This is a genomic window from Microtetraspora sp. AC03309, from assembly GCF_020826795.1.
In the GTDB taxonomy this organism is placed as follows: Bacteria; Actinomycetota; Actinomycetes; order Streptosporangiales; family Streptosporangiaceae; genus Microtetraspora; species Microtetraspora glauca.
The window spans coordinates 1-43648 of record NZ_JADDIL010000081.1; the positions used below are offsets into that span (position 1 = coordinate 1).

The 43648-nt window shown below is 70.6% G+C and carries 31 protein-coding genes and 1 pseudogene; 16 read left to right on the forward strand and 16 right to left on the reverse strand.

The features are described from left to right. Positions 1–848 (reverse strand): protein kinase (locus IMZ11_RS34925; RefSeq protein WP_228646709.1); only part of this gene is annotated, 848 nt, incomplete at its 3' end. Between the two features lie 111 nt (positions 849–959). On the opposite strand from IMZ11_RS34925, the gene IMZ11_RS34930 reads away from it, so the two are divergent. Continuing rightward, positions 960–1205 carry a hypothetical protein gene (locus IMZ11_RS34930; RefSeq protein WP_061257380.1) on the forward strand — a complete coding sequence of 82 codons (246 nt, stop codon included), beginning with the start codon at positions 960–962 and terminating at the stop codon, positions 1203–1205. A 72-nt stretch (positions 1206–1277) separates the two neighbouring features. On the opposite strand, the gene IMZ11_RS34935 is transcribed toward IMZ11_RS34930, so the two are convergent. Genes IMZ11_RS34935 through IMZ11_RS34945 form a run of 3 tightly spaced genes read right to left on the reverse strand, consistent with a single transcriptional unit; the run spans position 1278 to position 4981 of the window. After that, positions 1278–2177, reverse strand: coding sequence for a carbohydrate ABC transporter permease (locus tag IMZ11_RS34935; protein ID WP_228646710.1), 900 nt, complete (start codon positions 2175–2177; stop codon positions 1278–1280). Positions 2178–2226: 49 nt separating this feature from the next. Further along, positions 2227–3291, reverse strand: coding sequence for a sugar ABC transporter permease (locus IMZ11_RS34940; protein ID WP_228646711.1), 1065 nt, complete (start codon positions 3289–3291; stop codon positions 2227–2229). Next, a complete protein-coding gene (locus tag IMZ11_RS34945; RefSeq protein ID WP_228646712.1) occupies positions 3284–4981 on the reverse strand; it encodes an extracellular solute-binding protein in 1698 nt (565 codons plus the stop codon). Before IMZ11_RS34945 ends, IMZ11_RS34940 begins: the two co-directional genes overlap by 8 nt. Before the next feature lie 291 nt (positions 4982–5272). Here IMZ11_RS34945 and IMZ11_RS34950 point away from each other — a divergent pair, with 291 nt between their 5' ends. The 4 genes from IMZ11_RS34950 to IMZ11_RS34965 all read left to right on the forward strand — a co-directional run bounded on the left by IMZ11_RS34950 (position 5273) and on the right by IMZ11_RS34965 (position 12144). Then, on the forward strand, positions 5273–6484 hold the full coding sequence (locus tag IMZ11_RS34950; protein ID WP_228646713.1) for an ROK family transcriptional regulator: 1212 nt from the start codon (positions 5273–5275) through the stop codon (positions 6482–6484). 490 nt (positions 6485–6974) lie between these two features. Continuing rightward, on the forward strand, positions 6975–9812 hold the full coding sequence (locus tag IMZ11_RS34955; RefSeq protein ID WP_228646714.1) for a glycoside hydrolase family 3 protein: 2838 nt from the start codon (positions 6975–6977) through the stop codon (positions 9810–9812). Further along, entirely contained in the window at positions 9803–10837 is a 1035-nt protein-coding gene (locus IMZ11_RS34960; protein WP_228646734.1) for a LacI family DNA-binding transcriptional regulator, read from the forward strand. Before IMZ11_RS34955 ends, IMZ11_RS34960 begins: the two co-directional genes overlap by 10 nt. Further along, positions 10834–12144, forward strand: a complete 1311-nt coding sequence (locus IMZ11_RS34965) for a GH1 family beta-glucosidase (protein WP_228646715.1) — start codon at positions 10834–10836, stop codon at positions 12142–12144. Before IMZ11_RS34960 ends, IMZ11_RS34965 begins: the two co-directional genes overlap by 4 nt. A gap of 70 nt (positions 12145–12214) precedes the next feature. On the opposite strand, the gene IMZ11_RS34970 is transcribed toward IMZ11_RS34965, so the two are convergent. From IMZ11_RS34970 to IMZ11_RS34980, 3 genes are all read right to left on the reverse strand, one after another. Beyond that, positions 12215–13405, reverse strand: a complete 1191-nt coding sequence (locus IMZ11_RS34970) for a low temperature requirement protein A (RefSeq protein ID WP_228646716.1) — start codon at positions 13403–13405, stop codon at positions 12215–12217. A gap of 40 nt (positions 13406–13445) precedes the next feature. Further along, entirely contained in the window at positions 13446–14498 is a 1053-nt protein-coding gene (locus IMZ11_RS34975) for a DoxX family protein (RefSeq protein WP_228646717.1), read from the reverse strand. 327 nt (positions 14499–14825) lie between these two features. Next, a complete protein-coding gene (locus IMZ11_RS34980) occupies positions 14826–16403 on the reverse strand; it encodes an MFS transporter (protein ID WP_228646718.1) in 1578 nt (525 codons plus the stop codon). 278 nt (positions 16404–16681) lie between these two features. Between IMZ11_RS34980 and IMZ11_RS34985 the strand changes: the two genes are divergently transcribed. The 3 genes from IMZ11_RS34985 to IMZ11_RS34995 all read left to right on the forward strand — a co-directional run bounded on the left by IMZ11_RS34985 (position 16682) and on the right by IMZ11_RS34995 (position 22839). Then, positions 16682–18586, forward strand: coding sequence for a hypothetical protein (locus IMZ11_RS34985; RefSeq protein ID WP_228646719.1), 1905 nt, complete (start codon positions 16682–16684; stop codon positions 18584–18586). Between the two features lie 58 nt (positions 18587–18644). Then, entirely contained in the window at positions 18645–20984 is a 2340-nt protein-coding gene (locus IMZ11_RS34990; protein WP_228646720.1) for an AAA family ATPase, read from the forward strand. Between the two features lie 145 nt (positions 20985–21129). Continuing rightward, positions 21130–22839, forward strand: a complete 1710-nt coding sequence (locus tag IMZ11_RS34995; protein WP_228646721.1) for an ABC transporter family substrate-binding protein — start codon at positions 21130–21132, stop codon at positions 22837–22839. Positions 22840–23244: 405 nt separating this feature from the next. On the opposite strand, the gene IMZ11_RS35000 is transcribed toward IMZ11_RS34995, so the two are convergent. Then, positions 23245–24744 (reverse strand): hypothetical protein, encoded by a 1500-nt coding sequence (locus IMZ11_RS35000; RefSeq protein ID WP_228646735.1) that lies wholly within the window; start codon positions 24742–24744, stop codon positions 23245–23247. A gap of 207 nt (positions 24745–24951) precedes the next feature. Then, the gene (locus tag IMZ11_RS35005) at positions 24952–25197 is read right to left on the reverse strand and encodes a hypothetical protein (RefSeq protein WP_061257390.1); all 246 of its coding nucleotides are present in this window, start codon (positions 25195–25197) and stop codon (positions 24952–24954) included. 129 nt (positions 25198–25326) lie between these two features. Here IMZ11_RS35005 and IMZ11_RS35010 point away from each other — a divergent pair, with 129 nt between their 5' ends. The 4 genes and pseudogenes from IMZ11_RS35010 to IMZ11_RS35025 all read left to right on the forward strand — a co-directional run bounded on the left by IMZ11_RS35010 (position 25327) and on the right by IMZ11_RS35025 (position 31295). Next, on the forward strand, positions 25327–25893 hold the full coding sequence (locus IMZ11_RS35010; RefSeq protein WP_228646722.1) for an HhH-GPD-type base excision DNA repair protein: 567 nt from the start codon (positions 25327–25329) through the stop codon (positions 25891–25893). 341 nt (positions 25894–26234) lie between these two features. After that, positions 26235–28326 (forward strand): annotated as a pseudogene (locus IMZ11_RS35015) (SpoIIE family protein phosphatase). Between the two features lie 219 nt (positions 28327–28545). Further along, positions 28546–30201, forward strand: a complete 1656-nt coding sequence (locus IMZ11_RS35020) for an RNA polymerase sigma factor (protein WP_228646723.1) — start codon at positions 28546–28548, stop codon at positions 30199–30201. Positions 30202–30320: 119 nt separating this feature from the next. Beyond that, the gene (locus tag IMZ11_RS35025) at positions 30321–31295 is read left to right on the forward strand and encodes a hypothetical protein (RefSeq protein WP_228646724.1); all 975 of its coding nucleotides are present in this window, start codon (positions 30321–30323) and stop codon (positions 31293–31295) included. Here the strand turns inward: IMZ11_RS35025 and IMZ11_RS35030 are convergent. Then, positions 31285–32043 carry a YaaA family protein gene (locus IMZ11_RS35030; RefSeq protein WP_228646725.1) on the reverse strand — a complete coding sequence of 253 codons (759 nt, stop codon included), beginning with the start codon at positions 32041–32043 and terminating at the stop codon, positions 31285–31287. The two genes, IMZ11_RS35025 and IMZ11_RS35030, sit on opposite strands and share 11 nt — an antisense overlap. 117 nt (positions 32044–32160) lie before the next feature. Between IMZ11_RS35030 and IMZ11_RS46470 the strand changes: the two genes are divergently transcribed. After that, complete coding sequence (locus tag IMZ11_RS46470) at positions 32161–32871, forward strand: N-acetyltransferase (protein WP_228646726.1); 711 nt, start codon at positions 32161–32163, stop codon at positions 32869–32871. 103 nt (positions 32872–32974) lie between these two features. Here the strand turns inward: IMZ11_RS46470 and IMZ11_RS35040 are convergent, their stop codons facing one another. Then, positions 32975–33202, reverse strand: coding sequence for a hypothetical protein (locus IMZ11_RS35040; protein ID WP_061257395.1), 228 nt, complete (start codon positions 33200–33202; stop codon positions 32975–32977). A gap of 232 nt (positions 33203–33434) precedes the next feature. Between IMZ11_RS35040 and IMZ11_RS35045 the strand changes: the two genes are divergently transcribed. Further along, positions 33435–35528, forward strand: a complete 2094-nt coding sequence (locus IMZ11_RS35045) for a type IIA DNA topoisomerase subunit B (RefSeq protein ID WP_228646727.1) — start codon at positions 33435–33437, stop codon at positions 35526–35528. A gap of 231 nt (positions 35529–35759) precedes the next feature. Here IMZ11_RS35045 and IMZ11_RS35050 read toward each other — a convergent pair whose 3' ends face one another. The 3 genes from IMZ11_RS35050 to IMZ11_RS35060 all read right to left on the reverse strand — a co-directional run bounded on the left by IMZ11_RS35050 (position 35760) and on the right by IMZ11_RS35060 (position 37770). Beyond that, on the reverse strand, positions 35760–36086 hold the full coding sequence (locus IMZ11_RS35050; RefSeq protein WP_228646728.1) for a hypothetical protein: 327 nt from the start codon (positions 36084–36086) through the stop codon (positions 35760–35762). Positions 36087–36147: 61 nt separating this feature from the next. Beyond that, the gene (locus IMZ11_RS35055; protein WP_228646729.1) at positions 36148–37146 is read right to left on the reverse strand and encodes an SPFH domain-containing protein; all 999 of its coding nucleotides are present in this window, start codon (positions 37144–37146) and stop codon (positions 36148–36150) included. A 123-nt stretch (positions 37147–37269) separates the two neighbouring features. Continuing rightward, complete coding sequence (locus IMZ11_RS35060) at positions 37270–37770, reverse strand: carbonic anhydrase (protein ID WP_061257398.1); 501 nt, start codon at positions 37768–37770, stop codon at positions 37270–37272. Positions 37771–37852: 82 nt separating this feature from the next. On the opposite strand from IMZ11_RS35060, the gene IMZ11_RS35065 reads away from it, so the two are divergent. Beyond that, on the forward strand, positions 37853–38023 hold the full coding sequence (locus IMZ11_RS35065) for a hypothetical protein (RefSeq protein ID WP_228646730.1): 171 nt from the start codon (positions 37853–37855) through the stop codon (positions 38021–38023). 28 nt (positions 38024–38051) lie between these two features. Here IMZ11_RS35065 and IMZ11_RS35070 read toward each other — a convergent pair whose 3' ends face one another. After that, positions 38052–40583, reverse strand: a complete 2532-nt coding sequence (locus tag IMZ11_RS35070; protein ID WP_228646731.1) for a DNA topoisomerase (ATP-hydrolyzing) subunit A — start codon at positions 40581–40583, stop codon at positions 38052–38054. Positions 40584–40779: 196 nt separating this feature from the next. After that, positions 40780–41367 carry a GNAT family N-acetyltransferase gene (locus tag IMZ11_RS35075; protein ID WP_228646732.1) on the reverse strand — a complete coding sequence of 196 codons (588 nt, stop codon included), beginning with the start codon at positions 41365–41367 and terminating at the stop codon, positions 40780–40782. A gap of 17 nt (positions 41368–41384) precedes the next feature. Between IMZ11_RS35075 and IMZ11_RS35080 the strand changes: the two genes are divergently transcribed. Continuing rightward, positions 41385–43565: a RecQ family ATP-dependent DNA helicase gene (locus IMZ11_RS35080; RefSeq protein ID WP_374463157.1), complete on the forward strand. Its 2181-nt coding sequence runs from the start codon at positions 41385–41387 to the stop codon at positions 43563–43565. The last annotated feature ends 83 nt before the right edge of the window (positions 43566–43648 follow it).

The following is a 43648-nucleotide window of genomic DNA, read 5'->3' on the forward strand; positions in this document are numbered from 1 at the left end:
GCGGCAGGGGGTGGGAGATCGGGAACGGCCGTCTCGTGCCGCCCGGTGAGGAGCGAGTGCCCCACCAGCCGCAGCAGCGCGTCACCGGCGGTCGGCCGGGCCACGGGATCCCTGGCCAGGCAGGCGGCGATGAGGGGGCCGAGCGGCTCGTCCAGGTCCGGCAGGTCCGGCTCGCCGGTCAGCACCCGGTTCATCGTCGCGGCCGTACCGTCCGCGTCGAAGGGTGAGTGCCCGGAGGCGGCGAAGACCATCGCCGACGCCCAGGCGAACATGTCGGCGGGCGGTCCGGCGCCTTCCCCCGCGAGCCGTTCCGGAGCCAGATAGGACGGGGACGTGACCGGCTGGGTTACGCCGTCCGGGGCCGCGTGGAGCACCGCGGCGACGCCCGTGCCCGCGACGCGCGGCCCGTCCGGGCCGAGGACGACCGCGCCCGGCTCGAACTCGCCGTGTACGGCTCCCGCCTGGTGGATCGCCACCAGCACGGTGACGGTCCCCACGGCGAGCCGGTGCAGCGCGGGTCCGGTCAGCGGCCCGTGCTCGCGGACCGTCCGGGCGAGCGTGGGCCCGTCCACGAGTTCGGTCACGACGTACGGCAGGCGGTTGGCGGTGCCCGCGTCGAGGACGCGCACCGCACCTGAGACGGGCAGTCCCTCGAGGGCCTCGACGCGGCGGAGAAACTCGTCCGGGCTGTCGGGTTCCAGGCTGTAGAGCGTGACGGCGACCTGCTGTCCGGAGCTCGACTCGGCCGCGTAGACCACGCTCCGGGCGTCGGCGGACAGCCGTCCCCGGAGCCGGTAGTCGCCGAGCCGCTCGGGATCCTCGGGTCGTAACGGGCCTATGGCGGGCACCTCAACCCCTCACATCTTTTCAGCGAAACATGCGGGAGATTGACCATTATGTGTGGTGATCGTCAGAGTCGCGAGGGTAGACGACAGCCAGCAGAGGATTCGGGGGGAATCATGGCGGCTTGCGAAGTCTGCGGCAACGACTACGACATGAGCTTCGAGGTTCACGCGCAGGGAGCGGTGCACGTCTTCGACAGCTTCGAGTGCGCGATCACCAAGATGGCGCCGGTGTGCGAGCACTGCGGGTGCCGCATCGTGGGCCACGGAGTCGACGTCGGCGGGCACTTCTGCTGCTGTGCCCACTGCGCGCGCGAGATGGGCGCCACCCAGATCGTGGACAAGGTCGGCGCCGGCCGGTGACGGCCCGCCCCGTTCCTCCCGTACGGCGCACACGTCCGGCGGGCCGCGCACGGCCATGCGGGAGGGACGGGCTCAGCCCTTGACCGCCCCGATGATCACGCCCTTGGTGAAGTGCTTCTGCACGAAGGGATAGATGAACAGCACGGGGACGAGGGCGACGACGACGATCGACATCTGGATGGCGAGGCTGGGCGGCAGCGCCTGCCCGGGGATCGAGCTGACCGACGCCTGTCCTGTGATCAGCGACTGCCCCTGCAGGACGTACTGTCTGAGCACGAGCTGGAGCGGCCACTTGGCGTTGTCGTTCAGGTACAGCACGGCGTTGAAGAACGCGTTCCAGTAGCCCACGGCGTAGAACAGGCCGATGACCGCCGTGACGCCCTTGGACATGGGCAGGACGATCCGCCAGAGGATGCGGAACTCGCTCGCGCCGTCGATCCGCGCGCTGTCGGTCACCTCCTTGGGGATGTTCATGAAGAACGCCCGCATGACCACGAGGTTGAACGCCCAGACGGCGCTGGGCAGGATCAGCGCCCAGTAGCTGTCCAGCAACCCGAGCGAGCTGACCACGAGATAGCTCGGGATCAGGCCCGGCACGAACAGGAACGTCAGCAGCACCGCGAACAGCAACGTGCGGTGCAGCACCGACCCCGGCCGGGACAGCCCGTACGCGGCGAGCACGGTGACGGTCAGGCTGATGGTGGTGCCGACGGCGGTCACGCCGAGGCTGACCAGCACGGACCGGGTCACGACACCACCGGCGAACAGCTCCCGGTAGGCGCCGAAGGACAGTCCGTCGGGCACCGTCACCAGGCCGCCCGCCTTCGTCACCGCCTCCTGCGGGGACAGGCTGGTCAGCACGACCATATAGATGGGGAACAGGACGCTGACCACGATGAGCGTCAGGATCAGCCCCTTCGCCGTCCGCCCGGCGGGACTCGGGCGCTCCGCCCATGAAGGAAGTGCCGTCATCGAATCTCCTTAGGTGGGGAGCCTCCGGACGCCTGCCGTGGGGAGGAGGTCATGACTTCTTGTAGATCCCTTGCTCGCCGAACCGGTGTGCGACCTTGTTCGCGATCACGATGAGGATCAGCCCCACGACGCCCTTGACCAGGCCCGCCGCGGCGCCGTAGCTCCACTCTCCGGTCAGCAGCGTGCGCCAGTACACGAACGTGTCGAGCACCTCGGCCGCGTCCCGGCCGACCGCGTCGCGCTGCAGGAAGAACTGTTCGAACCCGACGTTGAGCGCGTCACCGAGCCGCAAAATCAGCAGCAGGATCACCACGGGACGCAGCCCCGGCAGCGTGATGTGCCACAGCCGCTTCCACCTGCTCGCGCCGTCGACGGCCGCCGCCTCGTACAGGTTCTGGTCGATCGCCGCCAGCGCCGCGAGGAAGATGATGGTGCCCCAGCCGGCGTCCTTCCAGATCGTCTCGCCCGTGACGAGCAGCAGGAAGGTGTCCGGGTTCGTCATGAGGTCGAGGCCCTCGTACCCGTGGTCGCGCAGGATCTGCGAGATCAGACCGGCGCCGCCGAACATCTGCTGGAAGAGCGTGACGACCAGCACCCACGAGAAGAAGTGCGGCATGTAGACGACGCTCTGGATGAACAGGCGCAGCCGGGGCCGTACGACGCTGTCCAGCAGGATCGCCAGCAGGATCGGGACGGGGAAGTAGAAGAACAGCTGGAAGGTCGTGATCCCGAGCGTGTTCAGCGTCGCGTCCCAGAAGCTCGCGTCCAGGATCAGCCACTGGAAGTTGGCCAGCCCGACCCACGGGCTCTCCTTGATCCCGACGTACGGCGAGTAGTCCTGGAAGGCGATGACGCTCCCCATGATGGGGACGTAGTAGAACACCGCGAGCAGGCCGATCGCGGGCAGCGTCATCAGCAGCAGCGGCCAGTCCCGCCGCAGCCGCGCGCGCAACGGCGGGCGGTCGGCGCCGCTGCCGGCACCAGCACCAGCACCGGCGCCGGCAGAGGCACCGCCGGTGGACGCCGTGACCGGCGCGGCGGGTGCGGATCGAGCCGGCGTGGCGGGTGCGGACAGGTCACCCGCCACATCGGTTGTCGCGCGGTTCTCAGGCACGGCCGTTGTCCTGCAGCACCTTCATGTAGAAGTCGCGGGCCTCGTCCCCGCCGTCCCTGCGCCACTCCTCGACGATCTTCTTGACGTCGCTCACGGGACGCCGCCCGCGCATGATGTCGGTGAACTTGTCCTCGGTGGGGACCTGCAGGCCGGACAACTTGGACGGGCGCTGGATCCGGATGCCGTCGGTCGGCTGCGCCTCGATGTACTGGAACGACGCGTTCTGCCAGGCGGCGTTGGCCTGGACCGCGTCGGGGAAGGCCACCCAGTCGGTCGGGAGGGTGCGCCCGCCCAGGAAGATGTAGGTGTCGGTGTTCTCCTTGAGGCCCAGCTCGTTCTTCTGCGGCGCCCCGTTCGCGTCACGGGTGAAGTGTTTGCCCTCCACGCCGTACATGTAGGTCTCGAACTCCTTGGTGCCGAACGGCGCGGCGGTGTAGTTGAGGATGCCGAGGATCTCCTCGACCTGCTCCTTGGGAAGTCCCTTCTTGACGAAGGTGAAGAGGCCCGCCGCGTTGTTGTGGTACATGATCGGCTTGCCGCCGTCGAACGCGAAGAGGGGGAAGGCGCCGACGTTGAACTCGGGGTTCTTCGGCCGCTGCTGGTAGAGGTGGTCCTTCCAGCCGCCGAGGCCGTCCCGGTAGACGACCAGCTGCCCGGAGGCGAACAGCTCCTTCTCGCCTGCGTTCTTGCTGCCCGCGACGCTCGGGTGGATCAGCTTCTCGGTGAACAGCTTGCGCATGAAGTCGAGCATCGCCTCGTACTCGGGCGTCTCGTACTTGTGCGTCAGCTTGCCGCCCTCGTACCGCCATTCCTGCGGGATGCGGAAGATCGGCCAGACCATCTCGTGGATGTCGCCGAACGCCCAGCGCTTCGCCTTGGCGTCGGTGATCTCCTTGCCCAGCGCGTACAGCTCGTCCGCGTTCTTGGGGTTGGCGTTCCATCCGTTCTTGTCGAACAGGTCCTTGCGGTACAGCAGCGCGTACGGATAGGGCTCGGTGGGGAAGGGCACCGCCATCAGCTTGCCGTTCCACACCGACCACTGCCAGGCGGCGGTGGGCAGCGCGGCCAGCATCGTGTACGGCGTGACCTTGTCTCCCTGCAGGTACGGCGTGAGGTCCTCGAAGGCCTTGTCGACGGCGATGTTGAAGTCCGCCATCTTGTCGATCTCCCAGCTCGGGATGACCATGATGTCGGGGATGTCGCCTCCGGCGAGGCGGGCGGTGACCTTGTCGACGTAGGTATTGCCGTCCGCGATCTGGAACTCCACGGTCGCGCCGATCGCGGCGTTGACGTCCTGGAAGAAGGAGTTGTCCGACAGCGGCGGCGGGAGCGGGCCCCACAGCGGGGTCATGGCCTTGTATGTGCCGCCCTTGCCCTGCTTGGTGCTGAGCGCCGCGACCACGTTAGCCGGATATTTCGTGAAACCGCCTGCGTAGTCCGGCACGCCGGGCAGCGTGGAGACCGTACCTGGAATGTCCGGGGTGGCACCGGAGAACGCGGTGAAGTTGGGCACGAGCGACGTCAGCTTCTCGGCGGCCGCCGCGGTGGCCCCGCCCGAGCCGGGCCGCGGCGTGGTCGGCGTGCTGCACGAGGAGAGCAGCCCGCCGCCGGCGGCGACGGCGGCCGTCAGGCCCACCAGGCCGAGGAACCCACGGCGGCTGGTCGTCGCGCCTTCGGGGTGATATGTCACGGCGCGTTCCCTTCCTTTATGTTTGAGGCAGTGAGGGGTGTCGGAGAGAGGATCTCCGGGGTAGAGTTAGTTCGTCTTTTGACCAAACAAATTAGTCCAGGGTGACGGTTGTCACAAGGCTTCGCCGGCCACGTTCCCGCGATCGGCCGATCACAGATCGGTGACGGCGGGACGCGGATCGGCCGCGCGGCCGGACAGCGTGATCGGACAGCATGATCGGGCAGGGGCAACGGCATGTCGACCCGCGCGCGCATGCGGCATGATGAGCCTGAGCAGGAACGGGGCTGACTTTTGATCACTACGCACAACGGGCCTCAGCCGGCGGACTTCACCGACGTCCGCGCCACCAATCTGGCCGTGGTGCTCCGTTTCGTCCGCGAGAACGCGCCCTGCTCGCGGGCCGACATCGCGGCCTCGACGGGACTCAACAAGGCCACGGTGTCCAGCCTCGTCGCCGATCTCATCGACCGGCGGTTGCTGCGCGAGACCGGCCTCACCGAGAACCGGGTCGGCCGCCCCGCCACCATGCTCGTCCTGGACGGCTCGCCGTACGCCGCGATCGGGGTCGAGGTGAACGTCGACTACATCACCGCGGTCGCCGTGGACCTCAAGGGCGAGGAGCTGCTCAACTGGCGCCGGTCCTTCCCCGGCAGCACGTCGAGCGCCGGCCAGGCCATCGCGGCGGTCGCCGCCATCGCCCGCCGCGTCGTCAGCCGCATGAGCAAGGAGGCCAGGCAGGTCCTCGGCCTCACCGTCGCGGTGCCCGGCCTGGTCGACGTGCAGGGGGCGGTGCGCATCGCGCCCAACCTGGGCTGGCACGACGTCGACCTGTGCGGAGACCTCGCCAAGGCGCTGCGCGATCCGGGATTCCCCGTCATGGTCGACAACGACGCGAACCTCGGAGCTCTGGCCGAACGCCGCTTCGGACCGCACGGCAACGTGGACGACCTCGTCTACATCACCGGCGAGGTGGGCGTCGGCGCCGGTGTGATCATGGACGGCAGACTCAGGCGGGGCGGCCGCGGCTACACCGGCGAGATCGGCCACATCCAGATCGACCCCCTCGGGCCCGACTGCCGCTGCGGCCGCCGTGGATGCATCGAGGCCACGGCCGGGATCGGCGCCGTCCTCGCGCGCACCGCCCCCGACGCCTCGCCCGCCGACCTGGAACTGGAGATCGACGAGATCGTCCAGCGGGCCAGGGGCGGCGACCGCGAGGTCCTCGACCTGCTCGCCGAGGTCGGCGCCAACCTCGGCAAAGGGCTCGCCGTCGTGGCCAACCTGGTGAACCCCGAGGTCATCGTCCTGGGCGGGTACTACGTGCCCCTCGCCCCGTGGCTGCTCGCGCCCGCCGAGGAGGAGATGTTCCGCCGGGCCATCGCCCCCGGCGGAGGCGGCTGCCGGCTCGAGGTCTCCACCCTCGGGTACGGCGCGGCCGCGCTGGGAGCCGCCGCCCGCGTTCTCGACTCGGTCGACTCCGGACGCCTCCCCGCACCCGCCTGAGCTCCGTACGACCCCTCCGGATCACAGGGCGTTCCGCCGGCCGTCTCACCTACCCGGGTTCCGCCGGGGCGGTTTCCCACCGTGCCACCGTGCCACCGTCCCGCCGGTCGCCGCGCGCGTTTCCTCCACACGCGCCGGGTCCTCTCGGAGCGCCGTTTCAGTGTTCTTTCAGGGCGTCGTGCGGAGGGCCGCCACGTCGCCGTGCCGTACGTGCTGGTGGACCGGCACGTCCGCGAGGTCATCCGATCTTTTTGGCGGGTGGGGGTTGACCGAAGCCCGGGTAGGCGGCACCCTTCCGATTAAGTCCCGATTTAACGCGCAAGAAACCTCTACTTCTTCTTCGAAGCGCTTCGACGATTCGAGGCCGAGACGCGCTTCGCCCCCTGAGCAACGCCTTTCTGCCCAAGCCGCGTCCCAATCGAAGCGCTTCGATCGAAGCGCTCTCTCGCCGGCTCATCGAAGCGCTTCGACACGAAGGTGGATCCCCCCGATGAACGAACCGATCACCTCTCCCGAACGGCCGGACCCCCGGCAGGACACGTTCCGCGACCCCGGAGCCCCCGTGGCCGACCGGGTGCGCGACCTGCTCGGCCGGCTCACGCTGGAGGAGAAGATCGGCCTGCTGCACCAGTACCAGGCGCCCGTCGAGCGGCTCGGCGTCACGGCGTTCCGCACCGGCACGGAGGCACTGCACGGCCTCGCCTGGCTCGGCCCGGCCACGGTGTTCCCCCAGGCGATCGGGCTGGCCAGCACCTGGAACCCCGAGCTGGTCCGGCGGGTGGGAGAGGCGACCGCCGACGAGGTCATCGCCTTCCACCACAAGGACCCCGCGGGCGCCGGGCGCAATGTCTGGGCGCCCGTCGTCAACCCGCTGCGCGACCCCCGCTGGGGACGCAACGAGGAGGGCTACTCCGAGGACCCCTGGCTGACCGGCCTCATGGGCACCGCCTACGCCCGGGGACTGCGCGGCGACCTCGACGTCCTCAAGACCGCGCCCACGCTCAAGCACTTCCTGGCGTACAACAACGAGACCGACCGGTGCGTCAGCTCCAGCAACCTGCCGCCCCGGGTGCTGCGCGAGTACGAGCTCAAGGCATTCAGGCCCGCCATCGAGTCGGGAGCCGCCGTCGCCGTCATGCCGTCGTACAACCTGGTCAACGGCCGCCCCGCGCACCTGTCGCCGCTGATCAACGAGGAGCTGCGCACCTGGAGCGACGACGACGTCCTCGTGGTCAGCGACGCCTACGCCCCGGCCAACCTCGCCGGGCTGCAGGGCTACCACGAGGACCTTCCCACGGCGTACGCGCACGCGATCCGGGCCGGCCTGGACAGCTTCACCCAGGACGACGCCGCCACCGAGGCCACGCTCGGCCACATCAGGACGGCGCTCGACCGCGGCCTGCTGGCCGAGGAGGACATCGACGCCGCGGTACGCCACGCCCTCTCGATCAGGGTCAGGCTGGGCGAGTTCGACCCGGCCACGCCGTACGACGGGATCGACGAGGAGGTCGTCAACCGCCCCGAGCACCAGCGGCTCGCCCGGGAGGCGGCCCGGCAGTCGATCACGCTGCTGAAGAACGACGGCATCCTGCCGCTCGGATCGCCCCGGAGGATCGCGGTGATCGGCCCGCTCGCCGACGTCCTCCTGGAGGACTGGTACAGCGGCACGCTGCCCTACCAGGTCACCGCCCGCGCCGCGCTCGCCGAGAGGTGCGAGACCCTCCATTGCGAGGGTGTGGACCGGATCGCCCTCCACACCGACGACGGGTACGTCACGGCCGCCGACGACGTGACCGGCGGGCCGCTGCGCGTCGGCCCGCAGGCCGGCCCCGAGCGGTCGGCGTTCGACCTCTTCGACTGGGGCGGTGGCGCGTACGCGTTCCGGGCGGCGGCCAACGGGCGCCACGTCTCCGTCGGCGACGACGGCGTACTGATCAACGACCAGCCGGGCCCCAACGGCTGGGAGGTCAGGCAGACCTTCCGCATGGAGGAGCGGCTGCGCGGCGTCGTCCTGCGGCACATCTCCACCGGCAGGTACGTGGCCGTCGACGGCGGCGTCCTCACCATCACCGACGACCCGGAGGCGGCCGTCGTACTGACCGTGGAGCTGGTCGAGAGCGGCGCGGCGAAGGCGGCCCGGGTCGCCGCAGAGGCGGACGTGGCGGTCGTCGTCGTGGGCGACCACCCGCTGGTCAACGGCAGGGAGACCGAGGACCGCGCCGACCTCGCCCTGCCGGCCGCGCAGGAGAACCTGGTCAAGGCCGTGCACGAGGCCAACCGGGCGACCGTGCTCGTCATCTCCAGCGGCTACCCCTTCGCGGTGAACTGGGCCGACGAGCACGTCCCCGCGATCATCTGGTCCGCGCACGGAGGCCAGGAGTACGGCCACGCGCTGGCGGACGTCCTGTTCGGCGACGAGGACCCCGGAGGCAGGCTCACCCAGACCTGGTACCGGTCGGCCTGCGAGCTGCCCGACCTGTTCGACTACGACATCATCGCGACCGACTCGACCTACCTGTACTACCGGGGCGCCCCGCTCTACCCGTTCGGCCACGGCCTCAGCTACGGCCGGTTCCACTACTCCGACCTGGTCCTCTCCTCCGACGACCTCGGGCCGGACGAGACGCTCGTCGTCCGGGTGACCGTCACGAACACCGGCTGGCGCGCGGGCGAGGAGGTCGTGCAGGTCTACACCCACCAGCAGCGCTCCCGGGTGAAGCAGCCGCTGCGCCAGCTCCGCGGCTTCGAGAAGGTACGCCTCGCGCCCGGCGAGAGCCGTACCGTGGCGGTGCCCGTCCCGATCGCCGACCTGGCGTTCTGGGACGTGACCCGCGGCCGGTTCGTGGTGGAGGAGGCCGCGCACAAGGTCCAGGTGGGCCGCTCGTCCCGGAGTGTCTTCCTGTGCGCGCCGTTCACCGTGAAGGGGGAGCGCGTCCCGCCGCGCGATGTGTTCACCCGCCCGCTGGACGCCATCGACCATGACGAGTACGACGGAGTGGTGCTGTGCGACGCCGCGCCCGAGTCCGGCGACGCCGTCCGGTCCGCGGGACCCGGCGCCTGGATCGTCTTCCGGCGGGCCGACCTCGGCCGGGGGGCGTCCGCCTGCGACCTCTCCGTGTCCAGCACGGAGGGCGGCGTGCTGACCCTGCGGCTCGACGACCCCCTCTTCGGCGAGACGATCGGCACCGTCACCGTGCCCCCGGCCGCGACGAGGTACGACTTCGTGGAGGCCGGAACTCCTCTGGCGGGCGCCGCCGGAGTACGCGATCTTTATGTGGTGTTCGAGAGCGAGGGGGTCACAGTGCGCGCGCTGAGGTTCTGCCGGTGAGGACGGTGACCATCGCCGACGTGGCCAAGCACGCCGGGGTCGCGGTCAGCACCGTGTCGTACGTGCTGAGCGGGAAGCGGAGCATCTCCGCCACCACCCGGCAGCGGGTCCTCGACAGCGTGCGGTTCCTCGGATACCACCCCAACGCGGGGGCGCGGGCGCTGGCCAGCAAGCGGGCCAACGTGATCGCGCTGGTGCTGCCGCTGCGCGCGGGGATGAACCTGCCGGTCCTGATGCAGTTCGCCACCTCAGTGGTGACCACGGCCCGGCTGTACGACCACGACGTGCTGCTGATGACCGCCGACGAGGGCGCGGACGGGCTGCGCCGGGTCGCGGCCAGCGCGCTCGTGGACGGCCTCCTGCTGATGGACGTGGAGATCCACGATCCCCGCGTGCCGCTGCTGCGCGAGCTGGGCGAGCCGAGCGTGCTGATCGGTTTTCCCGCCGACCCCGAGGGGCTGACCTGCGTGGACCTCGACTTCGGCCGGGCGGGCGCCATCTGCGCCGAGCACCTGTCCGAGCGCGGTCACCGGAAGATCGCGCTGCTCGGCGCCCCCGGCGTGGTCTACGAGCGCGGCACCGGATTCGCCGAGCGCACGCTCTCGGGCTTCGCCGACGCGGCGCGGCGGCGCGGCATGGAGGCGGTCGCCCGCCCCTGCGAGGAGTCGTTCGACGAGGTCTGCGGCACGGTCAAGGTCCTGCTCGACGAGCATCCGGACCTGACCGGCCTGGTCGTGCACAACGAGGCCGCCGTGGGACACGTCCTCGGCGCGCTGCGGATACTCGGCCGGCGGGTGCCCGAGGAGGTGTCCGTGGTGGCGATCTGCCCCGACGACGTCGCCGAGCGGACCAGCCCCGCGCTGACCTCCGTGCTCGTCCCCGCCGAGGAGGTCGGCAGCCAGGCCGTCAGGTTGCTGATGGCCAAACTGGACGGCGCCGCCGTACCCGAGTCGACCCTGCTGGAGCCACGGCTCACCATCCGTCAGAGCACGGCCCTCTTCACCCTCCAGGAGGATTCGCAGTGACCACTTTTCCGGAGGGGTTCCTCTGGGGTGCGGCGACCGCGTCGTACCAGATCGAGGGCGCGGTCCACGAGGACGGCCGGGGAGCGTCGATCTGGGACACCTTCTCCCACACGCCGGGCGAGGTCCGCGACGGCCACACCGGTGACGTCGCCTGCGACCACTACCACCGGTACCTCGAGGACGTCGAGATCATGGCGGATCTCGGGCTCGGGGCGTACCGCTTCTCCGTCGCCTGGCCCCGTGTCCAGCCGCTCGGCTCCGGCGAGATCAACGCCGCCGGGCTGGACTTCTACGACCGTCTGGTGGACGCGCTCGCCGAGAAGGGCGTCACGCCGGTCGCCACGCTCTACCACTGGGACCTGCCGCAGGCCCTCCAGGACGTGGGTGGCTGGACCTCCAGGGACACCGCGTACCGCTTCGCGGAGTACGCGGCGGCCGTCCACGAGCGGCTCGGGGACCGGGTCGCCACCTGGACCACGCTGAACGAGCCCTGGGTGTCGGCCTTCGTCGGCCACGGGTCGGGACGGCACGCACCGGGGGTGTGCGACCCCGGCGCCGCCTTCACCGCCGCGCACCACCTCATGCTCGCCCACGGCCTCGCCGTCGAGACACTCCGTACGGCGGGGGCCGGGTCGATCTCGCTGACCCTGAACCTGTCACCGGTCCTGGGCGAGGCGGAGCCGGCCCGGCTGATCGACGGCCTGGCGAACCGGTTGTTCCTGGACCCCGTGCTGCGTGGGGAGTATCCCGCCGACGTCCTCGACCACCTCAGGCGGTACACCGACGTCGATCTCGGCGATCTGAAGACCATCGCGCAGCCGATCGACGTGCTCGGCGTCAACTACTACACCGTCAACAGGGTCGTCGCCGACCCCGGCTCCACCGGCCATCCGGAGTACCCCGGCAGCGAGGGCATCCGCTGGACCGCGCCAGAAGGGCCGACCACCGAGATGGGCTGGGAGATCATCCCCTCCGGTCTCGAGGCCCTGCTCGTACGGCTCTCGCGCGACTACCCGGGCGTGCCGCTGATGGTGACGGAGAACGGCGCCGCCTTCGCCGACGACCTGGCCGACAGCGACAGGATCGGCTTCCTGGACGGCCACTTCCGCGCCGCGCACGCCGCCATCGGCACGGGCGTGGACCTGCGCGGATACTTCGTGTGGTCCCTGATGGACAACTTCGAGTGGGCGCACGGCTACCACAAGAGGTTCGGCCTGGTCCGCGTCGACTACGACACGCTGGAGCGCACCCCGCGCGACAGCGCGCGCTGGTACCGCGAGGTGATCGCCCGCAACGGCCTCGGGTGATCTTCCGCCGCACCGGCGCCAGGGGCGGCTCATTCCTCGCCCCGACGCCGTCCGGGCACGAAGAGCGCCCTCATCCATGGGATCCCCTACGGACGGCGTCGGGCGTGTGATCCGCGTCCACATGGGCGGCCGGGCGGCGGCGGTGTTCGGCGGCCAGCAGGGCGACGAGCAGCACCAGCAGCGCGCCCAGCTGTGCCGTCGCGGACCACAGCCCCACCGGGATGGTGATCAGCGCGGCGGCCGTCCCGGCCATCCTGGCCGGGGCCTGGGCCAGGCCCAGCGCGCCGCGGTACCACCGGTGGCCGACGAGGAACAGAGCGACGCCCGCCGCCAGGGCGACCGCGGGACCCGGCTTCATCGGGTCGAACGGATGCTCCACCGCCTTCTTGACGCCCGCCGCCGCCGCGACCACGCCCAGCAGCATCGGGACGTGCGCGTAGAAGTAGGCCGCGAGGATGAGCCGGGTGCGGGTCACCGGGTCCCGGCGCGCCAGGGCGTGCTCGGCGCCGGACTCGTCGTCGCCGCCGAAGTAGGTCCACCACAGGCAGGCGGCCAGCGCGAGCCCGAGCGCCGCGGCCACCAGGAACCCGGCACCCGCGTGGCCGTGCGCGCCGATGCCGATCGCGATGATCGACTCACCGAGGGCCACGATGATCAGCAGGCCGTGCCGTTCCACGATGTGGCCGGCGCGCAGCGGGAAGCCCTTCTGCCCGATGAAGTACGGGCTGCCCCACAGCATCACCAGCGCGGCGGCCCACAGCAGGTACTCCAGCGGGCCGGGGACGAAACTCGCGAGGAAGATCAGCCCGGTGGCGGCCACGTTGAACGGGACCACCCGCCAGAACGCGGTCGTCGCCTGGAGGTAGAGCCCGGCGTGCACGGCGACGAGCAGCAGATAGCCGAACGCGAACGCCGTGCCGCCGTCGCCGAACGCGGTGGGGATCGCCAGCGCGACGATCAGGAAGCCCGCCATGCCGAGCAGGAGCAGCACCCGCCGTGCCGCACGGACCGGCGGGATCGTGTTGGTCAGCCAGGCGTACCCGGAGTACATCCACCAGATCACGCCGAACACCAGCAGGGCGCGGAGCGCGCCTTCACCGATGAAGCGGTCCTGGCCGAAGCCGTCGGTCAGCAGCGTGGTGAGCTGGGTGACCGTGAAGACGAAGACGAGGTCGAAGAAGAGCTCCAGCGTGGAGACGCGGATCTCGCCGTCCGGTGACGCAGGCTCGGCTCGCTCGGTGAACCAATTGGGGAGACGCATGCCCGTATTGTCGAGGTATTTCGATTACATGCATACATAATTACGACGTCTTGGGGCGCCGGCCCGCGACCAGGGTGTCACCGGGCTCGGGCCCGGCGGGAGCCTCGCTCCGGCTCTCGGTGCTCTCGTCCGTTCCTCGCTTGGTACGGCGCAGCCTCGACCTGGGCGCGGTGTCGGACGCCTCGCCGGACTCCGCGCCCCTGGAATCCTTGACCCCGGACTCCTTGGCCCCGGGCGCCTTCGACGACGCCTTGCCGGCCGCTTTGCCGGTCGTCCGGCCGGAAGCCGTGCTCGATGCCGTGCCCGATGCCGTGCTCGATGCCGTGCCCGATGCCGTGCTGGACGACGTGCCGGAGGATGCGCCGGACGCGGTCTGTCCCGCGCCGCCCGGCGCTTTCGACGAACCGGAGGCCGATGATCCGCCGGCGGACCCCGGCGCGTCGGCTGCTCCACCGGACGAGCCGGGCGCGCCGGTCGAGGCGGGGAAGGTGACCGGGCCCTTCGGGCCGCCAGTGGCCGGTCCGCCCGCGCTCCCGCCCGTCGAGGCGGATGTGCCCGCGTCCCGCGCCGTCCCGGTCCCGGCCGTTCCGGGCCCGATGGCCTTGGAGGCGTCCTCGGGCTCGCGCAGCGCGGCGATGACCGCGTCGGCCTCCTTGTCCGCGGCGAACTCGTCCGCCGCCTCGGCCTCGCGCCGCTTGATGACGACCATGTGATCGACCGAGACGCGCCCGGCGCCTCCTACCGAGAGGAGGACCGACGCGGCGCCGAGAGCGACGATGAGCTTGATGTCCCCACCGGTCAGCGGCATGCCGCTCTGCCCGGTGGTGATGACGAAGACGGCGACGGCCTCGGCGAACAGCAGCAGCCCGACGAACGGCACGGCCAGGCCCGCGATCAGCAGCGTGCCGCCGACCAGCTCGATGAGCATGGTGGCCGCCGCCCAGATGGCCGGCATGGGAGCGCCCAGTTCGGCGAACTGGGCGCCGGTGGCGGTGAGACCGGCTTCGAGCTTCTGCCAGCCGTTGGCGAAGAAGATGCCGCCGACGCCCATCCGGGCCGCCAGCGAGGCCACGTCATGGAGGGTTCGCTTCACGATTCCTCATTGTGGGGGGACGGGGAACGAATGCCCAGAGATCTGCCCATAAGGACCGACCTCATGCCTGACGTTCGAACGGCAGGGAGAATCGCCCGGGAAATCACCTGGAGTCACCTGAGAAAAATAGTCCGGAAAAATCCGGTTTGTTGCGAATTTTTCGCATAAAGAATCGACCCCCTGCGGACAAGCACGGCAGAGCGGTTGCCTGTATGAACCCGTATGAAGCGGCGAGAGCGGTCAGCCGCGAGACACGGCCCGCAGCGCGTCGCTCGATCGGACGGGACCCGGGCCGGACACCTCGGGTCCGGGGCCGAACGGCCGGGATCAGCGTGAGGCGTCTTCCGGTTCGGCTTCGGGGGCGTCGGCGGTCTCCCTGGAGATGAACACGCACGCGGCCAGGGCGGTGAGCCCGAGCAGGACCACGCTGACCACGACCGTGCGGTGCAGCGCGGTGACGAAGGCCAGCCGGGCGGCGTCGAGCAGCGCCGCGCCCGGGGCGCCGCCCACCTGGGCGGCGACGTGCGCCGCCGCCGCGAGGGACTCCCTGGCCTTGCTCATCAGGGCGGCGGGCACGTTCGGCACCACGCCGAGAGCAGGCGCGTAGACCATCGTCGTGATCGTGCCGAGTACGGCGATGCCGAGGCCGGCGCCCAGCTCGTAGGCCGTCTCCTCGATCGACGCGGCACCGCCCGCGTGGGACTCGGGCACGGCCGCCATGATCGTGTCGGACGCGGCGAGCAGCGCGACCTCCACGCCGAACCCGATCCCGATGAAGCAGACGGCGAGCATGCCGGGATGCTGCTCGACGCCCCAGGTGAGCACGGGGGTCAGCGAGACGGTGGTGAGCGCGAGGCCGCCGCTCATGGTGGCCCGGAGCCCGATCCGCTGGAGCACGTGGGCCGCCGCCAGCCCGCCGGCGATCGCCGCGATCATCAACGGCAACATGCGCAGGCCCGCCGCCAGCGGGGACAACCCGAGGACGAGCTGGAGGTACTGGGCGAGCAGCAGTTCCAGCCCCACCAACGCGAAGATCGCCAGCAGCACGCAGGCGACGCCGGTGGCGAACCCCCGCCGGGTGAACAGAGAGATGTCGAGCAGGGGGAAGTCCAGCCGCCGCTGGCGCCGTACGAACCAGGAGAGCAGCGCGATCCCGAGCAGGGCGACGGCCACGGCCGGGCCCCGCCCGATCATGTGGCCGTATCCCGCCTCCTTGAGCCCGAACGCGAGGGCGAGGATGCCCAGGGTGGACAGCGCCGCGCTCAGCCCGTCCCATGGATGGCCGGACCGGCTGCGCGAGGGAGGCAGCAGCCGCACGGCGAGCGGCAGCGCCACGATCAGCAGCGGCACGTTGATGAGGAAGACCGCGCCCCACCAGAAATGCTCGACGAGGACACCGCCGACCAGCGGGCCGACGGCGGCGCCCGCGGCGGCGACCGCGCTCCAGACGCCCAGGGCGATCGCGCGCTCCCTGCGGTCGGTGAAGACCTCACGGATGATCGAGAGTGTGGCCGGCATGATCATCGCGCCGCCGACCCCGAGCAGGGCGCGGGACAGGATCAGCGCCAGCGGCGACGCGGAGAGCGCCGCGAAGAGCGAGGCCAGCCCGAACACCACGTATCCGGCCAGCACCAGGCGGCGCCTGCCGTACCGGTCGCCGAGCGTGCCGAAGGTGACCAGCAGCGGCGCCACGACGAGCGAGTAGATGTCGATGATCCACAACAGCTCGACGGCGGAGGGTTCGAGGGCGGCGGTCAGCGCGGGCACCGCGATGTGGAGCACGGTCGCGTCCACCGCGATGAGCAGCAGGCTGAAACAGAGTAACGCGAGGACCGCCCAGCGGCTCGCGTGACGCGCGGTGGCGTGGCCCTCGCGGAGCTGTGCCCCGACCCCCATGACGATCATGGACGGGAACCGCCGGCCAGGTGGAACATGCGTCGCAGCTTAGGCCATTCCCGGTAGATCCCTCAGCAGCTTCCGGCATCGCGCTCTCTAGAGAGATATAGGTATATATCCGGCATCTAGGCAACCCCCTCCAGGCAACGGATCATGCGGGAGTGGGGAGCGATATCGAGGACCCGGACCATGCCCCGGACCATGCCCCGGACCATGCCCCGGATCGTGCTCCGAATCCTGCCCGAGATCGCGCCCAAGATCGCGCCCGAGATCCTGCCCGAGACCAGGTGCGAGACCACGCGCCAGATCACGCCCAGCATCGCTCCCCGGGAGCCGATCCCCGGGCCTGGTGCGTCGTCGCGGCGGCGCGGCTGTCCCGCGACCAGCCGGAGGCGGCACTGGAGGCCGCACGCCAGGCCGTCGAACGCGACCCCGGCGGCGAGTGGGGGCACCGCCTGGCCAGTCTCGCCCTCGAACGCCTCGGCCGCGACTCCGAGGCGGTCGCGTCGGCCCGGGAAGCCGTACGGCTCGCGCCCGGCTCCTGGGCCGCGCGGCTCAGGCTGGGCGGCGCGCTGCGCCGGTCGCCCGGCGGCTGGCGCGAGGCGTGGGCGGAGGCACGCAAGGCGGTGAGCTTCGCGCCCGAGGAACCCGACCCGCACGTCCTCGCCGGGGACCTGGCCCTGACCCGGGGTGACCACGAGCGCGCCGTCTCGTCCTACGAGGCGGCGCTGCGGCGCGCGAAGGACCACCCGGGAGCGCGGGTCAACCTCGGGCTCGCCCTGATGCGGTGGGAGCGGCCGCGCAACCACCACGACCCGGCCTGGGACGCCGACCCGCGCGAGACGACCCGGGCCAGGCGGGTGATGGAGGTCTGGTCCCGGCAGGTCCGCGTCATGCTCGCGGTCGCGACGGCCGCCGTCACGCTCAGCGCGTTCTTCCTCGGCCTGCACAGGGAGGCGCAGATCGGGGGAGCGCTCGTGCTCGGGGGCGTGCTGGCCGTGACGATCAGGCAGGCCGGGCGGGTCCGTGTCTGGCCGCGCGTGCCCGCGATGCTCGGCCGCGACCTCTGGCTCACCATGGGCGTCGCGATGGGCGTGGCGGTCGTCGCCGCGTACGTCGCCGGCCTGGCCACCCTGCCCGCCGCACCTCCCGCCTCGGTCCCGCTCCCATTCCCGCTCCCTTTCCCGCTCTCCGAAACGCCGCCCGCCGCGTCCGGAGCCGTCGCGGAGCCCGGTTCCCTCGCGGACGCTGTGAACGGCGTCTGGATCGGCGCGCTCGGCATCGTCTTTCTCAACGGCGTCGCCGCGGGCGGTGCGCGCCTGCTCGTCGAGGCGTGGCAGGGCCGTCCGGTGAGGGCGCTCACGCAGTTCGCCGCCGCCGGACCGGTGCCCGCGGCCAGGCGGGACGTCGACGTGACGCTCTGGATCGTCGCGAGCCGGGCATGGTGGACGCTCGTCCTCCTCCTGTCGATCTGCCTGCTCGCCGCCCAGCCCCGTCTGGCCCTCGGCGCCGCGGCGGTGCCGGCCGTCGTCGTCCTCGCCTTCCGCCGCGGCCGGGTCACCTCGCTCCTGCGGCCGTCGTTCCGCGACGACCGCCCGCTCGCGCTCGCGTTCGTCCTGATCGCCGCCGCCTCCCTCCTCCTCGCGCTCGCGGGAGCCGTGCCGGCCGTCGCCGGGCCCGGCCTCCCCGCACCGCCGATGCTCGGGCCCGCCGGAATGGGCGCGTGCGCCGCGCTCGCGGTGGCGGCCGGGGCGTTCGCGGCGCGTACGGCCCGCGCGTGGTGGGGCGGCGGTCCCGGTCCCTGGCGTGCCGCGCTGATCCCGTACGACGCGTTCGGCACGCGGCTTCCCGGCGACGCCTCGCCCTCCGCCGGAGTCAGCGACGAGGTACGGCACGCCGCCACGTATTCGAGGAGTGTGGTGCTCGCCTACACCCAGCGGGGCTGCCCGCGGGCGCTCGCGGTCAGCGCGGTGACCTCGGTGAGCGCGTCGGGCGAGCTCAGGCTGATCGCGGGGGATGAGGCGTGGGAGGCGGTGGAACGCGACCCCAGGGTCGTCCTCTTCGTGGGCGACCCGCGGTTCTGGGCCGAGGTGCGGGGCATCGCCGTGCCCTCCGGGGACGTTCTGCGCATCACTCCCAAACGGGTCCTCGTGCGGGAGTACCCCGGTCGCCACCAGGCTCGCACCCGTTAGGTCCACCCATTGCGCGTTCGTGTGCGGTATAACCGGGGGGCAAACCGGGGAGGCGTTGATGCGGGACTCCGACAGGGCCCAGCCGGCGGGCAACGCCGGGGCGCGGGATCTGTTCGAACAGGTGCGGCTGCGCTATTTCCACCTTCCTCCCATCGCGCGACGCGTGATCTTCACCGGTGTCCTGATCGCCTCGATCGGCCTCGCCGCGGCACTGAGCTGGCCGCTGCTCACCACGTTCTTCGCGACGGTCGTGGTCCTGGCGTTCGTGGCGCTCGCGCTCAGCCATCCCCGCGCCGCGGCCACCGCGCTCGTCCTCGCCGGGTGGGGGCTGCTGCTCCCGCTGTTCTTCGGCGTCTTCGGCAGCCAGTCCGGCGCGCCGTACCTCCTGCTGTTCCTCGGCCTCCCGGTCGCCGGCGCGGCCCACCTCATCCGGTGGGTGCCCCCATGGCTGACCACGCTGGCCGCGCTCGCCCCCGCGGGCGTCGTGGCCTTCGCGATCTCCCCGCTGTCCGTCACGGTCGCCCTCTGGGCCGCGTACGGCACGGCCTGCGCGGTGCTGGCCTACCGCTTCGTGCTGGCCAGGAGAGTCCACGCGCTCCTCGCCGCCGCGCCCCAGGCCGGCGACGCCCAGGTAAGGCAGCGGATCAGGGCGGGCGGTCACCAGCACTCCACCGGCGACGGGGGGACGCCGCCGCCGATCACGGTCGAGCAGGCGCTGGGCGAGCTGGAGGCCATGATCGGCCTGGAGCCGGTGAAGGAGCAGGTACGCGCCATCGCCGCGTCCATAGAAGCGGCCCGGCTACGCAAGGAGGCCGGGTTCACCAACGAGCCCCCGATGCGCCACTTCGTCTTCGTCGGCCCGCCCGGCACCGGCAAGACGAGCGTCGCCCGCACCCTCGCCAAGATCTTCTACGCGTTCGGGCTGCTGGAGACGCCCTTCGTGGTCGAGGGCCAGCGGGCCGACCTGGTCGGCGAATACCTCGGAGCCACCGCGATCAAGACCAACGAGCTGATCGACCGGGCACTGGGCGGCGTGCTGTTCATCGACGAGGCGTACGGCCTGATCAACTCGGGCGACGGTCAGCCCGACCGGTTCGGCGCCGAGGCCGTGCAGACCCTGCTCAAGCGGGCCGAGGACGACCGCGACCGGCTGATCATCGTGCTGGCCGGCTACGAGAAGGAGATGGGCACCTTCCTCTCCTCCAACCCCGGCCTGTCCAGCAGGTTCGCCACGCGGGTGCGCTTCCCCGGTTACACCCCCTCCGAACTTCTGGAGATCACCGAAGCGTTGCAGGTCAGGCGGGGCGACCGGCTCGCTCCCGACGCGCGCCCCGTCCTGCGGGCACTGTTCGAGGACGTACACCGCCGCGGACTGGTCGACGAGCTGGGCAACGCCCGCTTCGCCCGCAGCCTGGCCGAGGCCGCCGCGCAGGCCAGGGACGTCCGCGTGGTCAGCGCCGGAGGCGCGCCGCGCGGCGAGGACCTGGTGACGACCACGACCGACGACGTGACCAGGGCGTTCAACGAGATCACCGCCAGGTTCCGGGGCTACCAGGCCACCCCCACGCTGGAGGAGGCCCTGGCCGACCTCGACAGGATGGCCGGGCTGGAGCCGGTGAAGCGGCAGGTCCACGCGATCGCCGCCCAGCTCAAGGTGGCGCGCATGCGCCAGGAGCAGGGGCTTCCCGTCCAGTCCCAGATGAGGCACTTCGTCTTCGTCGGCCCGCCGGGCACCGGGAAGACGACCGTCGCGCGCATCCTCGGCCGGATCTTCTCCGCCCTCGGGCTGCTCGCCCGGCCCGACGTCGTCGAGGCGTCCCGCGCCGACCTCGTGGGCCAGCACCTCGGCGCCACGGCGATCAAGACCAACGAGCTGGTCGACCGGGCGCTGGGCGGCGTCCTGTTCGTCGACGAGGCGTACGGTCTGGTCAACAGCGGATACGCCGGGGGAGACGCCTTCGGCGCGGAAGCCGTGCAGACGCTGCTCAAACGGGCCGAGGACGACCGCGACCGGCTCGTCATCGTCCTCGCCGGATACCAGCGGGAGATGGACGCCTTCCTGGCCACCAACCCCGGTCTCGCGTCGCGGTTCAACCAGTTCGTCGCCTTCCCCTCGTACGCGCCGGACGAGCTGGCCGAGATCGCCGAGCTGCAGGCGTCCCGCAGCGGCGACAGGTTCGACGCGTCCGCGCGCAGGGACCTCGGCGACGTCTTCGACTGGGTCTGCCGGGAGGGGCTGATCGACGGGCTCGGCAACGGCCGGTTCGCCCGGTCCCTCTACGAGAGGGCGGCCATGCGGCGCGACGTGCGGCTGGCCGTTCAGAGCTCGGCCAACGCGGCCGAGCTGACCACGATCACCAGCGACGACGTCCGCAGCGCCGTGGACGAACTCTCCTGAGCCTTCGGGCACGGCCCGCGTCGCGGGCCGTGCCCGGTCATCGCCGGTTCCGGGTTACGCCCGCGTACGGCGCGTGGCCTCGCTTCTCTTGAATACGGTCTGCTACAAAGCGCTTGCGCATAGTGACCATTCCGGGAGGAGCGCCGTGCAGGCACGATGGCTGGCCACGCTGATCACGTTGATCGTTGTGGAGACCGCGACGGCCTGCTCAGGCGGGCCCTCCGCCGACGGCCCGGGAAGCGGTTCCCCCGCCTCCATCAGGGCGTACGACATCAACCCGGTCGCCCGGGACAAGGTGAAGGACGGCGGCACCCTCAATTGGGGGCTGACCGACTTCCCCACGCAGTGGAACGTCAACCACATGAACGGCGACACCGTGGAGGCGTGGTCCGTCATCGGCGCGCTGATGCCCACCGCCTTCCGGTCTGACGAGAAGGGCCGGATCTCACTCGACCGCGACTACGTCATCCGGGCGAAGGTCACCGAGCGGGTTCCGCATGAGGTCGTCACCTACACGCTGAACCCCAAGGCCAGGTGGTCCAACGGGAAGCCGATCACCTGGCGGGACTACGCCGCCCAGTGGAAGGCGATGAACGGCCGGGACAAGGCCTACGGCGTCTTCGCAGGGAGCGGCTACGACTCCCTCCGGAGCGTCACCAAGGGGTCGGACGATCACCAGGTCGTGGTCACCTTCGCCGAGCCGTACGGGGAGTGGCGGTCGCTCTTCTCGCCGCTCTACCCACACTCGGTCAACGCCTCGGCGGACGCCTTCAACAGTGGCAGCGTCGACCACATCCCCGCGACCGCCGGGCCGTTCAAGGTGTCCTCCCTCGACACGAACGCCAAGACCGTCACCCTGGTACGGGACGACGCGTGGTGGGGGAACCGGGCGAAGCTCGACCGCATCGTGTTCCGCGCCCTCCAGGGCAACGCGCTCGTCAACGCGTACAGCGGCGGCGACCTGGATCTCTTCGACGCCGGCCTGTCCGCCACCGCGTACGACTGGGGCAAGGGGGAGCCCACCGCCGCGGTCAGGCAGGCGGGCGGCAGAGACTTCCGGCAGATCACCCTCAACGCAGAGACGGAGCCGCTCTCCGACGTCCGGGTCCGCCAGGCGATCGCCGTCGGCATCGACCGCAAGGCCGTCATCGCCGCGGACCTGGAAGGGCTGGGCTGGCCGGCGGTCCCGCTCAACAGCCACTTCTACGTGCACGGCCAGGGCGGCTACCAGGACAACGCCGGCTGGCTCGGCGTCTACGACCCCGTCCGCGCGGGCAAGCTGCTGGACGAGGCCGGCTGGCCGCTGACCGCCGGCACCCGGAAGAAGAACGGCAAAGAGCTCACCCTCCGCTATCCCATCCCTTCGGACGCGCCGGTGGCGCGTGCCGAGGCGGAGGCCGTACGCACGTCCCTGGAGCGCGTCGGGGTGAAGGTCGCCATCGAGCCCGTTTCGAGCGCGGACTTCTTCGACAAGTACATCGTCCCCGGCGAGTTCGATCTTACGGCCTTCGCCTACGCCGCCTCGCCGTACCCCGTGTCGGCCAACTACGGGGTCTACCTCAACGGGACGGCCCCCTCGGGCGACGACAAGAAAGACGACAAGAAGTGGGACGCGAATCTCGGCCGCACCGGCACTCCCAAGATCGACTCCGCGCTGTTCGCGGCGGGGGCGCAGTTCAACCAGAAGAAGGCCGCCACCGAGCTCAACGCCGCCGACCGGCTCATCTGGCAGCAGGCCACAGTCGTGCCGCTGTTCCAGCGGCCGCAGACCGTGATCGTCAGGTCCACCCTGGCCAACATCGGCGCCACCGGGTTCTACGACCTGAAGTACGCCGACATCGGCTTCACCCGCTGAATCGCCTCGCTTCGCTCAGCCCCGCGCCCCCGGTGTGTGATTGGCCTCGCTTCGCTCGGCGGCTCGGGGCGCCTGAAGTCGGCTCGTGCCCTCGTCACGTCCTCACTCCTTCGTCGCTCCGGGCGTTCCTCGGTTACTTCACCGCCGCGCCCCCGGTGTGTGATTGGCCTCGCTTCGCTCGGCGGCTCGGGGCGCCTGAAGTCGGCTCGTGCCCTCGTCACGTCCTCACTCCTTCGTCGCTCCGGGCGTTCCTCGGTTACTTCACCGCCGCGCCCCCGGTGTGTGATTGGCCTCGCTTCGCTCGGCGGCTCGGGGCGCCTGAAGTCGGCTCGTGCCCTCGTCACGTCCTCACTCCTTCGTCGCTCCGGGCGTTCCTCGGTTACTTCACCGCCGCGCCCCTCGCGGTCAGGCGGACGGCTCGTCCGGGATGTCGGCGATGTCGTCGAGGGCGGCGGCCAGTTCGTCGGGGTGGTCGCCCATCCGCTCGGCGATCTCGATGAGCAGGTGCAGCACCTCGTGCCGGTCGTGGCCCAGATCCATCAGCCGCTGGGCCGCCTCCCACAGCTGAGGGGGATCGCCCTCCCAGAGCCGGGCGGCGATCTCCTCGTGCCAGGCGAGGTGCTCGTCGAAGTCCGGCCGGTCACGCTCGGCGGCGTGGTCGATCTCCAGCAGGATCCGGCGGTCGCCCTCGTCCGCCGGGTTCAGCGTGTCGAGGATGATCGAGCCGTGCACGCCCTGCAGCAGCGGGAACGCGAAGGCGCGGCGGGCCAGGGCCGACAGGTCGCCGTCCGGCAGCAGCCGCTCGACGAGCGCGCGGTCCAGGCCGAAGGTGGTCGGGTCGCGGTACGCCTCGGTGAACCGGGCGGTCGCCTCCCACACGGCGTCGAGCGTCGCCCGGACCCCCTGCTCCGGCAGGCCGGCGCGCGGAGCGGCGAACCGGACCCAGGCCGCCAGGGCGTGCGGCATGGCCTCCTGCTCGGCCGGCCGCAGCATGACCTTCCTCGGCAGCCAGTCCAGCAGGAACGTCTCGCATTTGGCCGGGCTGACCCGGAGCGGCCGTCCGAGGTCCTGGTCGCAGCCGTAGTCGATGATGTGGTCCGCGCACCGCGACGCGGCCGACGGGTCCGACAGGTTCTCCGCCGCGTCGGAGGCGAGGAACTCGGCCGCGAGCATCGCGCGCCTGTCCCTGCTGTACGGCGCCTCGCTGTGCGGGGGCGCGGGCCGCTTGCGGCCGGGAGGGAGCGCCTTGATCCGCGAGCGGGCGAACGCGTGGTAGGCGCTGTAGCCGTCGCTGACGAGTCGGGGCGCGTTCCGGCCCAGCGAGTCCCGCGCCGCCTTCATCGCGAACTCCAGCAGCGCCCTCGCCTGTTGCGGCTCGATCTCCTCGAACCTGAGCATGGGGTTGCCCGCCGCTTCCAGCCTGGCCTGTTCGAGCAGCTTGTCGACCTGCGAGGAGACCCACGCGTCGCGGGCCATGCCGCGCATGTTGTAGTCGACGACCACCACCAGGGCGTGCGTGTCCTCGCCGTTGTAGGCGAAGGTGCACACCACCGTGTCCTGGTCGCCGTAGACGTCCCTGGACACGTAGCACCCGGACGGTTTGACGGCGCCCACCCTGTCGGCCCAGCGGGGCCGCGCCACGTCGGACTCCATGAGGGCGAGGGCGGCACCCTCGGCCTTGGCGGCCTGGCGCGCGGTGCCGAGGTAGGCGACCGAGATCAGCAGGGTGAGGGCCGCGGGCGTCCCGGCCTTCGCGGCGTAGTCGACCAGGCCCTCACCGAGGATCTGCTCCACGTCGCCCCCGCGCAGCCGCCGGCCCCACCAGGCGCCGAGCATGTCCGACACCATGAGCTCCGCGTCGAGCGGGCTCCGTACGGCGAGCAGTTCGCGCGCCGCGAGCAGCATCTCGGCGAAGACGTCGTCCGGGGTCTGGGTCTCCCGGGGGTCGCGCCGCCTCCGGCCCCTCACCGGGCCGCCTCGGCGCGCTCGGAGACGCGCGAGCCATGCCTGCGGTGATTGTCGGCGCGCTCGCTCACAGAACCCACCTTCTCGCATTCCCGGCCCAATCGGCATCCGGAACACGGCCCGGTGACTTCCCCGTTATCTGGTGGCCTAATCGGCCCGGGAAGGCGGCGCCGAGTTCACCAGGGCGAGCAGGTGCTCGCGGGCGATCCACTCGACGGCCGCGGGAGTGGCGCGCAGCCCGAGATGTTCGGTGCAGGCCCAGACGTCGGCGACGCAGCGGCTCACTGTGTCCACGGGCACACCGAGGAACTCCGCGGCCAGGCGGGCGCTGACCGGCTCGAGGAGCGGCGCCGTCGCGCGGCCGCCGCCGAACCGTGGTGCGAGTACTGGCATCGTCGCATTCCTCGCTGAGTGACTACCGGGCGGCCCCCTCGCCGGATATGAGAGGGACCGGCCGCTTTCATTCCATAACTTTCCGCAGACGTGTCAACCCCTCACGGAGCTCCGTGCAAAGCTGTCCCCATGCGTATCCAGCTCGCCCAGCGGCAGGATGCCGACGAACTCCTCAGCCGAAGTTCCCTGGCGCTGCTCGTCGGCATGCTGCTTGATCAGCAGATCCCCATGGAGTGGGCGTTCGCCGGTCCGCGCACCATCGCCGACCGGCTCGGGCATGATCTGGACGCGCGGGAGATCGCCTCCTATGATCCTTCCGAGTTCGCGGCGTTGCTGGCCGCCAAGCCCGCCGTCCATCGGTATCCGAGCTCCATGGCGGGCCGGATCCAGCAGCTGGCCGCCTATCTGGTCGAGCATTACGACGGCTCGGCCGACAGGGTGTGGGAGGATGTCGACGACGGTGCCGAGTTGCTACGCCGCCTGCTGGCGCTGCCCGGGTTCGGCAAGCAGAAGGCACAGATCTTCCTCGCGCTGCTCGGCAAGCAGCTCGGGGTGCGCCCGCCCGGATGGCGCGAGGCCGCCGGGAAGTACGGCGCGCAGGGCGTGCACCTGTCCGTCGCCGATGTCGTCGACCCCGTCAGCCTCGATCTGGTGCGGACCACCAAGCAGGAAGCGAAGAGGGCCGCCAAGAAGTAAGCCCGATCCTGCTGCGCGAGATGGCGCCTTTTGACAGGATGCGTTGACCGCATGCCGGGCGGGGCTTCCGTCCGCACATGCCCATCGCCGATGATGTAGGGCAGATCCTGCGCTACAGGGAGTGTCTTATGGATCTTGCGGTAGCGACCGGCGGCCGGACGGGTGCATCCCGGAGCGGAGGAGGAGAGCATAACGGAGTTGTGCACGGCCGCGGGCATGACCAGGCCGTATGGCGCCGAACCGGCGTCACGCGGTAGGCAGAAGATCAGGACACGACCGTAAATCACAGTTATGGAGATGTGCCTCGTGGGAGACCCTGGCGCGCGACGGAGGTGCCGACCGTGAGCGCCGAAACCTCCGTGCCCCGTCCCCGGGAGTCGGGTTTGGACATCTCAGACTCCGGCCTCTTCCGTGGCCTCATGTCCGAGGCCCCCTTCGCCTTCGCGTTCTTTGACCCGTCCGGGCGGTTTGTCCGTGTCAATTCGACCTTTACCGAGCTGACCGGCCACCCTGTCGAGCGGCATCTGGAGATGATGCCCGCGGACCTCCTCTCGGCCGACCTCGCCACCCTGATCGACTCGGCTCTGCGCCGGATCGGCGGCGAGGGGCTCCCGATCACCGATCAGCGCATCAGGACCCGCGCCGAGAACGGCGACACCCGGCACTGGGCGGTCTCGTTCTTCCCGATGCGGGAGGACGGCGGGCTCCTGGGCACCGCGCTCTTCGGCGTCGACCTGACCGAGCGTCAGCTCACCGAGGAGGAGCTGCGCCGCAGCGAGGAGCGCTACCGCTCCCTGGTCGAGTCGCAGCAGCAGCTCGTGTGGATCACCTCGCCCAGCGGTTCCGCGATCGAGGACGCCCCGCAGTGGCGGGCCGTCACCGGCCAGGGGCTGGAGGAGTACCTCGCCCACGGCTGGCTCGACGCCGTGCACCCCGACGACCGTCCGGGAGCCGAGGAGGCGTGGCGGGAGGCGCTGCGCGGCCGGACCATGTTCGAGTGGAGCTACCGGGTGCGCACCCGAGCCAGCGGCTACCGGCACTTCGAGGTGCGCGCCGTACCGATCATCAGGCACGGCCGCGTGATCGAGTGGGTGGGCGCCAACTCAGACGTCACGCCGCAGCGTGAGGCCGAGGAGATGCGCGGCAGGCTGACCGACCAGCTCGGTGCTGCCGCCCTGCGCACCGCGCGGCTCCAGGGCGCCACGGCGCAGCTGGCCGAGGCGCTCACCGTCGAGCAGGTGGTCCAGGTCATCATCGACGTCGGCCGTACGGCCCTCGCCGCGGACCATTCAGGCGTCGCGCTGCTGGACCCGGACCGCGCGAGCCTGAAAGTGATCAACAGCGGGGGCGTCCCCGACGCGCCCGGGATCTCCGGCGACGAGATCGCGTTGTCCACCACCAGCATGATGACCATGGCGGTGAACAGCCGGCGCCCGGTGTTCGCCGAGTCGCCGCAGAGCCTGCGCAACCAGCTCGTCGACGCCGGCGCCGAGGACGAGCGGATCGCCGAGTTCCTCGAGGGCACCGACGAGCGGGCCTGGGTCGGGCTGCCGCTGCTCGCGGCCGGCCGGGCCCTGGGCGCCCTGAGGTTCTCCTTCAACCGGCCGCAGAAGATCTCGCAGGAGGACGGCGTCTTCCTGGAGGCCCTGGCAGGTCAGTGCGCGCTCGCGGTCGAGCGCGCGACGCTCTTCGAGCGCGAGCACAAGACCGCGGAGACGCTGCAGCGGAGCCTGCTGCCCGACAACCTGCCCGTGGTGCGGGGCCTGGTCCTGGCCCAGCGGTTCCGTTCCGGTTCCCCGGCATGTCCAGGTCGGCGGCGACTGGTACGACGCGTTCGTCCTGCAGGACGGCAGGGTCGCGGCCGTCCTCGGCGACGTCATGGGCAAGGGCGTCAAGGCCGCCGCGGGCATGGGCCGGATCCGCAACGCCATGCGGGCCCTGGCGCTGACCAATCCACCTCCTGCCGCGGTGCTCACCGGGCTGGACCGGGTCTTCGAGGCTACCGAAGACGAGGAGCAGGTCACGACACTCGCCTACATGGTGGTCGAGCCGAACACCGGCGAGGGCACGCTCGCGCTGGCGGGACACCCGCCACCGCTGCTGGTGTCGCCGCAGGGCGTGGCGGTGCTGCACGAGACCGAGCCCGGCACGCCGCTGGGCTGGGCGACCAGCCGCAAGCAGTTCAGATTCTGCGTGCCGCCGGGTCACACCGCCGTGCTGTACTCCGACGGTCTCGTGGAGAACCGGAAGCGCGGACTGGACGCCGGACTGCGGGATCTGTCGAACGTCGTGGCCGAGGCACCCCCCGAAGTCGTGGCAAGTCCCCACATGTTGCTGGATTTCCTGGTAGATCGGATGTTGTCCGGGTATGAGCAGGATGATGACGTGACCGTGCTCGCGGTTCACGTTCCTCCAGCCACGAAGAGTGACTGAATGAAACAGTCATAACGGTTGCTTTCGGGTATCGGTGCCCCTCATCCGTACGCACTACTGTCTCGGTCGGCCTAGGGTGGGAAGGCAACCGGCCGGAGGTGGCCGTATGGACTGCCGTGGCGTGTCACAATGGCATGTCGCGGTCCGCGCGGCCTCACCATCGGAAAAGAAGCAACCATCTGGGTCCATTCTCGCCATGCGTTCGTTCGAGAGGTGTTCGTGTCGCCTGCAAGTTCGACTCGCTCGAAGCCGTCGGAGCTGAACGAGCCAGTGATTCAGCAGCTCCTCGAGCGTGGGCGCTCGCAGGGTTTCCTCGAGTCCGAGGATGTCCGCAGGGCCTTCGAGGAAGCGGACATCCCGCTGTCGCACGCCGCTGGATTCCTGCGCAGCCTCAGCAAGGAGGGTGTGACCGTTGTGGTCACCGCGGCCGATTCCGCCGCGGCGCCCAAGCGGTCTCGTGGCCAAGCAAAGCGCCGCACCTCCGCTCCGGTCAAGAAGACCACCAAGTCCGCCGCCGCCAAGGAGGCGCAGCCCGAGACCGTCACCGCCGTCGTGACCGGCTCGGCGGACTCGGGGCCCGCGCCCGCGCCGAAGAGGCCCGCCGCGAAGAAGGCCGTTCCGGCCAAGAAGACCGCGGCGCCCACCAGCAAGCCCAAGCCCACGGCTCCCACCACGGGGCCTGAGTCCAAGGCCGTCAAGGCCGATTCCAAGTCCAAGTCGTCCGAGCTCGCTGAGGACGATGAGGACATCGACCTCGAGGGTGACGTCGAGATCGAGGACTTCGACATCGACGTCGAGGACGTCGAGATCGAGTCCGACTCGGACGGCGACGCGGAGGCTGACGCCGAGACCGAGGGTGACGGCGAGGAGAAGGCGGCGCCCGTCGCCCACTCCGAGGACGAGGTACTCATCCTCACCGACGATGACGACGACGCGCCCGTGGCTCAGGTCGCGGCCGCCGGCGCCACCGCCGACCCCGTCAAGGACTATCTCAAGCAGATCGGCAAGGTCCCCCTGCTCAACGCCGAGCAGGAGGTGGAGCTCGCCAAGCGCATCGAGGCGGGCCTGTTCGCCGAGGAGCAGCTGGCCAGCGACGGCGAGCAGCTTCCGGTCGACGTCCGCGCCGAGCTGGAGTGGATCGCCGAGGACGGCCGCCGCGCCAAGAACCACCTGCTGGAGGCCAACCTCCGGCTCGTGGTCTCGCTGGCCAAGCGCTACACCGGCCGCGGCATGCTCTTCCTGGACCTGATCCAGGAGGGCAACCTCGGTCTCATCCGCGCCGTCGAGAAGTTCGACTACACCAAGGGCTACAAGTTCTCCACGTACGCCACCTGGTGGATCCGGCAGGCGATCACCCGCGCCATGGCGGACCAGGCGCGGACCATCCGCATCCCGGTCCACATGGTCGAAGTGATCAACAAGCTGGCCCGGGTCCAGCGGCAGATGCTGCAGGACCTCGGCCGCGAGCCCACGCCGGAGGAGCTGGCCCGCGAGCTCGACATGACCCCGGAGAAGGTCATCGAGGTCCAGAAGTACGGGCGCGAGCCGATCTCCCTGCACACCCCCCTCGGTGAGGAGGGCGACAGCGAGTTCGGTGACCTCATCGAGGACTCCGAGGCCATCGTTCCGGCCGACGCCGTCAGCTTCACGCTGCTCCAGGAGCAGCTGCACTCCGTTCTGGACACGCTGTCCGAGCGGGAGGCGGGCGTCGTGTCGATGCGGTTCGGTCTCACCGACGGCCAGCCCAAGACCCTCGACGAGATCGGCAAGGTCTACGGCGTGACCCGCGAGCGGATCCGCCAGATCGAGTCCAAGACCATGTCCAAGCTGCGTCACCCCTCGCGGTCCCAGGTGCTCCGCGACTACCTGGACTAGTCGCAGGACCGGCCACACGTCGAACGGCCCCGACCTCCTCTCGGAGGGCGGGGCCGTTTAACGCGCACGTAACCTTCCGGTAGCGCCGGACGCCCCCGACACTCCTAGGCTCGCCGCTCATGGGAGTGATCGAAGTGGATCGGGCACGTGCTCGGGGGCCACGAGTGATCCCGGACCGTCCATGGGCGGACCCTGTACTCGACGAGGCGGCCGCCGCCGTCCATCGGGGAGTTCTCACGGCGGGAGTTCCCGCCCTCACGGCGACCAGGGGGGACGCCGAGATCCGTTCGCTTCGCGTGGAGGCCCTGTCCCGGGCCGCCGCGGGCTACGAGCACGTCATCGAGCGGCTGATCAGCCACGATCAGGGCAATCCCGACCTGTGGTTGTGGCTGGGCCGTACCAGGATCGAGCAGGCCTGGGCGCTGAAACCCGACGCGAAGGCGAGGGCCGTACAGGCTCACCGCCTGCAGGCGTTCCACGCGGCCATGGAGTCCGCGCGGAGACCGCTGCTCATCGCCGCCTCGCTGGCCCCCGCCGATCCTGTTCCCTGGGAGTGCCTGATGTGGCTGGCACTGGGGCTGGACCGGCCGCGCCCGGACAAGGATTCGGTCTGGTCGGAGTGCGTCCGCCGCTGGCCGACGCTGTTCGCCGCGCATCTCGCCCGCCTGATCACGCTCTCGCCCGGATGGGGCGGCACCGCGCAGGAGATGTTCGCGTTCGCCAGGTCCACCGCCGCCCGTGCTCCCGAGGGCAGCCCGCTGCCGGCGCTGATCCCGCTCGCCCACTTCGAGAACGTCGCCGCGGAGCGGTCTCCGATGTCGCGGAGCGGCTGGTTCTCCTTCGACGTCCAGCGGGAGATCGTCTCCGTCGCAGGTCACTGGACGGATCGGCACCTGGGAGGGGTCCACCCGCGCTCGATCGAGGCGCACAACGCGTTCGGCGCCGCCTTCTACGTCGCGGATCTCCGCCGTCCGGCCAGGGGGCACCTCGCGCGCACCGGGGGGAGGTTCAGCCGGTTGCCCTGGTCGCATCTCGGAGAGCCCCAGCAGCAGTTCCTCCGCGCATGCGGGCGACTGAATGTGATCACGAACTGATCACGATATCGAGGGTCCAGGGCTTGCCGGAGCGCGGGGCGGGGCCGAGTTCGGTGTGATGCCCCAGCCCGCGGAGAACCTCGGCCAGTTCCTGAGGGCCGCCCGGTTCATCGGAGCTTTCCACCAGCGACCTAGTCACCGCGCCCCTGGTCGCCTTGGCCATGTGGCTCACCACCGTGCGCCTTCCCGCCGTCTCTTTCAACACCCGTACGGCCACCGCCCGCCCGCCGGCCGGCCACGCCTGGGCGTACGTCGAGGACCGCATATCCACGATCAGGCCGGGCAGCGGGCCCAGCACCGCCGCCAATGAGGGGCGCCAGAAGGCGGCCAGGCCGCCCATCGGCGGCAGCGCGCGTGCCATGGAGAGCCGGTACGGCGGCACGCGGTCGGTCAGGCGGAGTGCGCCCCACAGGCCGGAGAAGACGATGACGCGCTCGTCCGCCCGCCTTCTCGCGTCCGGAACCAGCGTGGGCAGCCCCAGATTGTCGTACAGGACGCCGGTGTACAGGTCGGCCGCGGTGAGGGTGGGCGCGGTGCGCAGGCCGCGGTTCCTGTCGATCTCGTCACGCTGCCCCTCGGACAGGCCGAGCACGGCCTGGGCGTCGGGGGTGTGACAGAGCGTGATCAGAGCGTCGAGCACCTTCTCCCGTGGGGAGGTCAGTTCGGGGAAGCCGAGGGTGTCGAGGTCGAGCACGGGTCCGTCGCCCCGGGACGCCTTTCCTTCGGAGGGAGGCAACAGGATCAGCACGCTTCCCAGCCTATCGACGGGATCATCCGGTGGTGTGGGCGGCCGGTGGATGACCAGCGCGGACGGCCGCGATCAGGGGCTGCGACCGCGATCAGGGTGCTGCGATAAGGTCCGCCCGTGTCCGAATTCGACCGACTTGTTGATGAAGCGTGGCCGGCGCCCTACCGGGTGGCCGCGGGGGACTGGGTGTACCGGCACGCGGGCGGGGTGACCAAGCGGGCCAACTCCGTGTTGCCGCTGGGGGAGTGCCCCGACCTGGGGAAGGCGATCGACGACGCGGAGGGGTTCTACGCGGACCTCGGCCGTCCGTGCGTGTTCTCCATCGGCGGGGGCGCCACGCCCGGGCTCGACGCGGAGCTGGAGTCCCGTGGCTACCATCTGGTCGACCCCACGCTGGTCATGACCAGATCGTCGCTGGAGGGCTCGGCCGACCCGACGATCGCGCCGGAGCCGTCACCGGGCTGGGTGGACACCTGGTGGCGGGTGGACGGCGGCAGGCATCCCGCCGGGACGGAGAGCTCCGCCAAGGACTGGGGTGTGCGCATTCTCACCGGTGTTCCCGCGGCGTACGCCTCGCTGGGTGAGAAGGCCGTGGGCAGGGGAGTGCGGCAGGGGGAGTGGCTCGGGATCTACTGCATGGCGGTGGTTCCCGAGGCCAGGCGGAGGGGCCTGGCCGGAGCGGTGCTGCGCGGCCTGCTCGGCTGGGGGAGGGACCAGGGGGCGACCCGCGCCTATCTGGTCGTCACGGAGGGTAACGAAGGGGCTCGCGCGCTCTACGAGCGCGAGGGTTTCACCGTGGCCGGACGGTATCACTACCGCGTCCGATGACCGCCGCCGGTGAGACCTGGGTGGCATGGCCCGGGAGGACATGAGGACGGCGCGGCTGGAGGGCGGCCTTTTCGGACCGCCCCCAGTCACGCCGTCTATCGGGTCAGCGTTCGCTCGCTGCGGACGCGGGGGATTCACTGAGTCGGGCCGACTCGTCCTGGATCTCGGCGCCCTTGTCGCGCAGCACGCTTACGTGCTGGCGTCCGTGGTGAGCGCAGAAGAGCAGCTCCCCGCCCACGGGCAGGGTCGCGCGGATGTAGGCCTGAGCACCACACCTGTCGCAGCGGTCCAGGGCTGTCAGCGGCTTGATGGGGGCGAGAGCTCCAGTCACGTATCGCCTTTCGGGTCACCCCACGGTGTGGGGACGTTGGCGTCAGTCACTTGGGACAACATCTAACCGGATGAGGACGTTCCCAATCTCTCCGCCGCTACGCCGAGAGCGGAATGATCTGGAAAGTGGTCCGGATCACATCGGAAGTACGGGAGATCTCCGTGCGCCTGGCAAGCTTGTACCCGTAAAAAGAGGATGGGCGGTAGGCTGCGTACGCCTGTTCGATTGATAAATGGGAGCTGGTGTGACGGCGGTTAGCGCGGAGGCGGGTTATACGGCTCGTCATCTCTCGGTCCTGGAAGGCCTGGAGGCCGTCCGTAAGCGTCCGGGGATGTACATCGGGTCGACCGACACCCGCGGCCTGATGCACTGCCTCTGGGAGATCGTGGACAACTGCGTCGACGAGGCCTTGGCGGGCGCCTGCACGCGGATCGAGGTGGAGCTCCACGGAGACGGTTCGATCGAGGTCCGCGACAACGGCCGCGGCATCCCGGTCGACATCGAGCCCAAGAGCGGTCTCGCCGGAGTCGAGCTCGTCTACACCAAGCTCCACGCGGGCGGAAAGTTCGGCGGCGGCTCCTACGGCGCGTCCGGAGGGCTGCACGGCGTCGGCGCCTCCGTGGTCAACGCCCTGTCGTCCCGGCTCGACGTCGAGGTCGACCGCGGCGGCCGCACCCACATGATCAGCTTCAAGCGCGGCAACCCCGGTGTGTTCTCCGGTGCCGGTCCCGACAGCGCCTTCGAGGCCCGATCCGGGATGCGGAAGACGCGCCGCCGCGCCCAGGACGGCGAGAGCGTCACCGGCACGCGGGTGCGCTGGTGGTCCGACACCCAGATCTTCCTGCCGGACGCCGAGCTGTCCATCGACGAGATCCACGTACGGCTCCGCCAGACGGCGTTCCTGGTCCCCGGGCTCACGCTGGTGCTCAGGGACGGTCGGGGTGAAGAGCCCGCCGAGGTGACGTACCACTTCGACGGCGGCATCGGTGAGTTCACCGACTTCCTGTCCCGAGACGAGGCCGTGTGCGACGTACTGCGACTGCAGGGCGTGGGGCACTTCCGCGAGACCGTGCCCGTGCTCGACGAGCAGGGCCACATGACCCCCAGCGAGGTCGAGCGCGAGCTCTCCGTGGACGTCGCGCTCCGCTGGGGCAAGGGCTATGAGACGACGGTCCGCTCCTTCGTCAACGTGATCGCCACGCCCAAGGGCGGCACCCACGTGACAGGGTTCGAGCGGGCGCTGGTCCGCACCGTCAACGAGCAGCTGCGCGAGACGCGGCTGCTCAAGAACGGCGACGACCCGGTCACCAAGGAGGACATCCTCGAGGGCCTGACCGCCGTGGTCACCGTACGCGTGCCGGAGCCGCAGTTCGAGGGGCAGACGAAGGAGATCCTCGGCACCTCGGCGGCGACCCGGATCGTGTCCCACGTCGTCTCGCGCGACCTGAAAGAGCTGTTCGCCACGCCCAAGCGCGCGCAGAAGCTGCAGATGCGCGCGGTCCTGGAGAAGATCGTCGCCGCCGCCAAGGCGCGCATCGCCGCCAGGGAGCACCGCGACAACCAGCGCCGCAAGTCCGCCCTGGAGAACTCGGCGCTCCCGGCGAAGCTGGTCGACTGCCGCAGCGACGACGTGGACCGCAGCGAGCTGTTCATCGTCGAGGGAGACTCTGCGCTCGGCACGGCGAAGCTGGCCCGCGACTCGGAGTTCCAGGCCCTCCTGCCGATCCGCGGCAAGATCCTGAACGTGCAGAAGGCCTCCGTGGCCGACATGCTGAAGAACGCCGAGTGCGCCGCGATCATCCAGGTGGTGGGCGCGGGGTCGGGGCGGTCGTTCGACATCGAGGCCGCCCGCTACGGCAAGATCATCCTGATGGCGGACGCCGACGTGGACGGGGCGCACATCCGCTGCCTGCTCCTCACGCTGTTCCACCGGTACATGAAGCCCATGGTCGAGGCGGGACGGGTGTTCGCCGCGGTGCCGCCGCTGCATCGCATCGAGGTCACCAACCCCGGCAGGGGCCAGGACAAGTACGTCTACACCTATTCCGACGCGGAACTGCACAAGGTCCTGCGCGACCTCGAGCGTCGGGGCAAGCGCTGGAAGGACCCGGTCCAGCGTTACAAGGGCCTCGGCGAGATGGACGCCGACCAGCTGGCCGAGACCACCATGGACCCCCGCCACCGCGTGCTGCGCCGGGTGCGGATCGAGGACGTCGAGGCGGGCGAGCGCATCTTCGACCTGCTCATGGGCAGCGACGTGGCCCCGCGCCGGGAGTTCATCGTGGGCAGCGCGGCAGAGGTCGACCGCAACCACATCGACGCCTAGCGGACGTTCCTGACAAAGGTCGCCCGCCGTGAGGCGGGCGCATGGACGCCGTCAGGGGTGTGCGGCAGGGTCCTGACGAGATTCCCGGAAAAGATCAACCGGCCGGCTCGGCCGGTGTGGGAGTCGACCGGGATCCATGGCGTACGGGCGTTGCGGAAGCTACGTCGAACGAAGTGATGGCCTCATGCCCAGGGGAACCTCGGACCTCCTCGTCGTGGCGCCGGATGGTTCCTATCCGGACTCCAGTTCCAGCGTCGTGATCCGGGCGCGTGCTTCGAGCATGGCCTCCCGGTAGCGCTCGTCCCAGTGCGGGTCGTCGTCGGGGATGGCGCGCACGGTCTGCCTGGCGAGCTCCACCGGCCCGTCCCTGCCCGGGGTCATCCTCCTGATGACCACCAGGGTCCACCCGTCCTCCATCGCCGTGTGGGCCTCCCACCGCGGCACCTGGTCCGTCGTGCCGCCGGGCCGTTCCCGTACGGCACCCCGGACGAGGACCACCAGCACGTAGACCAGCACGGCGACGACGATCAGGACCGCCGGCAACACCAGGATCCGCATCAGGACGCGACTCCCCTCCGCCCGCCCCTCGTCATCGGCGAGCGCTCGGCATGGAGATGGTTCAGCGGGTGGGCAGGGCCACGCCTCCGGTGTTGCCGGGGGCGTACACGGTGATGCCCTGGGGCAGGGCCTTCAGCTTCTCGATCTCGGCGCAGGTCGGGCACCTGTTGTAGCCGTCCTGCCTGGCCTTGTTGGCGTCGGCCTCGGCCCGGGCCTGGGCGACCTTGGCCTGCGCCTCGGTGACCTTGGCGAAGGCGGCCTGCGCCTGGTCGACGGCGTCCTGGACCTGCTTCGGCAGCGTGACGCGCGAGAGGTTGAAGTGGATGTTGGTGAGGTACTCGGCGCCGAGCGTGCTCTTGAGGTCCTCGGCCAGGCTGGTGTTCACCGCGTTCTGGATCTTGGCGATGTTGGCGTTGTTGCCGAGCTGCTGCAGGCCGGTCTGCTGGCCGCCCGAGTTCTGCACGAGGGAGCAGGACGAGACCAGTTCGGCGCAGCGGAAGCTGTTGACCTGGGTGCGCAGGTCGTTGTCGATCACCGGGCGGATGATCTGGTCGAGGAAGGCGGACCAGCCCTCGTCGCTGTCCCACGGGTAGTAGGTCCCGCCGTCGACGCTGCGGAACTTGCGGGTGCCGAACTTGTCGTCGAACGACCTGAGCGTCTCGTGGTCGAGGTTGAGGTTGAAGTACAGCGTGCCCTCGATGCCCATGTTGACGCCGTCACTGCTCGGGACGGTGACCACGTCGACGCCGGACCGCTCGCCGCCCTCGGTGGACGTGATCGTGTAGTAGCGCTGCTGCGCGGGATAGCGGTGGATCTGCGACCACCACCCGATCCAGGTCACGCTGGAGCCGGGATCGATGATCTGGCGGACCCGGTTGTCGTCCAGGAGACCGCCGTTGCGGATGACCGCGACCTCGCCGCCGCCGGTGCGCTCGAATCCGCCGAACGCGCCGATCACGGTCGGCACCGCGAGGATGATGGCCAGGATGACCGTGACAATTGCCCATTTCCGGAAACTTCCGGATCTGCGGTCGTCGGCTCGGGGCGCGCTGCGGGGCATGGGGGGCTCCTTACGAACGACTGATCGCTCTGCGAAGAACGTAGCAGAGCCCCGACATGTCCGGCGCGTACCATACGCGAACGACCGGCGGGCGGTGAGTGACCTCGTTCGCGCGCGGGCCGGTCACATCTCGACGGGGTGCAGCCGGCCCGTGTGCACGTCGTAGATCGCGCCGCCGACGACGAGATCCTGCGGCAGGAACGGACTCGTCCTGATGCGGACCAGGTCGTGCCTGAGCGCGGCGTCCTGGTCGGGAACCGTCTTGAACTCCAGGCTGCGGGTGTCCACGCCGTACTGGTCCGAGATGAGCTGGTGGACGTCGTCGTCGGTGGACTTGGACATCCGGCAGTCGGTGTGCGGCATGACGAGGACGCGGTTCACGCCGAGCAGGTAGACGGCGAGGACGAGCGTGCGAAGGACGTCGTCGGTCACCCGCGCTCCCGCGTTCCTGATGATCTTCGCGTCGCCCGCCTTCAGGCCGAGGAGCCCCAGCGGGTCGATCCGCGAGTCCATGCAGGTCACCATGGCGAGGCCGCGGGCGGCCTGACCGGTCAGATCGGAGTACGGGAAGGTGCGGGCGTATTCTTCGTTGGCCGCGAGTAGATCGTCGAACTTACCTGTCATGAGAAAGATGTTCCCGCACGCGCGTTTCGTGATTCTTTCCGGGGTCTCTCCATGGCGCCGATCGCCCCGTCCGCTGCCCTCGTTGAGGAGGAGACGGTCGCCGACCCGGCTACGCGGTGGGGCTTCCGGCGCCGTCGTTCGCGATCGGGAGCGTGCGGACCCGGCCGTGGTGTCGCTGCCGCCGCTGACCCTCGTCATGAGCATCAGGGTCGGCGACGGCTCCGGCCTGTCCCGGAGCCGCGCCGCCGCCTGATGTCACGTCGTCGGCGGATGACCGGGCGCTATTCCGGCCCGCCGGCAGGGGAGCCGTCCTCGGCGTCCTCGCCCGCAGGCCGCCCGTCACGTGTCTCCGGGGTCAGGTCCGTACCGCCCAGCGCGCCGCCGATCGCGGCGACCGTGTGGGTGAGCCGGACGCCGGACCCGTCGCGGCGGCCCAGCTCCTCGGGCAGCGGGACCGGCTTGCCGGTCGAGGAGACGGCCTTCGCCGGGGCGGGACCGGCCCAGGCGAGCAGGAGCACGTCCTCGCCCTTGAGGAACCGCTGGGCCCGGACACCGCCGGTCGCCCGCCCCTTGGGCGGGAACTCGGCGTAGTCGGAGACCTTGCCGCCTCCCACCTGGGTGCCGGGCAGGGCGGTCGAGGAACCGGCGATCGTGACGACGTGGGCCTCCTGGGCGGGATCGACCACGCCGAACCAGATCACCCGGGTGCCGTCGTCGACGCGGATGCCGGCCATTCCGCCCGCCGGACGACCCTGCGGGCGTACGGACGAGGCGGGGAAGCGCAGCATCTGCGCGTCGGAGGTGATGAAGACCAGATCGTGGTCGGCGGAGGTGAGCTCGGCCGCGCCGACGACGGTGTCCCCGTCACGGAGACCGATGACCTCGAACTCGTCGCGGTTGGCCGGGTATTCGGGGACGACCCGCTTGACCACGCCCTGGGCGGTGCCGAGGGCGAGTCCGGGGCCGTCGGGATCGAGCGAGCCCAGGCCCACCACGGTCTCGCCGGGATTCAGCTTGACGAACTCCGAGACCGGATGCCCACCGGCCAGCGACGGCGGATTGGCCGAGGGCGGCAGCGTCGGCAGGTCGACCACGGGGACGCGGATCAGTCGTCCCAGCGAGGTGACCAGGCCCACCTCGGTCCTGACCGTGCCGCGTACCACCGACACCAGCACGTCGTGCGCGGCGCGCTCGCCCTCCATGGCGAGCGGCGAGGCGTCGGTCGTGCGGGCCAGGAGCCCGGTCGACGACAGCAGGACCAGGCACGGGTCGTCGGCCACCTCGAGCGGCACGGCGGCGGTGAGTGCCGCGCCGGAGGACTCCAGCAGGATCGTGCGGCGGGGCGTGCCGTACGTCTTGGCGACCTCGGCGAGCTCCTTGGAGACGACCTGGCGGAGCCGCTCCTCCGAGGAGAGGATCTCGGTGAGCGCGGCGATCTCCGCGGACAGGGTCTCCTTCTCGCGGTCGAGCTCCAGCTTGTCGTAGCGGGTGATGCGGCGCAGCGGGGTGTCCAGGATGTAGTTCGCCTGGATCTCGCTCAGCTCGAACGCCTCGACCAGGCCCGCGCGAGCCTGGGCGGAGTCGTCGGAGGCACGGATGATGCGGATGACCTCGTCGATGTTCAGCAGCGCGACGATGAGGCCGTCCACCAGGTGGAGGCGCTCCTCGCGCTTGCGCCGGCGGTAGGCCGAGCGGCGGCGGACCACGTCGAGGCGGTGGTCGACGTAGACCTGCAGCAGCTCGCGCAGGCCGAGCGTGCGCGGCTGGCCGTCGACCAGCGCGACGTTGTTGATGCCGAAGGTCTCCTCCATCGGCGTGAGCCGGTAGAGCTCGTCGAGCACGGCCTCGGGGTGGAAGCCGTTCTTGATCTCGATGACCAGGCGCAGGCCCTTGTGCCGGTCGGTCAGGTCCTTCAGGTCGGAGATGCCGTTGAGCTTCTTGGCGGTCACCAGTTCCTTGATCTTGGTGACCACGCGCTCGGGACCGACGTTGTAGGGCAGCTCGGTGACCACGATGCCCTTGCGGCGCGGCGTGACCTGCTCGATCGTGGCCTTGGCCCGCATCTTGAAGGTGCCCCGGCCCTTCTCGTACGCGTCACGGACGCCGGAGAGACCGATGATCATGCCGCCGGTCGGCAGGTCGGGCCCGGGGACGAAGCGCATGAGCTCGTCGAGCGTGGCGGTCGGCCGCTTGATCAGATGCCGGGCCGCCGCGATGACCTCGACCAGGTTGTGCGGCGCCATGTTGGTCGCCATGCCGACGGCGATGCCCGTCGCCCCGTTGACCAGGAGGTTGGGGAAGGCCGCGGGCAGGACGGACGGCTCGGTCTCCTGCCCGTCGTAGTTGGGCTTGAAGTCGACCGTGTCCTCGTCGATCGACTGCACCATGAGCATCGCCGAGGCGGCGAGCCTGGCCTCGGTGTACCGCATCGCGGCGGGCAGGTCGTCCGGCGAGCCGAAGTTGCCGTGCCCGTCGACCAGCGGCAGGCGCATCGAGAACGGCTGGGCCATGCGCACCAGCGCGTCGTAGATGGCGCTGTCACCGTGGGGGTGCAGCTTGCCCATGACGTCGCCGACGACGCGTGACGACTTCACATGGCCGCGATCGGGACGCAGTCCCATCTCGCTCATGGAGTAGAGGATGCGGCGCTGCACCGGCTTCAGCCCGTCACGGGCGTCCGGGAGCGCGCGCTGGTAGATCACCGAGTACGCGTACTCCAGGTAGCTGGCGCGCATCTCCTCGGAAACGTCGATATCGACGATCCGCTCTTCGAAGTCCTCGTCCGGCGGGGGTGTGGTCGTGCGTCGGGCCATATCGAACATTGTGCCGATGACAGGGAGTGGTCGCGACTTGGCCGCGATTCCCGCCCCATTAGTCCGATTTAATCCCGCTTGTCATGCTTCCCTTGTGTCCGGTCCTGCCTGAGCGGCAGCCGTGACAGGCGGTGCCCCTGGGAAGCGGTGATCGCGGGGAGCGGTGACTGTGGCGGGGCGGTGACCGGGGCGGGTGTCAGCGGGGGTCGGGCAGCGGGCGCATGGCTCCCGGCCACGGTCCCGGCGTGCTGCCGTCGTCCGCGTCGCCCGGGACGTTCAGCCGGGTGTCGTAGAGCCTGAAGCCGCGCGCACGGTAGTTCGCCAGGGCGGCCGGGCCGTCGAGGGAGCAGGTGTGCAGCCAGACGCGCCGGGTGGGCTCCAGGTCCGGCCAGCGGTCGGCCATGTCCCACGCGTGTGCCGTACCGGCCGAGAGCAGGTGCCCGCCCACCCCCAGGCCGATGGCGTACGGCAGGAGCCCGAAACTGGAGATCTCCACGACGCCGCCGTCCTGGGCGACCAGCTCCACGTAACCGGCGGGGGTGCCGTCGCGCCACGCGACCCAGGTCTCCGTGCCCGGCCGGTCCAGCCACTCCATCCACTGGCGCCAGGTCCACGGCAGGCGTTCCGTCCACTGCCAGTCGCCGCCGACGGCCGTGTAGAGGAACCGGCTGAACTCGGGGGAGGGGATCTCCGCGCGGACGATGTCCACGGGGACTTTCGGCTCACGCGCGGGGAGCAGGTCGCCGGGACCGGTCTGCTCCAGGTACCAGGTGGTCACGTCCATAGCGGATTCATCCAACCATGTCCGGCGCTGTGGCCGGGACGGGGCACGAACAGTCGGGGGGAACTGATAGCAAGGACCCTGTGACAGCAGAAGTGGCAGGGGAAGAGCAGGCGCTGCGCGACGAGGCGGAGGCGCGTCTGCGGGCGCTCGCCGGAGAGGGCGCGCGGTTGCGCGACGACCAGTGGTCGGCGATCAAGGCCCTGGTGATGGACCGGCGGCGTGCCCTCGTCGTGCAGCGCACCGGCTGGGGCAAGTCGGCCGTCTACTTCGTCGCGACCGCGCTGCTGCGTGAGCTCGGCGAGGGACCGACCGTGATCGTCTCGCCGCTCCTCGCCCTGATGCGCAACCAGATCGCGGCGGCGGAGCGCGCGGGCATCCACGCCGCGACGATCAACTCGGCCAACCCCGAGGAGTGGGAGAAGATCTACGCCCAGGTCGCGGAGGGCATGATCGACGTGCTGCTGGTCAGCCCCGAGCGGCTGAACAACCCCGACTTCCGCGACCAGGTGCTGCCCGAACTGGCCGAGAGCGCCGGGCTCGTGGTGATCGACGAGGCCCACTGCATCTCCGACTGGGGACACGACTTCCGGCCCGACTACCGCCGGCTGCGCACGATGCTGACCGAGCTCCCGCCCGGCATCCCCGTCCTCGCCACCACCGCGACCGCCAACGCGCGGGTGACCAGGGACGTCGCCGAGCAGCTCGCGGCGAGCCCCGAGTGGGACGATCCCGCCGCCCCGCTGGTCCTGCGCGGTGCCCTGGAGCGTGAGAGCCTGCACCTGTCCGTCGTACGGCTCCGCAACGCCGAGCAACGACTGGCCTGGCTGGCCAGGACGCTGCACGAGCTGCCGGGGTCGGGCATCGTCTACACGCTGACCGTCGCCGCCGCCCAGGAGATCGCGGCGTACCTGCGCGAGCAGGGGCACCGGGTCGCCGCCTATTCCGGGCAGACCGACCCCGCGGAGCGGCTCGCCGCGGAGGACGACCTCCTGGGGAACCGGATCAAGGCACTGGTCGCCACCTCCGCCCTGGGTATGGGCTTCGACAAGCCGGACCTCGGATTCGTCGTCCACGTCGGCGCTCCGGCGTCCCCCGTGGCGTACTACCAGCAGGTCGGTCGCGCGGGCCGCGGGGTGGAGAAGGCCGAGGTGATCCTGCTGCCGGGTACCGAGGACAGGGAGATCTGGTCCTACTTCGCCTCGCTGGCGTTCCCGCCCGAGCAGGTGGTCCGGGCGACGCTCGCGGCGCTGTCCGAGGAGGGCATGCTGTCCACGGCCGCCCTGGAGACCCGGGTGGATCTCAGCCGGAGTCGGCTGGAGATGATGCTCAAGGTCCTCGACGTCGACGGCGCGGTCCGCAGGGTGAAGGGCGGCTGGGAGGCCACCGGAGAGCCCTGGGAGTACGACACCGACCGCTACCAGCGGGTCGCCGCCGAGCGCAAGGCCGAGCAGGAGGCCATGCTCGGCTACATCTCCACCACGGAGTGCCGGGAGGGCTACCTCCGCCGCCACCTCGACGACGACGAGGCGCGCCCGTGCGGCCGGTGCGACAACTGCACCGGAGCCCACCGCTCACCGGACGTGGCGGCCGAGGACGTCCAGGCCGCGCACGAGCGCCTGGTCCGGCCGGGAGTGGACCTGGAGCCCCGGCGGCAGTGGCCGACCGGCCTCGCCGACCTGAAGGGCAGGATCAAGCCTGAGCTGTCGGCCGGGACGGGCCGGACGCTCGGCAGGCTCACCGACATCGGCTGGGGCACCCGGCTGCGCGAACTGCTCGCCCAGCAGGACGGGCCCGTTCCCGACGACGTGTTCGCCGCCGTGGTGGGAGTGCTCAAGTCGTGGGAGTGGGAGGAGCGGCCGGTCGCGGTGGTCAGCGTCCCGTCCGGCTCGCGTCCCCTGCTCGTCCGCAGCCTCGCCGAGAGGCTCGCGCGGATCGGCCGCCTGGAATACCTGGGAGAGCTGGGATACCGCGGCGGATCACCGGGACGGCAGTACAACAGCGCCCAGCGGGTCAACGCCGTCCGGGGCACCCTGGCGATGCCGCGTGAGCTCGCGGAGCGGATCGCCGCGGCGGGCGGCCCGGTCCTGCTGGTCGACGACCGGGTGGACACCGGCTGGACGATGACCCTCGCCGCGGCGCAGATCCGGCACGCGGGAGCGCCCGCTGTGCTGCCCCTGGCCCTCGCGGTGACGTCCTGACCGTCGTCGTACGCCCCGGACCGTACGGACGGGGCCGTACGGACGGGGGCGGGCGGACCGAGAGTCAGAGGCGGGGGCGGGCG

Coding starts and splice junctions, on each gene's coding strand:
- IMZ11_RS34930 (WP_061257380.1), top strand. CDS start 960: ATGGCGGCTTGCGAAGTCTGCGGCAACGACTACGACATGAGCTTCGAG.
- IMZ11_RS34935 (WP_228646710.1), bottom strand. CDS start 2,177: ATGACGGCACTTCCTTCATGGGCGGAGCGCCCGAGTCCCGCCGGGCGG.
- IMZ11_RS34955 (WP_228646714.1), top strand. CDS start 6,975: ATGAACGAACCGATCACCTCTCCCGAACGGCCGGACCCCCGGCAGGAC.
- IMZ11_RS34970 (WP_228646716.1), bottom strand. CDS start 13,405: ATGCGTCTCCCCAATTGGTTCACCGAGCGAGCCGAGCCTGCGTCACCG.
- IMZ11_RS34980 (WP_228646718.1), bottom strand. CDS start 16,403: ATGATCGTCATGGGGGTCGGGGCACAGCTCCGCGAGGGCCACGCCACC.
- IMZ11_RS34990 (WP_228646720.1), top strand. CDS start 18,645: ATGCGGGACTCCGACAGGGCCCAGCCGGCGGGCAACGCCGGGGCGCGG.
- IMZ11_RS35000 (WP_228646735.1), bottom strand. CDS start 24,744: ATGCTGCTCGCGGCGCGCGAACTGCTCGCCGTACGGAGCCCGCTCGAC.
- IMZ11_RS35005 (WP_061257390.1), bottom strand. CDS start 25,197: ATGCCAGTACTCGCACCACGGTTCGGCGGCGGCCGCGCGACGGCGCCG.
- IMZ11_RS35010 (WP_228646722.1), top strand. CDS start 25,327: ATGCGTATCCAGCTCGCCCAGCGGCAGGATGCCGACGAACTCCTCAGC.
- IMZ11_RS35025 (WP_228646724.1), top strand. CDS start 30,321: ATGGGAGTGATCGAAGTGGATCGGGCACGTGCTCGGGGGCCACGAGTG.
- IMZ11_RS35045 (WP_228646727.1), top strand. CDS start 33,435: ATGGGAGCTGGTGTGACGGCGGTTAGCGCGGAGGCGGGTTATACGGCT.
- IMZ11_RS35050 (WP_228646728.1), bottom strand. CDS start 36,086: ATGCGGATCCTGGTGTTGCCGGCGGTCCTGATCGTCGTCGCCGTGCTG.
- IMZ11_RS35055 (WP_228646729.1), bottom strand. CDS start 37,146: ATGCCCCGCAGCGCGCCCCGAGCCGACGACCGCAGATCCGGAAGTTTC.
- IMZ11_RS35060 (WP_061257398.1), bottom strand. CDS start 37,770: ATGACAGGTAAGTTCGACGATCTACTCGCGGCCAACGAAGAATACGCC.
- IMZ11_RS35070 (WP_228646731.1), bottom strand. CDS start 40,583: ATGGCCCGACGCACGACCACACCCCCGCCGGACGAGGACTTCGAAGAG.
- IMZ11_RS35075 (WP_228646732.1), bottom strand. CDS start 41,367: ATGGACGTGACCACCTGGTACCTGGAGCAGACCGGTCCCGGCGACCTG.
- IMZ11_RS35080 (WP_374463157.1), top strand. CDS start 41,385: ATGTCCGGCGCTGTGGCCGGGACGGGGCACGAACAGTCGGGGGGAACT.